The 57,671-nt window shown below is 34.3% G+C and carries 49 protein-coding genes (2 of these 49 running past the window's edge); 34 read left to right on the top strand and 15 right to left on the bottom strand.

Translation table 11 applies throughout. The features are described from left to right. The 7 genes from JHL15_RS06205 to JHL15_RS06175 all read left to right on the top strand — a co-directional run. Positions 1-566, top strand: the 3' portion of a protein-coding gene (locus JHL15_RS06205) for an HAD family hydrolase (protein WP_200244266.1). It extends 109 nt beyond the left edge of the window; 566 of the gene's 675 nt are visible here — the last part of the coding sequence; its start codon lies off the left edge, out of view; it ends in the stop codon at positions 564-566. Between the two features lie 2 nt (positions 567-568). Next, positions 569-1,393, top strand: a complete 825-nt coding sequence (locus JHL15_RS06200) for a phosphoribosyltransferase family protein (RefSeq protein ID WP_200244265.1) — start codon at positions 569-571, stop codon at positions 1,391-1,393. Then, positions 1,383-1,937 carry a TerD family protein gene (locus tag JHL15_RS06195; RefSeq protein WP_200244263.1) on the top strand — a complete coding sequence of 185 codons (555 nt, stop codon included), beginning with the start codon at positions 1,383-1,385 and terminating at the stop codon, positions 1,935-1,937. Before JHL15_RS06200 ends, JHL15_RS06195 begins: the two co-directional genes overlap by 11 nt. 6 nt (positions 1,938-1,943) lie before the next feature. Further along, on the top strand, positions 1,944-3,104 hold the full coding sequence (locus JHL15_RS06190; protein WP_200244262.1) for a toxic anion resistance protein: 1,161 nt from the start codon (positions 1,944-1,946) through the stop codon (positions 3,102-3,104). Between the two features lie 39 nt (positions 3,105-3,143). After that, positions 3,144-4,064: a hypothetical protein gene (locus JHL15_RS06185; protein WP_200244256.1), complete on the top strand. Its 921-nt coding sequence runs from the start codon at positions 3,144-3,146 to the stop codon at positions 4,062-4,064. A gap of 209 nt (positions 4,065-4,273) precedes the next feature. After that, positions 4,274-4,885, top strand: coding sequence for a TerD family protein (locus JHL15_RS06180; protein ID WP_200244254.1), 612 nt, complete (start codon positions 4,274-4,276; stop codon positions 4,883-4,885). Between the two features lie 198 nt (positions 4,886-5,083). After that, entirely contained in the window at positions 5,084-6,121 is a 1,038-nt protein-coding gene (locus JHL15_RS06175; RefSeq protein ID WP_200244250.1) for a TerC/Alx family metal homeostasis membrane protein, read from the top strand. A 170-nt stretch (positions 6,122-6,291) separates the two neighbouring features. On the opposite strand, the gene JHL15_RS06170 is transcribed toward JHL15_RS06175, so the two are convergent. Beyond that, positions 6,292-7,290 (bottom strand): catalase family protein, encoded by a 999-nt coding sequence (locus tag JHL15_RS06170; RefSeq protein WP_200244248.1) that lies wholly within the window; start codon positions 7,288-7,290, stop codon positions 6,292-6,294. Between the two features lie 132 nt (positions 7,291-7,422). Between JHL15_RS06170 and JHL15_RS06165 the strand changes: the two genes are divergently transcribed. The 5 genes from JHL15_RS06165 to JHL15_RS06145 all read left to right on the top strand — a co-directional run bounded on the left by JHL15_RS06165 (position 7,423) and on the right by JHL15_RS06145 (position 11,350). Beyond that, positions 7,423-7,857: an FKBP-type peptidyl-prolyl cis-trans isomerase gene (locus JHL15_RS06165; protein ID WP_200244246.1), complete on the top strand. Its 435-nt coding sequence runs from the start codon at positions 7,423-7,425 to the stop codon at positions 7,855-7,857. 161 nt (positions 7,858-8,018) lie between these two features. Next, positions 8,019-8,969: a hypothetical protein gene (locus JHL15_RS06160; RefSeq protein ID WP_200244244.1), complete on the top strand. Its 951-nt coding sequence runs from the start codon at positions 8,019-8,021 to the stop codon at positions 8,967-8,969. Positions 8,970-9,036: 67 nt separating this feature from the next. Beyond that, positions 9,037-9,447 (top strand): Rrf2 family transcriptional regulator, encoded by a 411-nt coding sequence (locus JHL15_RS06155; RefSeq protein WP_200244242.1) that lies wholly within the window; start codon positions 9,037-9,039, stop codon positions 9,445-9,447. A gap of 58 nt (positions 9,448-9,505) precedes the next feature. Further along, positions 9,506-10,159 (top strand): NAD(P)-dependent oxidoreductase, encoded by a 654-nt coding sequence (locus JHL15_RS06150; protein ID WP_200244241.1) that lies wholly within the window; start codon positions 9,506-9,508, stop codon positions 10,157-10,159. Positions 10,160-10,171: 12 nt separating this feature from the next. Continuing rightward, the gene (locus JHL15_RS06145; RefSeq protein ID WP_234047696.1) at positions 10,172-11,350 is read left to right on the top strand and encodes an MBL fold metallo-hydrolase; all 1,179 of its coding nucleotides are present in this window, start codon (positions 10,172-10,174) and stop codon (positions 11,348-11,350) included. A 251-nt stretch (positions 11,351-11,601) separates the two neighbouring features. On the opposite strand, the gene JHL15_RS06140 is transcribed toward JHL15_RS06145, so the two are convergent. Continuing rightward, the gene (locus JHL15_RS06140) at positions 11,602-12,630 is read right to left on the bottom strand and encodes a M23 family metallopeptidase (protein ID WP_200244239.1); all 1,029 of its coding nucleotides are present in this window, start codon (positions 12,628-12,630) and stop codon (positions 11,602-11,604) included. A gap of 225 nt (positions 12,631-12,855) precedes the next feature. Between JHL15_RS06140 and JHL15_RS06135 the strand changes: the two genes are divergently transcribed. The 6 genes from JHL15_RS06135 to JHL15_RS06110 all read left to right on the top strand — a co-directional run bounded on the left by JHL15_RS06135 (position 12,856) and on the right by JHL15_RS06110 (position 19,883). Continuing rightward, entirely contained in the window at positions 12,856-13,896 is a 1,041-nt protein-coding gene (locus JHL15_RS06135; protein WP_200244238.1) for an NAD(P)H-dependent glycerol-3-phosphate dehydrogenase, read from the top strand. Between the two features lie 137 nt (positions 13,897-14,033). Then, complete coding sequence (locus JHL15_RS06130) at positions 14,034-15,056, top strand: LLM class flavin-dependent oxidoreductase (protein ID WP_200244237.1); 1,023 nt, start codon at positions 14,034-14,036, stop codon at positions 15,054-15,056. A 9-nt stretch (positions 15,057-15,065) separates the two neighbouring features. After that, positions 15,066-16,154, top strand: a complete 1,089-nt coding sequence (locus JHL15_RS06125) for an NAD(P)-binding domain-containing protein (RefSeq protein ID WP_200244236.1) — start codon at positions 15,066-15,068, stop codon at positions 16,152-16,154. A 162-nt stretch (positions 16,155-16,316) separates the two neighbouring features. Then, on the top strand, positions 16,317-17,867 hold the full coding sequence (mqo, locus tag JHL15_RS06120) for a malate dehydrogenase (quinone) (RefSeq protein ID WP_262895619.1): 1,551 nt from the start codon (positions 16,317-16,319) through the stop codon (positions 17,865-17,867). Positions 17,868-18,618: 751 nt separating this feature from the next. Next, a complete protein-coding gene (locus JHL15_RS06115; RefSeq protein ID WP_200244234.1) occupies positions 18,619-19,014 on the top strand; it encodes a hypothetical protein in 396 nt (131 codons plus the stop codon). Positions 19,015-19,019: 5 nt separating this feature from the next. Further along, the gene (locus JHL15_RS06110; RefSeq protein ID WP_200244232.1) at positions 19,020-19,883 is read left to right on the top strand and encodes an AadS family aminoglycoside 6-adenylyltransferase; all 864 of its coding nucleotides are present in this window, start codon (positions 19,020-19,022) and stop codon (positions 19,881-19,883) included. Here the strand turns inward: JHL15_RS06110 and JHL15_RS06105 are convergent, their stop codons facing one another. Continuing rightward, a complete protein-coding gene (locus JHL15_RS06105; RefSeq protein ID WP_200244231.1) occupies positions 19,884-21,464 on the bottom strand; it encodes a GMC family oxidoreductase N-terminal domain-containing protein in 1,581 nt (526 codons plus the stop codon). Positions 21,465-21,572: 108 nt separating this feature from the next. On the opposite strand from JHL15_RS06105, the gene JHL15_RS06100 reads away from it, so the two are divergent. The 4 genes from JHL15_RS06100 (at position 21,573) to JHL15_RS06085 (ending at position 26,288) form a co-directional block, all read left to right on the top strand. After that, positions 21,573-22,190: a DUF1684 domain-containing protein gene (locus JHL15_RS06100; RefSeq protein WP_200244230.1), complete on the top strand. Its 618-nt coding sequence runs from the start codon at positions 21,573-21,575 to the stop codon at positions 22,188-22,190. Between the two features lie 3 nt (positions 22,191-22,193). Then, complete coding sequence (locus JHL15_RS06095; protein WP_200244229.1) at positions 22,194-22,667, top strand: GNAT family N-acetyltransferase; 474 nt, start codon at positions 22,194-22,196, stop codon at positions 22,665-22,667. Between the two features lie 73 nt (positions 22,668-22,740). Continuing rightward, positions 22,741-23,550 carry a glucose 1-dehydrogenase gene (locus tag JHL15_RS06090; protein WP_200244228.1) on the top strand — a complete coding sequence of 270 codons (810 nt, stop codon included), beginning with the start codon at positions 22,741-22,743 and terminating at the stop codon, positions 23,548-23,550. 80 nt (positions 23,551-23,630) lie between these two features. Then, positions 23,631-26,288 (top strand): MGH1-like glycoside hydrolase domain-containing protein, encoded by a 2,658-nt coding sequence (locus tag JHL15_RS06085; RefSeq protein ID WP_200244227.1) that lies wholly within the window; start codon positions 23,631-23,633, stop codon positions 26,286-26,288. A 298-nt stretch (positions 26,289-26,586) separates the two neighbouring features. Here JHL15_RS06085 and recO read toward each other — a convergent pair whose 3' ends face one another. Genes recO through JHL15_RS06065 form a run of 4 tightly spaced genes read right to left on the bottom strand, consistent with a single transcriptional unit; the run spans position 26,587 to position 31,244 of the window. Continuing rightward, positions 26,587-27,273 (bottom strand): DNA repair protein RecO, encoded by a 687-nt coding sequence (gene recO, locus JHL15_RS06080; RefSeq protein WP_200244226.1) that lies wholly within the window; start codon positions 27,271-27,273, stop codon positions 26,587-26,589. Further along, the gene (gene porZ, locus JHL15_RS06075; protein ID WP_200244225.1) at positions 27,273-29,537 is read right to left on the bottom strand and encodes a type IX secretion system anionic LPS delivery protein PorZ; all 2,265 of its coding nucleotides are present in this window, start codon (positions 29,535-29,537) and stop codon (positions 27,273-27,275) included. The genes recO and porZ overlap by 1 nt, the downstream gene beginning before the upstream one ends. Position 29,538: 1 nt before the next feature. Further along, entirely contained in the window at positions 29,539-30,489 is a 951-nt protein-coding gene (locus JHL15_RS06070) for a bifunctional metallophosphatase/5'-nucleotidase (RefSeq protein WP_200244223.1), read from the bottom strand. Next, positions 30,489-31,244, bottom strand: coding sequence for a 5'-nucleotidase C-terminal domain-containing protein (locus JHL15_RS06065; protein WP_200244222.1), 756 nt, complete (start codon positions 31,242-31,244; stop codon positions 30,489-30,491). The genes JHL15_RS06070 and JHL15_RS06065 overlap by 1 nt, the downstream gene beginning before the upstream one ends. Before the next feature lie 107 nt (positions 31,245-31,351). On the opposite strand from JHL15_RS06065, the gene dapA reads away from it, so the two are divergent. From dapA to JHL15_RS06045, 4 genes are all read left to right on the top strand, one after another. Then, the gene (gene dapA, locus JHL15_RS06060; protein ID WP_200244221.1) at positions 31,352-32,224 is read left to right on the top strand and encodes a 4-hydroxy-tetrahydrodipicolinate synthase; all 873 of its coding nucleotides are present in this window, start codon (positions 31,352-31,354) and stop codon (positions 32,222-32,224) included. A gap of 101 nt (positions 32,225-32,325) precedes the next feature. Continuing rightward, positions 32,326-32,829 carry a GNAT family N-acetyltransferase gene (locus JHL15_RS06055; protein ID WP_200244220.1) on the top strand — a complete coding sequence of 168 codons (504 nt, stop codon included), beginning with the start codon at positions 32,326-32,328 and terminating at the stop codon, positions 32,827-32,829. Positions 32,830-33,122: 293 nt separating this feature from the next. Next, positions 33,123-33,704 carry a helix-turn-helix domain-containing protein gene (locus tag JHL15_RS06050; RefSeq protein ID WP_200244219.1) on the top strand — a complete coding sequence of 194 codons (582 nt, stop codon included), beginning with the start codon at positions 33,123-33,125 and terminating at the stop codon, positions 33,702-33,704. After that, on the top strand, positions 33,697-34,143 hold the full coding sequence (locus JHL15_RS06045) for a response regulator (protein WP_200244218.1): 447 nt from the start codon (positions 33,697-33,699) through the stop codon (positions 34,141-34,143). The genes JHL15_RS06050 and JHL15_RS06045 overlap by 8 nt, the downstream gene beginning before the upstream one ends. 594 nt (positions 34,144-34,737) lie before the next feature. Here the strand turns inward: JHL15_RS06045 and recG are convergent. From recG to JHL15_RS06020, 5 genes are all read right to left on the bottom strand, one after another. Beyond that, positions 34,738-36,822 carry an ATP-dependent DNA helicase RecG gene (gene recG / locus JHL15_RS06040; protein ID WP_200244211.1) on the bottom strand — a complete coding sequence of 695 codons (2,085 nt, stop codon included), beginning with the start codon at positions 36,820-36,822 and terminating at the stop codon, positions 34,738-34,740. A 127-nt stretch (positions 36,823-36,949) separates the two neighbouring features. After that, entirely contained in the window at positions 36,950-37,483 is a 534-nt protein-coding gene (locus tag JHL15_RS06035) for a thioredoxin family protein (protein ID WP_200244209.1), read from the bottom strand. Positions 37,484-37,527: 44 nt separating this feature from the next. Beyond that, a complete protein-coding gene (locus JHL15_RS06030; protein ID WP_200244208.1) occupies positions 37,528-39,000 on the bottom strand; it encodes a peptide MFS transporter in 1,473 nt (490 codons plus the stop codon). A 103-nt stretch (positions 39,001-39,103) separates the two neighbouring features. Continuing rightward, complete coding sequence (locus tag JHL15_RS06025) at positions 39,104-40,858, bottom strand: peptide MFS transporter (protein ID WP_200244206.1); 1,755 nt, start codon at positions 40,856-40,858, stop codon at positions 39,104-39,106. A gap of 134 nt (positions 40,859-40,992) precedes the next feature. Further along, entirely contained in the window at positions 40,993-42,648 is a 1,656-nt protein-coding gene (locus JHL15_RS06020) for a peptide MFS transporter (protein ID WP_200244205.1), read from the bottom strand. A 291-nt stretch (positions 42,649-42,939) separates the two neighbouring features. Between JHL15_RS06020 and JHL15_RS06015 the strand changes: the two genes are divergently transcribed. Then, a complete protein-coding gene (locus JHL15_RS06015; protein ID WP_200244203.1) occupies positions 42,940-45,414 on the top strand; it encodes a TonB-dependent receptor plug domain-containing protein in 2,475 nt (824 codons plus the stop codon). 94 nt (positions 45,415-45,508) lie between these two features. Here JHL15_RS06015 and JHL15_RS06010 read toward each other — a convergent pair whose 3' ends face one another. Both JHL15_RS06010 and JHL15_RS06005 read right to left on the bottom strand, forming a co-directional pair. After that, a complete protein-coding gene (locus JHL15_RS06010; RefSeq protein WP_200244201.1) occupies positions 45,509-47,638 on the bottom strand; it encodes a S9 family peptidase in 2,130 nt (709 codons plus the stop codon). Between the two features lie 91 nt (positions 47,639-47,729). Then, positions 47,730-47,939: a bacteriocin-like protein gene (locus JHL15_RS06005; RefSeq protein ID WP_200244194.1), complete on the bottom strand. Its 210-nt coding sequence runs from the start codon at positions 47,937-47,939 to the stop codon at positions 47,730-47,732. A gap of 129 nt (positions 47,940-48,068) precedes the next feature. On the opposite strand from JHL15_RS06005, the gene JHL15_RS06000 reads away from it, so the two are divergent. Both JHL15_RS06000 and JHL15_RS05995 read left to right on the top strand, forming a co-directional pair. Then, the gene (locus JHL15_RS06000) at positions 48,069-48,542 is read left to right on the top strand and encodes a hypothetical protein (protein ID WP_200244192.1); all 474 of its coding nucleotides are present in this window, start codon (positions 48,069-48,071) and stop codon (positions 48,540-48,542) included. A 10-nt stretch (positions 48,543-48,552) separates the two neighbouring features. Continuing rightward, complete coding sequence (locus tag JHL15_RS05995; protein WP_200244190.1) at positions 48,553-48,738, top strand: DUF6496 domain-containing protein; 186 nt, start codon at positions 48,553-48,555, stop codon at positions 48,736-48,738. Between the two features lie 196 nt (positions 48,739-48,934). On the opposite strand, the gene glgP is transcribed toward JHL15_RS05995, so the two are convergent. Beyond that, a complete protein-coding gene (gene glgP, locus JHL15_RS05990) occupies positions 48,935-50,593 on the bottom strand; it encodes an alpha-glucan family phosphorylase (RefSeq protein ID WP_200244188.1) in 1,659 nt (552 codons plus the stop codon). Between the two features lie 199 nt (positions 50,594-50,792). Between glgP and JHL15_RS05985 the strand changes: the two genes are divergently transcribed. The 5 genes from JHL15_RS05985 to JHL15_RS05965 all read left to right on the top strand — a co-directional run. Beyond that, on the top strand, positions 50,793-51,590 hold the full coding sequence (locus JHL15_RS05985; protein ID WP_200244186.1) for a hypothetical protein: 798 nt from the start codon (positions 50,793-50,795) through the stop codon (positions 51,588-51,590). A 162-nt stretch (positions 51,591-51,752) separates the two neighbouring features. Beyond that, positions 51,753-53,855: a T9SS type B sorting domain-containing protein gene (locus tag JHL15_RS05980; RefSeq protein ID WP_200244184.1), complete on the top strand. Its 2,103-nt coding sequence runs from the start codon at positions 51,753-51,755 to the stop codon at positions 53,853-53,855. Between the two features lie 70 nt (positions 53,856-53,925). Then, positions 53,926-54,516, top strand: coding sequence for a DUF1572 family protein (locus tag JHL15_RS05975; protein ID WP_200244183.1), 591 nt, complete (start codon positions 53,926-53,928; stop codon positions 54,514-54,516). Between the two features lie 68 nt (positions 54,517-54,584). Continuing rightward, the gene (mtaB, locus tag JHL15_RS05970; protein WP_200244182.1) at positions 54,585-55,931 is read left to right on the top strand and encodes a tRNA (N(6)-L-threonylcarbamoyladenosine(37)-C(2))-methylthiotransferase MtaB; all 1,347 of its coding nucleotides are present in this window, start codon (positions 54,585-54,587) and stop codon (positions 55,929-55,931) included. 346 nt (positions 55,932-56,277) lie between these two features. Further along, a protein-coding gene (locus tag JHL15_RS05965) for an FMN-binding glutamate synthase family protein (protein ID WP_200244180.1) crosses the window boundary here: on the top strand, positions 56,278-57,671 show its 5' portion. The gene runs 124 nt beyond the window's last position; 1,394 of the gene's 1,518 nt are visible here — the first part of the coding sequence; it begins with the start codon at positions 56,278-56,280; its stop codon lies off the right edge, out of view.

The following is a 57,671-nucleotide window of genomic DNA, read 5'->3' as shown; positions in this document are numbered from 1 at the left end:
CCTCGTTTTTTGCCATTAATAAGCCCATAGAAGAAGTTGCAAAAACCGTAAAATACTATGATGATTTATGCAATACGATCAATGAGGTGATAGGAGGGAATGTGGATACTTTTGAAATTTACTTACTTATATTAAATGCTTTGAATGTGGATATAAAGCAAATAAACAGAGATAATCTGAATGCATTTTATATCAAAAGCGAAGAATTATTTCTTGAATATAAGCCGGTCATTATTTTTGAAAACGTTCATCAGGTTTTTAATGAAATCAAAGATCAGGGAAAAACGATCAATATATTAAGCAATACAGGTTTTATAAAAGGAAGAACTTTACGAAAGTTTCTGATCGAAGAAAATCTAGATAGATACATAGATTTTCATATTTATTCTGATGAAATTAATTGTTCAAAACCCAATCCTGCTGTTTTTCAGGAAGTGAAAAATAAAATTAAAAACCAGGATCTAGAACTGCATCAGATCTTACATATCGGTGATAACCTGGTCGCTGATTTTAATGGAGCAAAGAGTTTTGGTTTCAACGCACACTTACTTAAATACCCAATATAACCATGAACAAGAGGTACAGTTTACATCATATTCATTCTGCTGAGGAATTTACCTTTTCCCCTGCAGAATACAGTTATTTTAAATATGGAGACAGATCTTATGCTGAAAAGTTTGCAAAGGAGTTATTCGATGGGTTTATTTTGCATCACGAAGAACTTTTTAATACGGATAAGGAGATTGTGATTTTACCAAGTCCTTATATGGCGATTCCAACTGCTTCCAATTTCTTGTGCTTTTACTTTAAGAAATACCTGGATTTTTATCTGTTTCAAAGAGGAAAAAAGTCTAGCATCTTGTCTAAGATCAACCGTAATCATACCTATACTACAGATTATGGAAATCTAAGTTTTGAAGATCGCAAAAATCTGATCGCTAATGATACTTATTATATTGATAAAGACTTTTTACGGGGAAAACTTTGTATTTTTATAGATGATATAAAAATCACAGGAAGTCACGAACATACAGTCAATAAAATATTAAATGAATATGCTGTACATGCAGATTTTATGTTCCTGTATTATGCTGAGCTGATGAACTTTGATATTGATCCGACCATTGAGAACTACTTCAATTATTATGCAGTAAAAAATGTGGATCATATTGTTGAAGTAATGGGAAAGCCAAGTTTTCAGTTTAATACAAGGATTGTAAAATATATTTTAGGGTTGAATTCAAGTAATTTTGAATATCTTACGTCTAAAGTAAGAAAGGAACTCATGGATGACTTACTGGAATTAGCAATCAGCAACAATTATCATTTAATAGAAGAATACGAAAATAACATCAATACTTTAACACAAACCGAATTATATTATGGCTATTAACTTACAAAAAGGACAAAGAGAAAATATAAACGCCCCTAAATTCACAGTGGGTTTAGGATGGGATATTAATAATACATCTACAGGAGGTGCTTTCGATCTGGATGCTTCTCTATTTTTATTAGGAGAAAATAAAAAATTGGTTTCAGATAATCACTTTATTTTTTATAACAATCTGGAGTCTCCGGATAAAGCTGTGATCCATACTGGTGATAATTTAACCGGTGATGGAGATGGTGATGATGAGCAAATCAAAATTGATTTGACTAAAATTGATTCTGCGGTCAAAGAAATTACGGTAGTGGTTACAATCCACGAAGCAGAAGCAAGAAAGCAAAACTTCGGACAGGTAAGAAATTCTTTCATCAGAATTTTCAATACAGATACCAATGAGGAAATCTTAAAATACGAATTAGATGAAGATTTCTCTATCGAAACAGCAGTAGAGTTTGGTAGAATCTACAACAGAAACGGAGAATGGAAATTCGAAGCTGTAGGAAGCGGACAAAGAGAAGGCCTTGAAAAATTTGTATCAATTTATCAATAATTTATCATGGATAACCAACCTAATCAACCCATTGATCCACTTGGATCCATTGAACCTCTTAAAACATTTGAACCCGCTCAGCCAAGTCAACCCGCGCCAGGTACACCACCAGTTCTTGTTGATAGAGATGGAAATGTAAATTTGAGTCAGATACAAAGCCAGGATCTTCAGAAATATGAAACAGCAGCTAATGCTATTGATGAAACCAACCCCGGTTCTATCGTAAATTTTGGTTCGGAACTTCAAAAAACTTTGGCTAATCAGAGTGATAGCTTTTTGAATAACGTTAGAAGGTCTAATTCAGGAGAAGTAGGAGAGTTGATCAATAACTTATTGGTTGAACTTAATTACGTGGATGTAGACGAAATCAATGGTGGAAATAAGGCGAAAAGTTTTTTAAGCCGTTTGCCATTCATGAAAAAAGTAATCACCCAGGTAGAGAACTTATTTGCTAAATATGATAAAATCGTAAACAATATCGATCAGATTTCATATAAAGTAAATGCCGGAATTATTACTTCTACTAAAGATAATGCTGTACTTCAGACTATTTTCGATAGCAATGTAAATTCTATCAAGCAAATAGAAGATCTTGTAATTGCCGGGAATTTGAGAATGGAAAGAGCAGGAAGAGAACTTGCAGAAATGGAAACGAATGTTCAGAATTATGCTGATTATCAAATTGCTGATAAAAGAGATTTTATCAACCGATTAGATAGGAGGTTGGCGGATCTTAAAGTGGTTCGTTTGATCATGATGCAATCCCTTCCGCAGATCAGGCTGGTTCAAAACAATAATGTTTCTATTGCTGAGAAAGCGCAGACGATCCTTACAACAACTTTACCTGTATGGAAAAACCAACTTTCTTTAGCTGTAGCAATGCACAGACAACAGCAGAATATTGAAATTCAGCAGAAAGTATCTTCTACAACAGAAGAAATTCTAAGGAAAAATGCAGAACGTTTGGGGCAGAATTCAAGAAATGTTGCTAAAGCTAATGAACAGACCATTGTGTCAGCTGAGACATTGAAAGAAACAACAGCAATGTTGATCAATACATTGAATGAAGTGAAGCAGATCCAAAAACAAGGAACGGAAAACAGAAGAAAACTGGATCAGGATCTACAAACATTAGAGAGCGAATTAAAAGCAAATATTAGAGGTTAATAATACGATATACCGGTGGATGATGAAGCTGTAAGCATAATGTCTCAGAGTAAAAGAAGATTAACAAAGCTTAAACTTCTTGCTAACTTCTTTGAAAATGTTGATATAATATCCATTTACATTAAAACAGATATTATACACAACTTGTTTAATGAAAACAAGACATTAGACTACCAGAAACTGGAGCTTTTTCATCTGCAGTATACAGACAGCGTAATTGAATTGTTGACCAAGATCAAAAAGAAAAAGGAAAACGATTTGCTGGCTGTTATTAATGAAATCAATATTAATAACCAATACATTTCAACTTTTGAAGAAAGGAAAGTTGATAGTTTTGAAGTAGATAGAAAAATGTACAGTGGTATATTTTCTAAACATCTGAAAAATCTGTATAAAGATCTGACGGAAGATCAATTTACGCTTAACTGGAATGATGTTTTGTATTTTCATAAAAAATATGCAACAGAATTTTACAGAACGGAAGCTGACGAATCGAAACTTACATTTCATCCGGTACCTTCCTATCAATATCAGGACTATTCGATAGAGAGAAAATTATTAGGTAAACTGAATATACAGAATTTTAAAGTTCGCTTCATGTGCGGATATCGTATCGATAGGAACGAATATGAATTGTTTAAGATCTTTCAGTCTGATGAACACTTTATATTCAATGTTGAAGAAAAAAGATTGTATCTGATCGATGATGAACTAGCCTATTTGAACACATCTGAAAATGAATCCAATCAAATTGTGATTATCAATCAGTTGAAGAGAAAAAATGAAGAGCTGGAAGAATCAATAGGTGAGAGAAAGCGGACACTACCTTATGATGTAGAATCTGTTTTAAAAGACTATCTGCGAAACCTGGAAAACGTTGATATCATGAGTAAGATATTTGATGTCAATGAAGAAACGAATATTTTGCGTGCAATGCTTAATTTAAATTTGAAGAATTAAGAGAAGGCGAAAAGGCAAAATGGCAAAATCGCATATTTGTAAAACTGGGAAATCGTTTGTATAAGGTAGAATAGAAAGCAATTTTACAGTTCTTCAGTTTAACGATTTTACTTAAAAAAAACTACCATCAAAACAAGGTAGAATAAAAAGCAATTTTGCGATTCAGCGATTTCGCAACTTAACTATAAAAAATAACTAAACATAAAAAGATGGCTATTAACTTACAAAAAGGTCAAAGAATTAATCTGACCAAAGAAAACGGAGCAGTTCTTACGCAGGCTTGTGTTGGTATCAACTGGGGTGCAATTGAGAAAAAAAGTTTTTTTGGTGGAACTAAAAAAGAAGCTGTAGACTTGGATGCAAGCTGTATTTTATACGATGCAAACAAGAATGCAACTGAAGTTATATACTTCGGAAATTTAAAATCTAAAAATGGGTCAGTAAGACACAGTGGAGACGATCTTACAGGAGATGTAGACGGAGATGATGGATTGGACAATGAAGTAATCACTGTAGATTTCAACCAGTTGGATTCGAATGTGGACCATGTTGCTCTGGTCCTAAACAGCTACAGAGGACAGGATTTCGGGACAATTCCTTTTGCTTCTATTCGTATTTATGAGGGGACACCCACTAATGTAAAAGAGGTTTTTGCTAAATATGATATCGCTAATGATAAATCATTTAGCGGGCATGTTGCTATGGTAATGGGGGTTTTCTACAGAAGAAATGGAGAATGGAAGTTCAATGCAATTGGTGATCCGACTGCTGATAGAAAATTGGAGCAAACGATTCAGACAGTTCAGCAAAAGTATCTTTAAGATATAAGATTTTAAATAGGCTATTATTCCTAAATAGCAGTCCTGACATTTATTTAATAAAGAAATAATATGTGGAATGGGGTTTTGTCAGGTTGAGTTATATCGGAAATAGTTATATTTACGCAAATTAAAATAAATTAGCAATAATTGTACTTTGTACAGCTATTGCTTTTTATCATATAATAACACATAATAAAAGTGGAAAAACATCAAAGTATTTTAGAACTGCATCCGGGTCTGGTGTGGGGATTTGCGATAACGGTTGTTATCATGTTGCTTCTGGATTTAGGAGTTTTTAATAAAAAAAGTCATGAAGTTTCATCTAAAGAAGCTACTATCTGGTCAGTCGTATGGATTTCATTATCCATGATCTTTTCAGGAGTGGTGTATTGGGTGTTTAATCAATCCGACGGCCATGCCCTTGCTGTAGAAAAGTTCACACAATATCAGGCGGCGTATTGGATTGAAAAGGCACTTTCTGTGGATAACCTCTTTGTGTTTATCCTTGTCTTCGGATTCTTCAAGGTTCCAAAATATTTACATCATAAAGTTTTATTCTGGGGGATTATAGGAGCGTTGATATTTAGAGCGATCTTTATTTTTGCCGGAGTTGGACTTATCAACCTGACCTATTTACCTGAGATGAATATTTTTGGTGAAGCAGTGAAGATTAATATTGTTATGATGTTATTCGGTTTATTCCTTGTGTATGCAGGTATAAAATCATGGGGTGACGGAGATGATGATGACGATGAAGATTATAGCAATACTGCAGGAGCCAGATTAATAAAAAGTTTCTGGAAAGTTTCTGATAACTACGATGGAGATAAGTTTTTTACGATCCAGAATGGGATAAGAATGGCAACACCTCTTTTAGTGGTTGTTGGAGTAATTGAATTTACAGACGTTCTTTTTGCAGTAGATTCGATCCCAGCTATTTTTGCAATTTCTGATGATCCGTTTATCCTTTATACATCTAATATATTTGCTATTTTAGGACTTAGATCATTGTATTTCCTATTAGCGAATTTTATTCATATGTTCAGCAAATTACCATATGGTTTAGCGATTATTTTATCCTTTATTGGAGTTAAAATGCTCATCGCTCCATGGATTCATATTTCATCTCCTGTATCCCTTGGAATTGTAGGTGGAGTACTGGTGATTTCTGTTATTTTATCTATTATGTTCCCTGAAAAAAAGGAAGATGAAAAAGAGAAACTAGAAGAAAATTAATAATAATTAAGAAGAAAAGCCTTACTGAAAAGTAAGGCTTTTTTATTGTTTATGATTGATAGAAATGAATTCAAAATAATCTATCTCATTGACTAAAATGGGTTTCATTTCTACACTCAACCCATCTTAATCTTTCAATCTTTTAATTTTTCAATTTTTAAATCTTTTAGTTATTTACCATGCAACAATTTATTAATCTTACGTCTCGTCTGAATAGACACCTTATACGCTTCATCCCGGAGTTTCTGTATTTTACCTACAGGTTGAAAAATTGTTTTACTTTCAAATGGATTAAAGGATAATAATTCATTTTCGCATGTACGATCTAATATGGCATTTTTTCCAATTTTCACTTCTCCTACTTTAATGAAGGGTGAATTTTTCCATTCCCGGTTCAACTTATTAATAGGTTGATCATGTAGATCATAACATATTTGAATAAGTACATCTGCAGTATACTCATTAGATTGAAAGTAACTTTCAATTGCTTCGCGGGTATTCATTTTCTTGCCAAAATTCTTTTGAGGAGATTTTGGTCGGAGTTTTATTTTGATCATATATTCTCCCAATCGGTAAGCCCCAACAGAATAGTAGTCAAAGGAAAGGAAAAAATTATTTCGTTGTCCAATGAGCTTGATGGTGTTCTTTAAAAAAGAAACAGTAAATAACGAAGGAACCACTTTTGTAATCTGAATTATCAGAGGAATTAAAGTATTCCATTTTTTAGTGAAAAAATGATTGATTGAAGTAAACAGTTTCAAAAACGTACTTACTGAATTAAGCGGAAACAAAGGAAAATTAACCAATGGATAATTGGCCAATACATCTCCGGTATCATCTTTTATTTTTACTGAAAAGCCATAAGCAGGCATATCTTTTTTAGATTGTTTAATTTTCAAATGAGCATTGGAAAACCGGATGATCAGATCATATCTTTCTTTATCAAAGAAGGGTTGTAACTGTTCAGGAAGGTTTGGATTTATTTTAAATTCACCTTTTAAAACAGCATAAGTCTTTGCATGCGCATTTCGCGTGGCATAATCTACATCACTTATGATGGATGACTGTTCAACAAAATCCGAAATGCTTTTTTTATTGATTGTAAGAAGCTCTTTTTCCTCCTCCGTCAGTTCATTGAATTTCTTATTATATAGTATTGGGCTTGGCATTAATTTTTAAATTCAATTATAACACCAAGTTTCGAATTGCATGTTAAAATAATGTTATTTTAGTGTTTTATCTCATTAACATTGAATTTTCACTGTTTTTTAGAAAGTTTATCTTTGTAAAAAAATTAAATAATGGGAGTAGCAGATATGTTATTTAAACGTAAAAAAGAATTGGCTGAAAAAAACCTTAATGAAGGGAAAGCTTTCATGGAAGAAAATGCCAAAAAAGATGGTGTTGTAACGTTGCCAAGTGGTTTACAGTATGAGATTATTACAGAAGGTAATGGAGCTCAGCCAAAAGCAAAAGATACCGTAAAATGTCACTACCACGGAACGACTATAAAAGGAGATGTTTTCGATAGTTCTGTGAAAAGAGGAACTCCGGCGTCATTTCCATTGAACCGTGTGATTTCAGGATGGACAGAAGCTCTTCAATTAATGTCCGTGGGAAGTAAGTGGAGACTGTTTCTTCCCCCTAACTTAGCGTATGGTGAAGAACAGATCAGTAAGGAAATTGGTCCGAACAGTACTTTGATTTTTGAAGTTGAATTACTGGGAATTAAATAATTGATCTTATTAAATAAAGCTTAAAATTTACCTGAAATTCAGGTAAATTTTTTTATTTGCTTTAAATTCGTACTTTAGATTTTAGGTTAATCAATGGGAACGTAGATTATTTTTAATTGATCGGACCATTGAAATTGACTCACTACACAAAAAAAGATTGAATGAAAAAGCTACTTTACCTTTTTGCTATTTTTAGCTTAATGACTTCATGTGTTTCCAAAAAAAATCAAGCCATAAAGCAAAATATTCTTACCCTAAAAGACAGCTATTGTAAAGCTCCGTTCCAATATAATTACAGCAAAAAACTTCCTTCCTATAATTCAGATTCTATTTTGTCTGCAAATAAAGAACTCAAAGGAACATTTTCTGACCAGAGTATTTTGATCTTAAATGCATTGGATAACCTGGATGAAGTTCATGATATCATGAAGCTGAAAAAAGATTCATCTTTAAGCGCTCAGGTTAAAGTTTTGCAACTTAAAACAAGAATAAACAGTAAAATAACCATTGCCCTCACTGAACTGGATGCCGTAGCTGCAGAATTTGATTGTGAAGGAGAACGTGTTGCTCAGATTGGAAGCTATGTGGATAACTTAAACAGTTCGAGGAATAATAAATTAATTCTTTATTCTATTGTAGCTGGTGCCGCGGCATCTATTGCCGGAGGAATTGTAAAAGATGGAGGATGGAGTAGTGCTATAGATATTGGAGGAGGTGCTTTAGGAGCTGGGTTTGGTTTGGCAACGCTTAATCCTAAAGGAAAAAAAGTAGAGTTTGTCCATCAGAGAAATCTTTTGAGGGATATCTGGCATGAAAAGCTGGAATCTCCCAATTTTCCGCCTTTTATCTGGTATATGTATACAGAAAAGAAATTTTCTAATAAGGAATCACATTCGATTATTCAGAGTATGAAGCAAAGATGGCTTCACTATCAGTTTGATGATAATCAAAAGGATGCTAATAGTTCTGTTATTTTTAGCGATGGAGGTTATTATCGTGCTGATGACCTGCAAAACCGTGCTGCAATGCTTAATCAAATGCAATCAGCAACCCGTACGATCAATCAGAATATCAATTATCTGTTATTGGATTTAGACAAATTAGTACTTTAAGAAAAATTTAACTGTAATAAAATTTGTTACATTTGAAATTTTGTTTTACCTTTGTCGGGTAATTAAAATGAATAATACAAGATTTGCTACGGCAGTACATATTATGACCTTATTGGCTGAAAGTCCTCAGGAGTGGTTAACTTCTGAATGGATGGCGGGTAGTATTAATATCAATCCTGTAATTGTTCGTAAAGAAATAGGTGTTTTAAGAGCGGCTGGGTTGGTGACAAGCAGACAGGGAAAAGAAGGAGGAAGCCAGCTTGCGAGAAGTGCAGAATCAATTAGTATTTCCGAAATATATTCAGCAGTAAAAAATACCGAGGTTCTTGGGAAAAAAAATCAAAATCCTAATCCGGCATGTAATGTTGGTAGGGAAATTAACAATCATTTGAATACTTTATTCAGTGAAACAGAAAAACTGGTTATTCAATTTTTAGGAGATAAGTCATTACAGGCATTTTGTGATCAATTCAAATAAAAATTTTTTACCCTTAAATGTAACAAATTTTATTACAATTTAATTTAAAATAAATATTATGAAAAAAGTAGCAGTAATCGGTGCGACAGGATTTGTAGGTTCACATGTTGTGAAAGAACTAGAAAACAGAGGATACGAAGTAGAAGCCATTGTAAGAGATGCTTCTAAAATAGAACAAAGTGAAAAGGTAAAAGCAAAAAGTATTGACGTAAATAACGTGGATCAATTAGCTGATGGCCTACAGGGAACTGATGCCGTAATCAGCACCTATAACGCAGGATGGACTAATCCAAACCTTTATAATGATTTCCTTACAGGTTCTGAAAATATTGAAAAAGCTGTTGAGAAATCGGGTGTAAAAAGATTAATCGTTGTAGGAGGAGCTGGAAGTCTTTATACTCCTGATAATGTACAAATCGTAGATACTCCAGATTTCCCGGAAGCATATAAACCTGGAGCAACTGCAGCAAGAGATTATTTAAATAAGATTAAGGAAAATAACACCCTTGACTGGACTTTCTTTAGCCCTGCGATTGAAATGAATCAAGCGAATGTAGGAAGCAGAACAGGAAAATACAGAACTTCTTTGGAAACTCCTGTCTTTGATGAAAACGGAAGAAGTATTCTTTCAGTAGAAGATGTTGCGGTAGCTTTAGTAGATGAATTAGAGCAAAATAATCACATCCGTGAACGTTTCACAGCAGCTTATTAATTAAAATACCCAATGATGTTAAGAAAAAAATTATTATCAGTAATTGCTGTACTGGCCTTTGTGAGCACTGTATTGGCTGGAAACCTAAAGATCAAAGTATATAATCCAGGAAGTAAAGCTATTTTCCCCATTACGTCAACCCTGATTTATGGAGATAAAGATGCAATCCTTGTAGACGCTCAATTTCAAAAGCAATATGCAGAACAGTTAGTCAAAGAAATAAAAGCAACAGGAAAAAATCTGAAAACTGTTTTTATTTCGCATAGTGATCCGGATTTTTATTTTGGATTAGATGTTATTAAAAAAGCATTTCCTAATGTGAAGATCATCTCAACTGCCCAAACAGCATACCTCATATCTGCTTCAAAAGATTATAAATTAGCTGTTTGGAACCCACAGTTGAAAGCAGATGCTCCCTCAGAAGTTTTTGTACCGGAAGCGGTGAGTTTTATCCCTGATTTGGAAGGAAATAAAATTGAGATCAGACAGAACCTTGATGACCCTGCACATAGTTTTCTTTGGATTCCTTCATTAAAAACTATCGTTGGTGGAATTTCTGTTTCAGTGGATTCTCATCTCTGGATGGCAGATACCCAAAATAAAGAGGCTATCGACAGATGGATCGGACAGATTGATGCAATGAAGGCTTTACAGCCGCAACAGGTAGTTCCATCTCATTTTGCAAAACTGAACCTCGCTCCTCAATCTCTGGATTTTGTTAAAAAATATCTGGAGAATTACAAGAAAGCAGTTACCGAAAATAAAACGTCAGATGCGATTATACAATACATGGTCAATCAGTATCCTGATCTTCCTGGAAAAGATGAGCTGGGAATGGGAGTGAAAGTATTTTTGGGCGAGATGAACTGGGATTTAAGATCTCCTTATCCGGCAATTGGAAGAAAAGTTGAAGTTGATTTCGGAACCGGAAAATTTGTACTGGACTATAAAGATAATAAGACGATGTCTTTTATGGGAACAGAAGGTACGCTCAAAGGAATTTCAGATACTGTTCAATATACAGCAACAGAAGTGGCAAAAAATGTATTTATGGTGTATTGGCATGAACCCAAAACAGGTGAGAATGTTACACATGTTCAGGATTATAATAAAAATATCATCTACACGAATATTGCCGGGAAAGATGGTTCATTTAATCATTTCAAGGTTCCATTTAAAATTTTAAAATAATAAATACAAAAGTATCGGCTGCCATCTGGCAGCCGATACTTTTTAATCAAACGAATTAATGTAATCAGGAGCTTACTCAGATCAACTTGTTGATCTCTTCTTTGCTTACTTAAATTGAAATGATATAAGATAAATCTTTGCGCGTAAAAACTCTCGCAGATTTAGCAGATTACGCAGATCTCTTTCTAATCTAAACGGAGTATAAGTTTTTAATAAAACAATAAAAACGGCTGCCATCTGGCAGCCGTTTTTTATAAATTCATAAACAATTTCGGGTTGACCGGTGTATTGTTTTTGTGTACTTCATAATGAAGGTGAGGACCGGTAGAGCGTCCGGAATTTCCTGATCGCGCAATTACCTGACCTACTTTTACTTTGTCATTCACTTTTGCAAGCAATTCAGATAAGTGTCCATATAATGTTGCCAGACCATTTCCATGAGAAACGATCACACAATTTCCATACCCTCCTTTTTGTCCCGAAAAAATAATCGTTCCGGCAGCGGAAGCTCTTACATCGGAGCCATAAGCAACAGCAATATCAAGTCCTTTATGAAACTGCATCTGATCCGCTTCAGCGGGTGGGTTATTTCTTTCAACCGGAGCCGTTTTAGAAGAGACAGTGGTTGCTACAGATTTTGTAGAACTATTTGCAGGAGCGGGAGCAGAAGCTGTGTTGGTCGCTTTTGGAGTAACCATTACTTTTACCTCTCTTTTATTCCCATAGCTGTCGGTCAATTCAATTGTTTTTTCAACGGGCTCAGCTTTTACTTCTGGTTTTGGAGCAGAGGCAATAGCCGGCTTAGCTTCTCTGGTTGTTCTTACAGATGCATATACCGTTTTAAAAGGGATAGGATTTTTTCTGATTCCAAAATTGGATGAAATATAGCCATCTGTAGGCATTCCCAATGGAACTTGCATTAGTTTTTCCTGTAAATCCATCAAATATTGACTGTATCGGTTGGCTTGTTTAGCCAGATAGACAGAATTAGAAATACTGTCTTTGCTTAAGAACATCAGCTTTTCACTCGGAACATCTTTTGATTTTAGGAATGAGTTGAGCTGCGCAACGGTTTGATCTACTAAAGTAAGATCTGTTTTCATTTTTAAGTAATCTACACTGTCTTTCTCAGTGTTTATTTTTACAAGGTTTACTTCATAGGTTTTGTCATCTCTTTCAGAAGATAACTTAGCTATGAAAATACCTTGAGCAAAAACTACCAGCAAAAGTCCTCCAATGAGGATGTTTACCTTTTTTTTGCTGCTTAGAAATTTCTTCATATTTCTTTCTCTTAGAATTAAAAACGGTATTAAGCCTGCAAATTTAATTAAAAATTGGTTTTGTGAATTATTTTTAATTAAAATTTACTTATTTCTGTAATAAACGGCGATTTAGATATTTAATTGTATGAAAATGTTAATTTTTTCAAAAAATTGGGTTTTATCATGCTTTCAAAAGAGCACTTCATTTTTTGTTTTAATATATTTGCAGTTCACATTTCAATTATGGCGAAAAAGAAAACAATTTCAGAATCTTCAAATCCGAAAAAGAGTAAACATGAGGTTTCCGTAGGGGTTGTAGGAAGTGGAAGTTTTGCAACTGCGATCGTAAAAATGCTTGTTGAAAACTGCAAAGTAGTACATTGGTGTGTACGAAGTGAGTTTGTAAAAGGAGCTATTGAGCTTCGCGGACACAATCCTACCTATTTAACGGCAGTTAATTTTAATCTTAAAAATTTGAAGCTGACCACGGATATTAATGAACTGGTTTCAGCATGTGATATTGTCGTACTGGCGACTCCGTCTATTTATCTTTCAGATACATTAGATAAAATGACCTGCGATTATAAAGATAAAATCTTTGTTTCGGCCATTAAAGGGATTATTCCTAAAGTAAATGATGTAGTAGCTCATTATCTGAGAGATGAGTTCCAGATTGGATTTAGAAATCAGGCAGTTATTGCAGGACCTTGCCACGCTGAAGAAGTAGCAATGGAAAGACTTTCTTACCTTACTGTGGCAACTGTAGAGGATGAGGTGTCGCAGAAATTATTAGATGTTTTCAATTCAGATTTTATCAAAGTACACTCCAGCAAAGATATCCTTGGAAATGAGTATAGTGCTATTCTTAAAAATATTTTTGCCATCGGAGCCGGAATTGCAAGCGGGTTAGGTTATGGAGATAACTTTACAGCTGTGTTTGTATCTAATGCAATCCGTGAAATGGAAACTTTCCTTGAAGCTATTTACGAAGCTCCAAGGGATGTCAACGAAAGTGCCTATCTGGGGGATTTATTGGTAACTGCTTATTCTCTATTCTCGAGAAACAGAAGTTTAGGAAACCTTATTGGAAAAGGATATACTGTAAAATCTGCTATTCAGTCAATGAATATGGTGGCAGAAGGATATTATGCGGCTGATTCTATTTATAAAACAGCTAAACAGAAAAACCTTAAACTTCCGATTGTAGATACGATCTATGCCATTTTATATGAAGGAAAAAATGCTGAGAAACAATTCAAAAAATTGACAGCAAAGCTGAATTAGAACAACTTGAAAATAATACATTAAAATATAAACATCAGCAAATTTGCTGATGTTTTTTGTTGGATGTTGCTTTTAATTTCAGTTCGAAATTACCATATGATAATACTCCACGAGATTACATTTTGTAATTTAGATACATGAAAAAGATAGGATTTTTATCGTTCGGACATTGGGGAAATCATCCTTCATATGACAATAAAACAGCGGGTGATACTCTATTACAATCTATAGACTTAGCAGTAGCTGCAGAAGAAATAGGAGTGGATGGGGCGTACTTTCGGGTGCATCATTTCGCTAACCAGTTAGCTTCACCGTTTCCTTTGTTGGCAGCGATTGGTGCCAAAACCAAAAAAATTGAAATAGGAACAGGCGTAATTGATATGCGTTATGAAAATCCTCTATATATGGTAGAGGATGCTGGCGCTGCAGATTTGATTTCCGAAGGTCGGTTACAATTAGGAATTAGTAGAGGTTCACCTGAACAGGTGATTGATGGCTGGAGATACTTCGGATATGATTTGGAGGAAGGGCAAACAGATATAGATATGGGACGTCTTAAAGGCTTAGAGTTTTATGATTTGTTAAAAGGAGAAGGTTTTGCACGACCTAATCCCAATCCGATGTTTCCCAATCCACCCGGATTATTGAGGATAGAACCACATTCCGAAGGGCTACGTGACCGTATTTGGTGGGGATCTGCATCAGATGCTACTGCAGTCTGGGCAGGAGAAGTTGGTATGAATTTGCAGAGTTCCACTTTAAAATTTGATGAAAGTGGAAAACCTTTCCATGTTCAGCAAGCTGAACAAATCCGCCTTTATAAAGAAGCTTATAAAAAAGCAGGACATACACGAGCGCCAAGAGTTTCTGTTAGCCGATCTATTTTTGCCATAGTTAATGATCAGGACAGGTATTATTTCGGACAGGAAGTTGATAGAACCGATAAAATAGGTGTTTTAGAAGGTAATCAACGTGCTGTTTTCGGAAGAAGTTATGCTGCAGAACCAGAACAACTCATTAAAGAATTAGCCCAGGACGAAGCGATTCAGGAAGCAGATACTGTATTGTTGACAATTCCTAATACATTGGGGGTTGATTACAATGTACATGTACTTGAATCTATTTTGAAATATGTTGCTCCTGAACTGGGTTGGCGTTAAAAAAGTGAAATGGCTGGAAAAATTAGGTATAAAACAAAAATTGCAATTATCGGAGCAGGGCAGGCAGGACTTTCTACTGCATATCATCTCAAAAAAATGGGATTGGAAATTGGTCCCGATTTTATTATTCTGGATAGTGCACCTTCTGCAGGTGGTGCTTGGCAGTCAAGATGGGATTCATTGACATTAGGTACGGTCAACCGCATTCATGATTTACCAGGAATGTCCTTTGAAGAAACGGTCCAGGGAGATGAGACTGAGGTGCGGGCCAATGTTGCCGTTCCGCACTACTATGATTTATATGAGAAAGAGTTCGGATTGCAGGTCTATCGACCGGTGAAAGTTGAGAAAGTTAGCTTGCATGAAAACCGGTTTTACATTGATACATCATCTGTTGCGTTTTCTGCATTAGGTATTATCAATGCTACAGGAACCTGGGAAAATCCTTACATTCCGGAATATCCGGGTGCCCAGCTTTTTAAGGGTGAACAACTGCATACCCGGGATTTTAAAAACGTTGAATATTTCAAAGGAAAACATGTGATCATTGTTGGTGGTGGTATTTCAGCCATTCAATTGCTTGATCAGATTTCAAAAGTAACCACCACTACCTGGGTTACCCGAAGACCTCCGGAATTCCGGGAAGGGCCATTTGATGATATGGCGGGGAGTTTGGCGGTTGCCATGGTTGATAAACGGGTGAGAAGTGGATTATTGCCTACCTCTGTAGTTTCAGTAACGGGCTTACCTGTTACTGATGAAATTAAAGATATGGAAAAAAGAGGTGTTCTTAAACGATATCCAATGTTTAGCGAAATCACTGAAGAGGGCGTTAAATGGGAGGATGGAAGGCAAGAAAAAGCCGATGTAATTCTTTGGAATACGGGATTCAGATGGTCCCTTTCCCATTTAGATGCCGTTTTGCCTAAAGAAGAAGGCGGTGGGATTATCATGTCTGGAAGATTGGCAACCGAAGTTTCAAAAGAACCGAGAATTCATCTGGTAGGCTATGGGCCCTCAGCTTCTACCATAGGAGCGAACAGAGCAGGAAGTGCCGCCGCAAGGGAATTGGTTAAAACTCTAGGTATTATAAAATAGATTTTCATCAACACATTATAAAGTGTATGTAGCATTTCATAATGTGTTGATGAATACATCTACATTCAATATAAAATTTGAGATTACATGTTATCTTTTTTCTCACGCAGAGACAGATTAAATATTCTTAATAAGTTTATGTTAAAATACTAAAACACGTTTCTGCTTTTAAAACTTTTCACGAAATTAGTACTAAATTTAACGTATATGTCACATTCGCTTACAAGCAGAACTCCAAAACCAAAATATGACGTTGTTCTCATAGGAGGTGGTATCATGAGCGCCACTTTAGCTACATTACTTCATGAATTTGATCCTAATCTTGAGATCGCAATCTTCGAAAGGCTCGGCAGATTTGCCAAAGAAAGTACAGCAGCCTGGAATAATGCGGGAACAGGGCATTCAGCTTTTTGCGAATTAAATTATACACCGGAAAAAGAAGATGGAACGATCGATATTTCAAAAGCTGAAAGTATTGCAGAACAATTTGAAATTTCAAAACAGTTTTGGTCTTACCTGCTCCAGAAAGGCTATATAAAAGACCCAAAAGATTTTATCAATTCATGTCCTCATATGAGTCTGGTATTTGGTGATAAAGATGCCGAATATCTTAGAAAACGACATGATGCCATGAAAGAATCTGTCTTATTCTCCGGGATGGAATTTTCCACCGATCATGAAAAGTTGAAAGAATGGATTCCTTTGGTAATGAGTAAAAGAAATCAGTCTGAAGTAATGGCAGCCACCAAGATGGATCTCGGAACCGATGTGAATTTTGGAAGCCTGACAAGAAAAATGGGGAGACATCTTTTGGAAGACTCAAATGTTGAAGTATTCTTATATCATGAAGTGAAAGATATCGATCCAAGAGAAAACGGGCAATGGGAAATGAAAGTGAAAGACAGAATTCATAGTCATAAACAGGAAGTAGTTGCTGATTTTGTATTCATTGGTGCCGGTGGTTATGCTCTTCCATTATTAGATAGTTCAGATATTAAAGAAAGTGCCGGTTATGGGGGCTTTCCTGTTTCAGGAGAATGGCTAGTTACTCATAATCCTGAATTGGTCGAGAAACATCAGGCAAAAGTATATACACAAGCGACTGTAGATGCTCCGCCAATGTCTGTTCCACATTTGGATTTAAGAATCATAGATGGAAAGAAAGCGCTTCTTTTTGGTCCTTTTGCGGGGTTTTCAACCAAGTTTTTAAAAGAAGGAAGTTATCTCGATCTTCCGGAAAGTGTAAATACCAAAAATATCAGATCTCTATTTGGTGCGTGGTGGCATAATATTCCTCTAACGAAGTATCTGATCCAACAAGTGGCAATGACCAAAGCTCAGAGAATGCAACATTTGAGAGAATTTGTCAAAGATGCCAATGAAGCCGACTGGGAGTTGAAAATAGCGGGACAGAGGGTTCAGATTATTAAAAAAGATGAAAAAGAAGGGGGTAAGCTGGAATTCGGAACCGAAGTAGTTGTGAATAAAAGTGGAACGATAGCTTCTCTGCTAGGAGCTTCACCAGGAGCATCTACTGCAGCCTATGCAATGCTAAATGTTCTGGAGAAGTGTTTTGGAGAAAAACTTCATGGGGAGTGGAAAGACAAATTATTGGAAATGATCCCTTCCTATGGACAAAAACTGGCAGATCATCCGGAACTTACAGAAAAGTTGAGAAATTATACGAAGGAGAAACTGGAATTGGAGTATTAGTTTAGATAAGAGATAAGAGATAAGAGATTTTGGATGTAAATCTCTTCTTTGAAAGAATTCTTGCCACACAAAATTTGTAACTTTTAACTTATAAAGATAGGCCAACTTACATAAGTTGGCTTTTTCAATTAAATTAAAAATCCTTTACACAATTATGCTACATTCAAAATACCCATATCAACTTACATTTAAATAAATTTGTAGGAGGTTATTAACTAAAAAACAAACCACAAGAAGTAGCAAGTAAAAAAGAACCAAAAGGTAAACTATGTTAAATATATTATATGGTATAATAGCAATTTTAGTTGGAATATATTTTATATGGTCAACAGCAAGAAAGACAGAACCTATTAAATCTTATTATTCGAGTGCTAGATTTAAAATATACGCGGGAGGTATAATTTTCATAATGATAGGAATAGTAATAATTATAAAAAGATTACTACACTTATTTTAAATGCTTTCATACTGTAGCTGGTGCGAGTGTCTCACTTGTGTACAACTAAGTATAAACTAATCCAGAAATTTATTTTTGTGGATTTTTTGTTTTTAATATTTTGTGAGCTATTATATAATACAGAATTTTTAAAAATAAAAAAATAGATGGGAGAATAGTAAAACGAGCAATCATTACCTAAATATTTTATTACTTAACATAATCATAATCCATTTAAAATATCCATATCAACATAAATTTAAATAAATTTGTATTCTTTTATATATTACTAACTACTCATCATTCAAAAAAGTTGTGGAAGAAATAATTGTAAAACCTATTATTGCTAAAGAACTTCTGGCATCTCTTAAAACGAAAGTTGAAGAGGAGAAACAGGTTATTGTGCATTGCTGTTTTCCTGCATCTCCTTTTCTTGGAAATTTGATCAGGATCTGGAACACCACATACCTTTTTGATAATAGCTCAGAACACCAAAGTAAATTGATTCATGCTGAAAATATTACAATATTTCCGGATTGGACTCCTGTTCCGTTTATGAGGGATTTTTGGTTCACTCTTATATTTTCGGGTTTACCAAAAGGTTGCAAAAGTTTTGATCTCAAAGAAGTGATTCCTGAAGAGGGAGGTTTTTTTGTAGAATCTATTAAAAGAAATTCTATGGATGTTTACAGAGTGAAAATCTCAGAATAATAATTATGAAAGCAAGAGAAGAAAAATTACAACAGATTATAAGCTGGGCTGAAAGGAACCCTGATATCCGTGTGGTTTTGCTTACCAGTTCATTGGTGAACCCGTATGCTCCGGTAGATGATTTTAGTGATCTGGATGTTGAGCTTGTTTTTGAAAATTTAGAATCTTACGTCTCTGATAAAAAGTGGATTGATCTTTTTGGAAATCCTATTTCAATGGTGGAAGAAGATGAAACGTTTTTTGATGGCTTACATGCAATGAAAATGGTTTTATATGAAGATCATGTAAAAGTAGATTTTAAACTTTATCAAAAATCTGAATTTATAAAAGAAGTTGAAGAAGAGACTCTTCCGGAGGATTGGGATGTAGGTTATAAAGTTTTGATTGATAAAGATGGATTGACAAAAGACTTAAAAGATCCAACCTATCAATCTATTATGATTCAGCAACCAACACCAGAAAGATTTCAGCAGCTGATCAATGATTTTTGGTGGGATACGACTTATGTAGCGAAATGTCTTAAACGTGACGAAATTTTCTACACCAAATTTATGACCGAAGATGTTATCAGAACAGACTATCTGGTTCCTTTGCTGGAATGGTATATTGCAAGTGAGCATGGATGGAATAATATCACTACCAATAAACACGGAAGACTTTTCAAAAAATACTTGTCTCCTGAATTATGGAAGAAAGTTGAGGCTACATTTTCCGGAAGTGATATTGAAGAAAACTGGAAGGCATTATTCGTATGTGCTGATCTGGTTCATGAAATAGGTATTGATCTTGCCGGAAAATTGAGTATTGATTATCCTTTAGGACTTGAAAATAAAGTAAGAAAATACCTTCTTGAGATAAAAGGACAATAATTAAGCAAACTCATTCTGCCGGATTAAATTCTCGATACAATATTCAGTAATTGCCACGATAGTGACGAAAGGGTTTACTCCAATAGTTCCGGGAATTAGAGAGCCGTCTAATACGAAAAGGTTTTCGTGATTATTTAATTTTCCATATGGATTGGTCGCTTCACCCAATACGCATCCTCCTAAGGGATGATAACAAATATTAGGACCGAAACCATTTTTAAAAAGGAAATGACTTCTTGTACCCCCATTTGCTCTGTTCATTTTTTTGATAAAATAATCTGCATTGGCTCTCATTTTTTCTGTGTGATTTTCATTCCAATCAATGGTCAATTTTTGAGTTGCAGTATTATAAGATACTTTTCCCTTTTTATCGACTCTGTTGATTAATAAATACAGAGCAGTAGCAACATCCATCCCCATGGGAAGTGGTGCAATCTCTGCGAAAAAAGGATGTTCTTTATCGTCCCAATTATCCACCCCACCTACTGGAATGGTGGATTGTTGCACCCCCGTACCTCCAGATAAAGGTCTTACCCAGTTTCGACCAGTCATAAAGTTTCCATTATTTCCCCAATTTTCCCCAACATTTTTTTCAAGTGGAAATCCATTTTTTGCATTGGATTTCATTAAAAGGTATAAAGTGCCCATCGTTCCTGCTGATAATATTAATTTTTTACAGTGAAAAACTTTCTCTGCAATGGTTTCCCCGGAAGTATTGATCTGGTTAACCTGTAGTGTGTAACTTTTGTCTTCATTCATTTGGATGGAATCAACACAATGAAGATCTAAGATTTCAAGATTTCCGGTGTCTAATGCTTTTTTCAGATAGGTTTTATCCAGACTGTTTTTACCATGATTATTTCCATAAATAACCTCCGTATTAAGAGCAGACCTTGGGACTTCATTTTTAAATTCCTTTTCCATGTAATTAAAATCATAGACATTCGGAACCCGAATGGTTTTAAAACCTGCTTTATGAGCCTCTTCTTCGCCCACTCGTGTAAATTTATAATAAGGACAATCATGTAGGAACTGTTCATTAATGACATTGACTTTCAATTCTTTTCTTGCCAACGGAAAATAGAAATTATAAAATTTTTCAGCATCTAATTGAGGGAAAATTTCTTTAAAATAGCTCTCTTTGGGTGTGACTGCCATTCCCCCATTAACAATTGATCCGCCTCCAACTCCTCTTCCGACCCAGATATTAATATGCTCAAAATCCAACCGATCCAACGCTCCGGTGAAAGGTTGTAAAGAAAAAAGATTCATAAAAGGGGCTATCGTTTTCTTTTTTAACCAGGCGGCACTTTTCCCGGGTTTCAATAAATTGGAAAATGGAATTCCAGATTTTTCCCAATTAAGACCCATTTCAAGAATCAATACCTTCTTTCCGGCTTCACATAAACGAAGAGCTGATACAGCGCCACCATATCCTGAACCAACAATAATAATTGGAGCATCAACGATTTCCTGTACTTTATTGATTTTCGCTTGGGAGCCATACACAAGGTTATTGCTTAAAAAATAAAAACTTGATATTCCAAGGAGGGTGATCTTGATGAACTCTTTTCTATTCATGTCTGTTATTTTCCAAAAACTATGCTAGAAAAACACAAAAAATTATAATTTTTATTTAAAACCGATGGCGTTTTTTATTGTAATTTTAATCTTTAATAAAATGAATTTATGAAAAGATACTTTTTGTTGTTTTTGGTTCTTCCTTTATTTGCCTTTTCTCAAAAAGCAGTTACAAAGGAAACAGCAGAAATAAAAAAATTTCAGAAAGACCTTAATGCAGAATACTTAAATCCTAAAGAGACTCCGTTAAGAGGAGATAACTTTAAGAATTTCAAAAAGCATCCTTTCTTTCCAATTGATCTGAAATATAGAGTTACTGCGAAACTGATTAAAACAGAAAATGCAGAGCCTTTTGAAATACCTACTTCTTCTGGAAAAACGAAACAATACAGGGAATATGGAAAGGCTAATTTTGAATTAGATGGTAAGCCGTATTCTTTGACATTGTACCAAAGCCTGGATCTAATGAAGCAAGAAAAATATAAGGATTATCTTTTCCTTCCATTTCGTGATTTGACCAATGAAAAAGAAACCTATGGAGGCGGAAAATATATGGATTTGAAAATATCCAAAGGCGATACAATTGTTTTAGACTTTAATCAATCCTACCAACCTTACTGTGCATACAATGCCTACGATTACAATTGCCCAATCGTTCCTGAAGAAAATAAGCTCCCTGTAGAAATTCGTGCAGGAGTAATGTATAACGATATTTATCATCATTAAAATATGGTTAGTCTACAGTTTTTTAAGCCGGAAGATTTTTCTGATGTCAATTATAGCCTGGATGATATTCAATCGCAGTACACATCAACGGCTGAGTTTGCAATCAACAGAATTAAAGAGCGGAATGACGGTAAAGGGTTTTCAATAACGATTTTTGAAGACGATATGCCAGCAGGTTATTTTGCTTTGGATTTTGGAGATGATAAGTTTGAACTAACTGATAATCCACATTCTGTTTTATTAAGATCGCTGTCTATCAATCCACAATTTCAGGGAAAAGGAATAGGTAAAGCTGCCATGATTCAGGTAGATGATTTTATCAGAGAAAACTTTAAGGAATGTGATGAAATTGTTTTGGCAGTAAATGAGAACAATAATTCAGCGTATGAACTGTATATAAAAGTAGGATACATCTTTGATGGTAAAACCAGAATAGGGCGTAGTGGACCACAACGTCTCATGTATAAAAAACTTTAAGAAAAATTTAAAATAAAATCTCTTCATTAGCCTGATTCTTTCCACTAACTTTGAGTAACATCAAATAATAAATATGGAAATATCACTTCATAATCAGGTGGCTGTCGTTACGGGAGCATCAAGTGGAATAGGTACCGGAATTGCCAAATCTCTTGCTTCAGCAGGAGCTACAATAATTGTCAATCACTCTTCGGAAAGATCTACCGATGAAGCAAAAGCAGTTTTAAAAGAAATTACTGATGCGGGAGGTCAGGGAATTACCTATCAATGCGATGTCTCTAAAGAAGATCAGGTCGTAGCCATGTTTCAGGATGTGGTGTCACAATTCGGAACTGTAGATATTTTGATTAATAATGCAGGTATTCAAAAGGATTCTAAGTTCACAGAAATGACCATCGATCAATGGAATGCTGTGATTGGGGTGAATTTAACCGGACAATTTCTTTGCGCCAGAGAAGCAATAAAAGAATTCTTACGCCGAGGAATTGACCTTTCCCGTTCAAAAGCTTGTGGAAAGATCATTCATATCAGTTCTGTTCACGAAATTATTCCGTGGGCAGGTCATGCTAATTATGCATCCAGTAAAGGAGCGATTAGAATGTTGATGCAGACATTAGCCCAGGAGCATGGAGCAGATAAGATCCGGGTTAATTCTATTTGTCCGGGAGCAATTCAGACTCCTATTAATAAAGATGCATGGAGTACTCCCGAAGCTTTAAGCAGTTTGCTTAATCTTATCCCTTACAATAGAATAGGGCAACCGGAAGATATCGGAAATTTAGCAGCATTTTTAGCAAGTGATTTAGCTGATTATATAACAGGAACAAGTGTCTTCGTAGATGGTGGAATGACCACCTTTGAAAGCTTTTCTACTGGCGGATAAAACTGTTCAGATATTAGATATTTGCTTTTGATTAAGTACATAAATTCTCATTGATCACTTATTATTTATAATCTATCAGGATGACGGAAAAACAAAGACTTTCAGATGTAACATGGAAAAAATGGGGTCCCTATGTAAGCAACCGGGAATGGGGGCTTGTGCGTGAAGATTACAGCGCGAATGGAGATGCATGGAATTATACCACTCACGATACTGCTGAAGCGAAGACCTATCGTTGGGGTGAAGAGGGAATTTGTGGGATCTGTGATGATTGGCAGAAATTGGTATTCTCTGTAGGGTTTTGGAATAAAAAGGATAAGATGGTAAAGGAGCGTTTCTTCGGTCTGACTAATGGACAGGGAAATCATGGTGAAGATGTGAAAGAGTATTTTTATTATCTGGATTCTACACCGACTCATTCTTATATGAAAATGCTGTATAAATATCCTCAAAATGCATTTCCATACGAAGACTTGTTAAAAACTAACGCTGAAAGAAATAAAAACGAGGCTGAATACGAATTAATTGATACCGGTATTTTTGACCAAAATGAGTATTTTGATATTTTTATAGAATATGCCAAAGAGAGCCAGAATGATATTTTAGTAAAACTAACTATTACTAATAAATCTGAAAAAGAAACTTCGCTTATCATATTACCCACCCTTTGGTTTAGAAACACATGGAATTGGGGATATGACGATTATAAACCACAATTAAGTTCGGAAGAAGCTACTTCTATAAAAGTTCAGCATAAAGATCTTGATGTCAAAATTGTGTATTCAAAGCAATCGGTAAAAACTTTGTTTTGTGATAATGAAACGAATAATGAAAAATTATATTATTCTCCCAGTATTTCAAGATATTGTAAAGACGGAATCAATGATTTTGTCATCAATCACAATTCATCAGCAGTAAACCCTAATGATGTTGGGACAAAAGCTTCCTTCTATATAGATGAGGATTTTAAACCCTTAGAAACAAAAACTTTTGAATTTAGGATTTCTGACAAAGAGTTAGATGAGCCATTTAATGGTTTTGAAGAAATTTTTGGAAAAAAGAAAAAAGAGTCAGATGAATTTTATGATGAAATTCAGGAAGGTATCCAATCTGACGATGAAAAATTGATTCAAAGACAAGCATTTGCAGGGTTGCTTTGGAATAAAATGTACTATCATTACAATGTACAAAAATGGCTTAAGGGAGATCCAGGCGAAGTGAGACCTCCAAAGTCAAGACAAGAAATAAGGAATTACGATTGGAAGCACCTCAATAATGAGCATATCATTTCTATGCCTGATAAATGGGAGTATCCTTGGTATGCAACTTGGGATCTTGCTTTTCATGCGATCAGCTTTTCTCTAATTGATCCGGATTTTGCAAAATACCAGCTAAAACTTTTTCTTTTTGAATGGTATATGCATCCCAATGGACAACTTCCTGCATATGAATGGGACTTCAGTGATGTAAATCCTCCGGTACATGCATGGGCAACTTTTAAGGTCTTTAAAATTGATGAATATCTTAAAGGTAAACCTGATCTGCAGTTTTTGGAAAGTGCCTTTCAGAAATTATTAATGAATTTTACCTGGTGGGTCAATAAAAAGGATAAGAATGGGAATAACATTTTTGAAGGTGGATTTCTGGGACTTGATAATATAGGAGTCTTCGATAGAAACAGCACACTCCCTAATGGTGAGCAGTTGGAGCAGGCAGATGGAACAAGTTGGATGGCGATGTTTGCCTTGAATATGATGAGGATTGCCCTGGAATTAGCCTTGTATAATCCCGTGTATGAAGAAATGGCGATGAAGTTTTTTGAGCACTTCCTGTCGATTGCCCACTCATTGGATAATATGGGAGATGAAAATTTTGGATTGTGGGATGAGGAAGATGAATTCTTCTATGATGCTATTGCTTCCAGTGATGGAAATCATATGTACATGAAATTACGTACGATTGTTGGGTTGATTCCAATGTTTGCTGTTGAGGTAATAGATGATGAGGTGATTGAAAAGTTACCTAATTTTAAAAAGAGAATGTATTGGGTACTTGAAAATAAACCGGAATTGGCAGCCCTGGTTTCACATTGGGAAGTTAAGGGAAAGGATTCAAAACATTTACTGTCTCTCCTGAGAGGACATCGTTTAAAAAGGTTGCTTTACAGAATGCTTGACCCTAATGAGTTCTTGAGTGAATACGGAGTTCGTGCGTTGTCCAAGGTGTATGAACAAAACCCCTACACGATCAATCTTAATGGAATAGATTACACTGTAAAATATACCCCCGCCGAAAGTGATAGTGGACTTTTTGGAGGAAATAGCAATTGGAGAGGCCCTATTTGGTTTCCAATAAATTTTCTAATTATCGAAAGCTTGCAGAGTTTTTTCTTTTATTATAGTCCCGATTTTATGATAGAATATCCTACGGGAAGTGGAAATTATTCTAATCTGGAACAGATTGCTGATGCTCTCAGCAGGAGGCTTGCGAAAATATTTTTAAAGGATGAGAAAGGAAACCGACCGGTGAATGGACAATATCCGAGATTTCAAACAGATCCTGATTTTAAAGACTATGTCTTATTTTATGAATACTTCCACGGGGATAGTGGACGTGGAGTAGGAGCATCCCATCAAACAGGTTGGACAGGATTAATTTCAAAGATACTTCAACCCAAATTTCCGAAAAAAGAAATTGCTGAATCAGAAACGGAGAAACCTGAGGATGTGAAAGAGTAGGTGTTAAATGGTGAAATCGCAAAATCGATGAACCGTAAAATTGTTTAGCAGAATGGCGAAAAGGCAAAATCGCAAAACGGCAAATGCTCTTAGTGAAAACGAATAGAAGGCGATTTCACAGTTCATCGATTTCACAATTTCACATCAAACAAACGGTAAATGCTCCTAGTAACAGTGAGTAGAAGGCGATTTCACATTTCATCGATTTCACGATTTCACATCAAACAAAAGACAAATACTGCTAATGACAACAAGTATAAAGCAATTCCGCGATTTCGCAATTTCGCAATTTTGCCTTTTATTCAAATATCTGCTGAATAACCTCCAAAGAAGTTGGTATTTTAAAATCCGTAATATGATAGTGATAATAAACCAAAATGCTATCAAGAAAATCTTTTCTTAAAGAAGAATGAATTTTTATTTCATAAGGATTTTGGGAAGATAGAATAGATTTCCAGAAAGCTGATATTTCATTGTTAAATAACTGATGGATCTGTGCGGAAGAAAAGGTTCCGGTTTCAGGATCTAAATACAGATCACCATTAATCAAAGGAGCCACACCCTGTATTTTTAAAATTGTAATGAGAAAAACTAAATGAGATTGGTAGTTTTTTAGAGATAGCTCCTCAATAAACTGCTCAATGCTTAAAAATAAATTTGAATTATTACTTTCATTCCTTAAAACCTGATTTAGAAAATCTGAAATGAAAAATATGACCGTATTGACTCTGATGTCCGTATAGATATCATTGTTTTTTACCAGTTCAAATTTTGAAATGGATTGTATACCATTGCTTTTCCCTTCTGTAATGGAGAAATTCAATTGATTTAAAGGTAAAAGCAATGCCTTTTTCTTATTCCTTTTAGAATAAATTCCTTTTAAGAAATAGGTCTGGAAGCCATCTTCCTCAGTAAAACAATGCAAAACAGCATCATTTTCTCCATATTTTATAAATGAAAGTAAAAATCCTTTTTGTGAATTCATTAATTAACCACGGCTATTTTTGCAGTAGCTTTATCAGAGCCATCTTCATTGGTCATCAATACAAAATAAATTCCAGAAGCTACTCTTGCGCCTCGCTGGTTATTGAGGTCCCATTCATAATATCCACCTCTTGCCACTGCTGAATGAACAACATTCCCAGCTACATCAGCAATTCTAATATTTGTTTTCTCAGCCAGACCTTTAATAGTAACCTTACCTTTGAAATTAGAATAAACCACAGGATTCGGATATACTAATACATTTCCAAAATTGGATGTTACATCAGCGACATCGCCCTGATAAGTAACAATACCATTATAAGTGACAAAATATACTTTTCCTGTTTTTCTATCCACTTTAATATCTGTGATACTATTAGTAGGCAATGGCGAATTTTCTTTTGTGAAGTGTTTTATCGTTCGTTGTCCATCTGAGGACATATAATACACGCCACCTCCATCTATAGATATCCATTTGTAATCTCCTGCATCAACTTCTATCTGTAAGATTTGTGAATCACGGAAAAGTTCTTCTCCAAGATTATTTTGTTCAATAATGATTGGTTTTACAGATGGATTGGGTTCTTTGATAGCAGAAACAGCATTAGATAATATACGCAACCCCGAATCGGAACCTATCCATGCGTCGCCTGCTTTATCAATTGCTACAGAAACTGTCCCATTTGAGTTGGCTGCGAATCCACTTGATTGATTTAAAAGATATACAGTGTCGTCAGATACATTTGTAGGTGTTTTTTTATAATCATACACCAAAAAATTATTAGTTCTAGGCATTGGAACCCATAATAGATTTTCATAGTATAAAGCTTTTTGAATTCCATTACTTAAGATTCCAAGATCTTTTACAATGAAATTATCGGCTGCTTTATCATAAGGGGCTATTGCTATAGAGCCAGTATCCATAAAGGCAATCGTAGCAATAAGATTATTTTGATCGTCATAGGTTAAGCCAACCGGACGACGTACATAAGCATTGGGTGCTGCTAAATCATAATATTTTGTAAAGTCGAAATCTTTACTATTGGCATTATATTTCATTTTATAAATACCTTGTCCACCGAAAGTATAATTTGTAGCATATACTTCATCTGGACTACTTGGATTGGCAACAGCATCCAAGATATTAAAGGCTTGGGTTTTACCTATGAAATAAGAAGGATAAATCCATTGCATTCCATTGAAATAATAGAAGCTTGGATTTTTAGGGTTGGCTAAGGGGCCATTAAATCTGGCATCTCTACCCCCTGATGACACTAAAAGTTGGTTTTCGCCATATAAATTAATCTTATAAGCGTTATTAAAGTAAGGACCATCTGGTTTAAAAGTATTGTTGGCTTCATTCTTAATTCCAGATAAGATTGTTCCACCATACATTTTACCACCCACAGTCATTGCTGTATTGCATTCTTCACCAAGGCTTACAGCACCAGTAAAAGTTCCATTAGTATTAAATGAATAGATTCTAGCTTGATCAGTTACAATAATACTATTTGAATTCACAACAAGATCCTTTACCTTTCCAAATGTTTGGGAAAGGGGAGTAGCTACCCCATTGTTATAAACATAGGCAGTAGTAGCAGATGAAAAGCTAAGTACAGGTTCTGAAGCGATTTGCGTAAATGCACCTGGCATTTCGGTAGTCCATGTGGAGTATACTGGGAAAGTAGTATTCAATTCATGACTTTTTAATCCAGTATCAGTCACAGAATATACTTTGTTATTGACAATAGTTGCTTCGTTACTTGCCTGATAGACTCCGGAAAGAAAGAATGCAGAATCATTAAATTCTTTTTTCTTCAGATCAAAAATTGATACACCATAACCTACTGAAATGACAGCTTTGTCTCCTGTAATAGAAATATGATTGATTTTTTTACTCCCGTTATAGCCAGTAGCAATTGGAATATCAACTATGTACGTAACCCCATCAGGAGTTACGACATCTAAAGAGCCATTTTGATATCCTACTAATCCGATTTTATTTTGTGGATTATAATCGAAAGCAGTGATGCCTACTTCATGCAGACCATTTGCTTTAGACAACTTCGTAATTTCACCCGTTGAAATCGTATAATAAAAAAGTCCGTTTTCTGCTGCCGCAATTATTTTTCCCTGATCTTCTTTCATGACGATCACATTGTTGTAGGAAAATATATCCGACCATTTTTTAGAAGAAATAACCTGTGCATTTGCAAATTGAACGGATGCTAATATACCAAGGGAAATTATGGAGAGTTTTTTCATATTATGCTATTATACTGCTGTCTATAACCTGATTATTCCAAGAAATATGTTGTACATTTTTGTTGTTATCGAAATAAAAATCTATTCTTCCTAGAAGAAGTCCGGCCCATCCAACCTGATTAACCAAAACATTTTTACCTTGTCTGTTTTTAAAGCTTTGAGGTTCTGGTAAGAAAGTATGAGTATGACCTCCTAAAATAATGTCAATATTCTCTGTATTTGCAGCTAATATTTTATCACTTACTTTATCTGGTTCTCCTTTGTAGTCATAACCAATATGTGATAAGCAGATCACTAAATCACATTTTTGCTCATTTTTAAGAAAATTGGAATAGTGTTGTGCAACGTCAATAGGATTTGAATAAACAGTTTCCTGATATTGTTTTTTTCCTACTAGTCCTTCAAGTTGAATTCCAACGCCAAAGATTCCAACTTTAATCCCATTCTTATTAAAAATTTTATATTGAGAGGTTTTACCATCTAATACAGTATTCTTAAAATCATAATTTGAACAGATAAATGGGAATTGAGCATTAGGCAGAACATTTAAAAAACCTTGTAATCCATTATCGAAATCGTGATTTCCCATCGTAGAAGCATCATATTTCATCATGGACATTAATTTGAATTCAAGTTCACCACCAAAAAAATTAAAATAAGGAGTTCCTTGAAAGATATCTCCGGAATCCAGAAGCAATACATTATTTTCCTGGTTTCTGATCTGCTGAATTAAGCTTGCCCTTCTGGCAAATCCTCCCTGGTTTGGATTCTTGGTATAGCTTTCATCAAAAGGCTCTATTCTGCTATGCTGATCATTGGTATGAAGAATGGTAAGTTTGTTTGCAGAGGATAAACTATTTAATTTTAGTTCCTCTGCCATCATCATATTCGGAGCTAAAGCCATTGCCAAAGTTCCACCACTTATTGCTTTTAAAAAACTTTTTCTGTCCATTATTTCTTACCAATAAAATTTAAACGAATATCTGTATTAGGAACAATCTCGGAGTTTTTCTTGAAATATTCTATAAACATATCTCTCATTTTGATTCCAGTTGGAATTGATTCTCCTTTTGCGAAAAAATTCATGTTGTCACCACCTAATGCAAGATAATCAGAGGTTGCAATATAATAATCCTGGCCAGGATTTACTGCTTTACCGTTGATCATGGTTTTGGAAAGTTGCCCGTTATTGGTTTCTATATATAAATGAGAAACAGGATTATTTACCTGGTTTTTTGCGTAATATTCAAATAAACCCTGCAGATCTGATCCTTTCATTTTAACAATAACCACTTCATTTTCAAAAGGCATTACTTCAAAAACATTTTTAAGAAGGATATCACCTTTCCCTATTGAAGTACGAATTCCACCAATATTAATTAATGCAGCGTCTACATTTTTTTTGAGATGAGTTTTGGCCCAATCATCAGCACCATTAAATGTGTAATCGGCTAAAAGATTTCCAAGATTACTATTATCCCCCTGTTTAGTAAGATCTGTATTGGTATGAGAGACTTTTTGGTTCATCTCTTTATCCAATTTTTGTTTATAGGGTTCAATAACTTTTACAAAAGCTTCGTCATTCTTCAGATCTTTATTAATAGAAATGTTCTTCTGTGTTTGCACATTTGCTACTTGTAAAGAAGTTGTTTTACAAGACATAAGCGAAACCAAAGCAATTCCTAGTAATAAGAATTTATTTTTCATAATTTCTTTTAGTATATGCAAATATAATTATATGTATAATAAAACATTATTATTTATTATAAATTCTTGGTCTAAATTATTAAATTTGAAAAAAATAATTCTAACAGATGAGCATTTTAAAAGGAGTAGGTGTGGCTTTGGTGACACCCTTTAATGAAGATTTATCCGTTGATTTTGATAGTTTAACAAATCTTGTTGAATACAATATTGAGAACGGAACCAATTATTTAGTTGTTTTAGGAACTACAGCAGAAGCTGCAACGCTTTCTGCAGAGGAGAAGAAACAGGTTATAGATCATATCATTAAGGTAAATAATAAACGCCTTCCATTAGTTTTAGGAATTGGAGGAAATAATACGCTGGAGGTAAAAAATCAAATAGAAGAAACAGATCTGTCATCTTTCGAGGCTATCTTATCTGTTTCTCCATATTATAATAAACCAAATCAGGAGGGGCTTTATCAGCATTATAAAGTGCTTGCCTCTACCGGGAAAAAAATTATCATTTATAATGTACCTTCGAGAACGGGACAGAATATTGAGGCAGATACAACGATTCGATTAGCTAAAGAATTTTCTAATTTATTTTTGATTAAAGAAGCGGCGCCAAATATTCTTCAGTATTTTGATATATTAAGGAAAAAGCCGGAAGGATTTTCATTAGTATCTGGGGATGATGAATATGCATTGCCTGTTACATTAGCAGGAGGGGATGGTGTGATTTCCGTAATCGGACAGGCTTATCCAAAAGAATTTTCTACAATGGTTCAGCTTGCTTTGAATGGAAAAGTAAAAGAAGCGTATGAGATTCATAACAAACTGGTGGAAATTACCCGTTTAATTTTCGCTGAAGGGAATCCATGTGGAGTAAAAGTTATTTTAACTGAAAAAGGAATTATTAAAAATTATTTAAGACTTCCACTTGTTGCTGCATCTGAAGGGCTGTATGCAAAGATAAAAGCTGAAATGACAACTATTTAAAACAAGGTGTTAATTTGCAAAGTTGACAATTCCATTGTTTTTAAAATTAAATACTATAAAGTGAAAGGTTTCGGCCTTTCATTTTTTTTAATACCAAAATTATGAAGTTAATAAAAGCAACAGAAAAAGATATTCCTTTAATTCAGGAATTAGCTAGAAGATCATGGGAGAAAGCCTATGCGGAAATTTTATCAGATGAACAGATGGAATACATGCTAGGTACAATGTATTCTACAGAAGAAATTTTCAATCATATGAATACCCCTACTTACCATTATTATTTGATCGAAGATGAGGTTGCCAATTCGATTGAAGGGTTTATAGGGTATGAAAATGCTTATGAGGTGAATACAACAAAGCTTCATCGGATCTATTTGGTTCCTGAAAGTAAAGGGAAGGGCTTCGGAAAAGAGGCACTTGTATTCCTGGCTCAGAAAACACAAGAGAGTGGGGATAACAGAATCATCCTGAATGTAAATAAATTTAATGCTGCCAGACAGTTTTATGAATCTCAGGGGTACAAAATATATGATGAAGGTGTTTTTGATATTGGGAATAATTTTGTTATGGATGATTATCTTATGGAATTTATAATTCACAGATAATAGACTTATAATTGTGTAACATTATCTGATAATTCTATAACGGGTGAGCTGTTTAATAGTAGCATCTTTGCATCAGAACCAAATCACTTGTAAATAATACATTCATATACTTGGTTTTAGCTGTCTTAGCTTTTATCAGTATATTTTTTTCATCCTTAGTGTTTAAATTCCTGTATTGAATAATACAGGAGTTTTTTGCGGTTATGAATTTAATTTTAATTTTATTCATCTATTTCACATTTATATGAAATAAAATATTATATTTACCAAATAATTAACACACTTATACTAGGATGAAAATGTACGTGAAATTTGATTTCAATGCTCTTTGTAAAAAAGTGTTGGATGAAAAACTTAAAGAACAAGGTTTAAAATATAGATTGCTGAATTTTGGGGAAGTAGAATTCTATGAAGCATTTACCCAGGAGCAGCATAATATTTTCAAGAAAAATCTTGAAGATTATGGTATAGAAATTATCGAGAGCCAGAAGATTGCCTTAGTGCAGAAGATTAAAGATGCTATTGTAGAATTAGTATTCTCTAAAGATATTATTGCCGTTAAGGCTTCTATTTATATTTCAGAAAAATTAAATCACAGTTACGGTTATTTGTCTAATCTTTTCTCGGAAGTGGCATTTACTTCCATAGAAAATTTTATTATTCTGCAGAAGATCGAATACGCAAAAGAATTAATTATCAATAATAAGCTTAACCTTACTGAAATCGCCCATAAGCTGAATTATTCCAGTGTGGCTCATCTCAGTACACAGTTTAAGAATACTACGGGTATTACGCCTTCTCAATTTCAAAAGATAATCGTAAAAAGAAGGAAAGAACAAAATGTGATCGTTACAAATAAAATGCTTTATGAATAAAGAATATCTTAATGTCATATTGGTCGATGAGGACGAAGGAAATCTTATTTTGTTTAAAAATGTATTCAAAGATCTAAAAATAACAGTTAAAGTTCAATCATTTCACAACGGGGAAGATGCAATGAAGTATCTTAATAATGCTGAGGCGCTGATTCCTGAGATGTTATTGATGAATTATAATATTCCTCAAAAAAGTATTCTGGAATGTCTTGAGGAGATCAAGATGGATTTTAGATTGAGCAGAATGATTACCGGGATATATTCGGATGCTTTGTCTGAAGAAGAAGTAGAGAATGTTTTTGTAAAAGGATCTAATATCTACATGAGAAAACCAGATAATTATAAAGATCTGAAAAGAGTACTTTCTGAGGTTGTTACATTGAATTGGCAATATCATACATCCGGACTAAATAAAGACAATTTTATCCTGAAAGTATGATGAACACTAAGGTCATCTAGGGTTTTGATTTAAAGCCCAATATTATCTGTTGTATAATATTCACTAAAAGGTGAAAATTCTATAACTATTGAATATAATAATATAAATGATTATAAGTGATAAAAGATGAAATTTGTAAAAGAAACGTGCTAACACAAATTAATCATATAAAGCAATTAATGTGAGTAATTATTTTTTCAAATCTTGAAAGTAAATTATGTTAATCACGATGTTAGTAAAACAAAGTGGATTATTAATTTCCAATGTAGAGCGTAGAAGATCTTTAAACAAAACGGTACAATCATGAAAACTCAAAAGTTGGAGGATATTTATATTCGTTTCTTTTAAAATCCTTTCAACAAAACACAGTTAGTTTTTATAATAAGTAAGTTGGAAACATAATTCATTTTGTTTTTTTATCAATTTATTTAGTAGTGGCTTAATGAAAAATGCAAATGCTATAAATATTTTCACTCCACACCAATTACAAGATAGTAAGCATTCTACTAAATAAATTTTTACTAAAAATAATTTCTTCTAAATAACAGTTTTATAAGGGGGCCGCGGAAAGATATTTTTCTTTTTGCGGTTTTTTTATGATATTTTACTCCATTTATTTTTCCCTTTGTAGTACTTCAGGTAATAGCTTTTGATGATCTGATGATTTGCCTGAGCTAAAAGAGGATCTTTTTCCAGAATTTTTTCAACGGTCTTTTTTGTAGCTTTTATAATAGCAGAATCTTTTACAAGATCTAGTCTTTTGAAATCCACCACACCACTTTGCTGAGTTCCTAAAATGTCACCAGGTCCACGTAATTGCATATCCACTTCAGAAATTTTAAAGCCATCATTAGTCTCCGTCATAGTTTTAATACGGGTTCTGCTTTCAGTAGATAACTTGTCGGAGGTCATTAGTATACAATAGCTCTGTTCCGCACCTCGTCCTACACGTCCCCGTAATTGATGGAGTTGTGATAATCCAAATCTTTCCGCACTTTCTATCACCATTACAGAAGCATTCGGTACGTTGACTCCAACTTCAATAACAGTAGTGGCAACCATGATTTCTGCCTTCCCGGATGCAAAATAGTTCATGGCAGTGTCTTTTTCATCAGGTTTCATTCTTCCATGGAGCATACTCACATTATAATCTGAAAAAAAGTTCATTACATGCTCCAGACCTTCCATTAAATTTTTATAATCTAATGTTTCAGATTCCTCTATTAATGGATATACAAAATAAATCTGTCTGCCTTTTTTTATCTCGTCCCTGCAAAAATTATAAACATATGCTCTGTCTTTCTCTCGTCTATGTGCAGTAACAATAGGCTTTCTCCCCACAGGCATTTCATCGATCACAGATACATCCAGATCGGAATAGAAACTCATTGCCAAAGTTCTTGGAATGGGAGTGGCGGTCATGACTAAAATATGAGGCGGAATTTTATTTTTTGCCCAAAGTTTTGCTCTTTGTGCAACACCAAACCTGTGCTGTTCGTCGATAATAGCCAGGCCTAGGTTTTTGAATTTTACTTTATCCTCTAAAACGGCATGAGTCCCCACCAGTATAGACAGTTCTCCATTTTCGAGTTCCTGATGGATGATTTTTCTTTCAGAAGCTTTTGTAGAACCTGTTAAAAGGCGGATATTAATATTTGTTTTCTCAAGTAATTCTTTAATTCCATTATAATGCTGCTGGGCAAGAATTTCAGTAGGAGCCATTAAACAACTCTGAAACCCATTGTCCATAGCAATAAGCATTGTAAGTAGAGCTACCATGGTTTTTCCGGAGCCCACATCTCCCTGCAATAATCGGTTCATCTGAATCGGTTTTTTCATATCTAACCGAATTTCTTTTAAAACTCTTTTTTGGGCATTTGTTAGCTCAAAAGGAAGATGGTTTTCATAAAAGGAGGTAAAATAATCCCCGACAATAGGGAAAGGGTTTCCAAATGCCTGACTTTTATGATGAAGTTTTTTTAAAGCATAACCAAGTTGAAAGAAAAAAGATTCTTCAAATTTTAATCTGTAATTAGCCTTTTCAAAATAGTCTAAATTTTGCGGAAAATGAATATTTAAATAGGTGTGTTGCCTGGAAAGAAACTTAAAAGATTGCATTAGGTATTCCGGTAAATTCTCCTGAATGAGATTAGGAATTTCTTTGCAAATATTTCTAAGTATCGTCTGGAAAAATCTTTGATTTAAACCACGTTTTGTTAATTTTTCTGAACTTGGATAGATCGGCCTAAGGCGATTGTCATTTTCTTTTTTCTCCTCAATTTCAATTTCAGGATGTGGCATTGAGAATTGATTATTAAAAAGATTGATCTTTCCAAAAATGAAAATTTCTTTATTAATAGGTAATTGCTCCTTTAGCCATTTTGAATACTGAAACCAAACAAGATCCATCATTCCGCTGTCATCATTGAATTTAGCGGTTAATCTTTTGGTTTTTCCGGTTTGTATCTCTTGGACATGTGTAATTTTCCCTTTCAGTTGGATCTCAAGATTATTTTCCTGGAGCTGGGCAATCTTATATACCTTATTCTTATCAAGATAGCGAATAGGGTAGAAGTTCAGCAAATCTTCTACGGTTGAAATTCCCAACACATTTTTAATGAGCTTGGCTTTTTCAGGACCGATTCCCTTGACATATTCTATGGAGGTTTCTAGATTCAATTTTAGCTTGGATGCGAATTATAAATGGAAAATAAAAGTCCGAATTTCGGTAAAATAAAAAAGACTTCCAAAAAAATTGAAAGTCTTAATTCTGTATTTTTAAAAATAGAAATTCAAAAATTTCTAATTAATTCTTTATTTTGGACTTGAATTTCTTCTGATAGTCTTCCCATTGTTCTCTGCTTCGGATTTTTTTATATAAATCCTTTGAGATAAATTCAAGATAGGGTTCCAGTTCTATTGCGGATAATTCTCCCTGCAGAATCGTTATCGGACCTCCATTTTCATCAAGAAAAACAGTACTTGGAACTGCCGCAACATTCATGTATTGAGTAAATTCGTGTAATGAGTTTTTCCCATTTTTATGCTCAGAACCATGATTAGAGAATTTTCTTCCAAAAATTTCTATCTCTTTTTTCTCTTCTGCATTAAATTTTACAGGATAATAATTTTCATTTAAAATCTGTGCAATTACTGGATGTCCGTACGTTTTTTTATCCATTATTTTACAGGGCGCACACCAATCTGCATAAAAATCAACAAGAATTTTTTTTGGATTTTGCTTTTGAGCCTTTAGTGCCTCTTCAATGGTCATCCATTTTACCTGTGCAAAACTAAAAGTTATCAAAAACAAACTTACTATGCTTAGAATTTTTTTCATAAAATTTTAATTATTAATAAAAATAAGCATAATAAGCTTATATTTTATTTTACTTCTTGCATTAATTTTCTCACGAACGTTGATATCAAAATTAATACCACTCCAGCAACCAAAGCGTAGATTCCCAGAGTTTTGTATCCATCTGTATAAGCAATAAGCTTGCTCATATTGGTATTGCCTGTATTAGCTTCAGATAGGCTCGCTCCGATTTTTCCCGCAGCAAACTGTCCAAAAGCACTTGCCAAAAACCATAGCCCCATCATCATACCGAACATTTTTTTTGGAGATAATTTTGTAATAATAGACATCCCAATAGGACCTAAACAAAGCTCACCAAAAGTAATGACCAACCAGGTAAAAGTAAATAGATTTAAAGAAGATTTACCATCTGCACCTGCAAAATATCTTAAGCTGTAAAATAGAAAGAATCCTGCAGCTAAAAATAGGAATCCAATCCCAAATTTATTGATGGTATTGGGTTCAAGTTTTCTTTTATTAAGCCCAATCCATGCCAGTCCAATTAACGGGCTAAAAATGATAATGAATAAGGAATTCGCACTATTATTAATAACATTAGGATCCATACCAAAACCTAAGAGGTTATGCACCAGATTATCTTTTGCAAACAAAGACAAAGATCCTCCGCTTTGCTCATAAATAGAGTTGAACAAAAAGTACATGAAAATAAATATGAATGCAGCAACCAGTTTCTTCTGGTAAGGTGTAGTTTGCTTCAATGTTTCTATTATAAAGTAGCCTACAGCAACAATACCAATTAAATACATAAAATAATCAGTATAATTTGTGTTCTTTACCATAATAAAAATAAGAGGCATACTTAGTAGAGCTCCTATATACACAAGCACTTCCCGTAAAGTTCTCTTAGATTGTGGAAGCATTTTTAATGGAGAATCACCAATAGGACCTAATGATTTTTTTGTCACAAAGAAAGTAATTAATCCAAGTATCATTACAATTGCTGCTGCAAGGAAACACCATGACCAGGAATAATACTTTCCAAGGTACACACATAGTCCTCCTCCTAAAAGCCCACCAATATTGATTCCCGCATAAAAAAGGCCGTATCCTGCATCCCTTCTCGGGTCATCTTCGGTATAAAGTTCGCCCACCATCGAAGAAATATTTGGCTTAAAAAATCCTGTACCAATAATTGAACATGTAATACCAAAATAAAAGAAGTCATGGGGAGAAAAGGCAATGATTAAGTTACCAATTGACATGATAAGTCCACCAAAAACGAGAGATCTTTTGAATCCCAGAATTTTATCAGCGAAAATCCCGCCTATAAAAGTAAATGCGTAAATGAAAGCTTGTATTGCTCCATATTGTAGATTCGCCTTATCCTCCAATAAGCCTAATTGGTCTACCATAAAAATGGTAAGAACTCCACGCATCCCATAAAAACAAAAACGCTCCCACATCTCTACTGTGAATAGCGTCCAAAGTTGTTTAGGATACTTTCCTTTAAAATTTTGTATTTCTTCTAATGTATACATAGTTAATAAAAATAAACGATAAGATGCTTCATTTTGAAACAGCGTGCTAATTTATAAAAAAACCTCTGACTAGCAGAGGTTTTATGTTATTTTATTCGTGTAATTACTTTACACCGTGCATCATTTTCTTTAGAATAGGTGATAAGAATGCTAAAATTACAGAAGCAATACCACAAAGTACAACGAATACCATGAAGAATTGAAATAAGTTATGAATTTCAAATCCTGCAAATGTTGGGTTGTGTAATGGAAGTTGAGCTTTTTCAAATGCTGCTATTTGATCAGCATTTAAAGTCACTTTTTTATCTAAAACATCTTGTAAGTTTACGCCCAATTTCTGAGCTTTTTCAAATTTATCTCCAGTAGCTGGAATAAGAGCTCCTAATGAACCTGCTAAAGCATAACCTGCTGCATTGGAAATGAAGAAAACTCCATATAATAAAGATGCGAATCTTTTTGGGGCTAATTTACCTACTAACGATAAACCAATCGGAGAAAGACAAAGTTCTCCACAAGTTTGAATGAAATAAAGAAGCATTAACCACTTTATTGCTAATAATCCTGAGTTTCCAAGATCTTTTACGTTGTGTGCAATAATAAAGTAAGAAAGAGCAATCAATGCCAGACCCATTGCTTGTTTGAATGGAGAAATTGGTTCTTTTCCTTTTGCTCTTAATTTGTCCCATGTTAAACTAAAAGGCACAGCTAATAGAACTACGAAAATTCCATTAAATATCTGGACCATTGAAGGTGGCATATTCCACCCGAAAATATTTCTGTCTGTTTGGTTATCTGCGATAAATGTCAATGACGAGCCTGCCTGTTCGAAAGCTGCCCAGAAGAAAATGATAAAGAATGAAACGATATAAATTACCCAGATTCTTTGTCTTTCAACTTTGTTTTCTGCAGAAGTCATGATGAGGAAGGCCAATGAAATACCCGCACCGTAAATGAAAGGATAAATAATTCCTTTGATTAATTGCCCCATTTCAACGGAATTAAATCCAAATTCTCCTACAAGTAAATATCTAAATGCAAAAAACAAAACAATAAAGATTACTCCTGTAATAGCCAAAGACTGACCTGAGAATTTTGCTGTTTGAGTTTCTCCTTCTTCAAAGTCTGCACTTGTATTATGCTTAGGTAATCCTCCGATAGGTCTTCCTTCAGGTGTTACCACATATTTATTTTTAAGGAAAAAGAATGTTACAGTTCCTATTATCATGGCTATTGAAGCAGCCAGGAATCCCCATTTAAAAGCAAATATATCTCTTACTCCTGTTGTAGCATCTTTTACGTCACCAAGATATGGGCAAATAAACTGTCCCAGGAATGCTCCGATATTGATCCCCATATAGAAAATGGTGAATGCGGAGTCAAGCTTGGATTTTTCTTGTTTTGGATAAAGACTTCCAACCATAGAAGATATGTTTGGTTTGAAAAAGCCGTTTCCAAAAATAATAACAAATAATGCCAGCCACATAACAAGCTTAGAGCTTTCTATACCTGCAGAAAATGTAGAGGCACTGATAAATAGTAAAAACTGACCAATTGCCATCAATGATCCTCCGATTAAAATGGCATTTCTGTTTCCGATATATTTATCAGCAATAAATCCTCCTAAAAGAGGTGTTAAATAACATAAAGCTAAAAATCCACCGTAGATGATCGCTGCATCAGCTTCTTTTATGAGTAAGGAATTTACCATAAAGAGCGTCAAAAGTGCTCTCATTCCATAAAAGTTGAAACGCTCCCACATTTCTGTTCCGAACAGAACCCATAATCCTTTTGGGTGTCTGGAACTTTTATTCTCTACAAACTCATCCGGTTTCGGACTCAATGCTTCAATATTATCCATATTTATAGTTAATTTTTTGTTAAGACTAGCAAATATAGTTTTTTTTGAGTTTTTGGCAAGATTTTAATTTTATATTTAAATAAAAAAGCTGTAGAACTCTGCTACAGCTTTAATTATATGTTAAAAAGGAATAATTAATGTCCTTTTTCTTTCATGATTTTGTTCAATCTTTTTAACATAGAAAGTCCTAATAATGTCGCAAAAATTAATAAAGCGAAATTAACAAGGAAATAATTCATCTTATTATCATAGCTATACCATGTACTTGCTAAGATTCCTGAAAGTTTATTTCCTACGGAATTGGCAAGGAAAAATCCACCCATCATTAGGGCTGTAATTCTTGGAGGTGATAGCTTAGAAACAAAAGATAAACCCATTGGAGACAGACAGAGTTCTCCAACGGTAACAACGCCGTAACCTGCAATCAACCACCAGGGGGAAACCTTGACTGCACCATTGTCTCCAGCTACTACTGCTAAAACCATCACCAAACAGGACAATGCTGTAATAAATAGTCCTAAAACAATTTTTGTAGGTGTAAGAGGTTCTTTTCCTCTTTTCCTAAGTAGTGCCCAAAAGCCGACAATGACCGGTGTTAGTGCGATAACCCAAAATGGATTAATAGATTGGAACAATTCAGTATTATATAAATAGACCTTAGCCTTAGGATTTTTTTCTAATTCTGCCCGTTGTTCAGGTTTAATATTTTTAAAATAGATATCTTTTCCTTGTATTTTAATTGTGTTTCCTTTCTCATCTTTTTGTGACTGGAATTGATTGTCGTAAACTGGAACTTCTTTATCCTCATAACTTTTTCCATCTACCATATAGATATCTTCTAGTGGTTTTTCAATAGAAGCAGGAACACTTCTATCTGTGTAGTAGTTGGCCCATCTTGTTAACGCCGTTCCGTTTTGTTTAAAAACGGCCCAGAAAAACATGCTGATTAAAAATACAGATAGCAAAGCTCCGATAGATGTTTTTTCTTCCGGTTTTGCTTTAAAATAAAGAGAAGCGTAAAAGTAGATCACAGGAACACATGCAAAAATAAATGCATCTGTACTGTCACTTCCAAAAATGTTATTAGGTATAAACCAGCCAATTGCACCTGCAACGAGTGCTGGTAAAAAAACTTTAATCAGAATTTCAGAAAGCTTGGTATCTCCTTCTTGTCCAGGTTTCATTTGCGCTGCATGAATGTAGTGTTTTCTTCCAATGGTAAAAATCACCATACCAATGAGCATACCTACTCCAGCAGTAATGAAAGCTTCACCCCAACCGAATTTATTACGCATAAAAGCAGCAATGATATTACATATAAAGGCTCCGATATTAATTCCCATATAGAAAATATTGTATCCCGAATCTTTATTTGCTTTGTAGGGTTCTTCAGAATACAGGTTTCCCAAAAGTGTAGAGATGGTGGGCTTAAAGAAGCCATTTCCAATAATAATTAAGGCTAAAGATCCGTAGAATAAAGGTAATTCTTTAAAAACTCCCATTCCGATATACCCTGCAGCCATTAAAATACCACCTAAATAGATAGATTTGATATAGCCTAAAACACGGTCGGCTAAAAAACCTCCAATAAAAGGAGTCAGGTACGTTAGTGCGATATAAGTTCCAAAAATGTCATCAGCTTTTTTATCCGGAAGGCCAAGACCTCCTTTTAAACCTGTAGGTTCAATGACATAAAGAACAAAAATTCCGAGGATCAAATAATACCCGAAACGCTCCCACATTTCTGTGAAAAATAGAAAAGGCAGGCCTTTAGGATGTTTAGTCTTCATCTATTCAAATTTCAAATTTCCCAAAAATAAGTTTTTAATTTTAATTGATAAAATAAATAACACTTTCAAAAATGATTAATGAAATTAATATAATGTGTTTTTTTAAATTATGAAATGGTGGTTTATTGAAATAAAATGCGAAAAAACAATTATATTATTCTTTGCGTATGTTATGGTTGTTTTAGTTAATTCTTTTTGTTTTTTGTATTTTATTTGTATTTTTATTGAAAATTTACATTGTTGAAAGATTATTTCATTGAATATATAATAAATTTAAAATATCAAATACATATGAAAAAAACTTCAGTTGCTATTGCATTTTTTCTTGGAAATGTAAGTCTTCTCTACGCACAAAATAAAGACAGCCTTAGTAAGGAAAAATCTATTGATGAAGTCATCATGGTAGGTACCAGAGCTGCTCCGCGATCCAGTATTGCTACTCCTCTCCCCATTGATGCTATAGATGCCTCCATTCTTCAATCTTCTGGTTACAATACAGTAGATCAGGCATTACAATACAGAATACCTTCCTTTAATTCTACCAGTGCGGCCGTACAAGATGCTACCTCTTTGCTCGATCCATATGAAATCAGAAACTTAGGTTCTTCCAGAACACTTATTTTAATAAATGGTAAAAGAAAGAATCAATCTTCACTTATTTTTACTCAAAATACAATTGGAAAAGGAGAAACAGGAGCCGATCTGTCATCCATCCCTAATATAGCAATCAAAAAAATTGAAATTTTAAGAGATGGGGCTTCTGCACAATATGGATCTGATGCTATTGCAGGAGTCGTTAATGTAATTCTGAAAGATAATATCAGTTTCTCTGAAATCAATTTAAATACAGGATTGTTCTCCAAAGGCGATGGCTTTTCACAAAGCTTTAATGGTATCACGGGTACAACATTTAAGAAAGGTGGTTTTATAACAATTGCAGCAAGTTTACAAAATAATAATTATGCATATCGGAATGGTACCGTAAATCCGTATTGGGAAGCACAGACTTTTGGAGCATCTCAGGCTGTAGTAGAGGATTATCTTTCAAGATTTCCGGACGCTCAGAATAAGAATGCATTACCTCAAAAAACAAGTACGAGCTTCTCTGCCAACGCGATGATTCCTATATCTGAACGCAGTAAATTCTATGGAAATGCAGCTTACGTGGCCAAAAAAGTGAATAGTTTTGCCAATTATCGTCCACCATACTGGGTTGGTCCTCAAAACAACCCTCTCGCACCTATTCCGAATTCACCAGATGGTTATATTGGTTTTGGACCCACTTTCGAAGGAAATGTATCTGATTATGGAGGTACTTTGGGATTTAAAACAAAGACTCTTAATGGTTGGGGCATTGATATAAGTGCTACAACAGGAGGGAATGAAATTTTATATACAGTAAGAAATACTTTTAATCCTGCATTGGGTCTGAATAGTCCTACTTATTTTAAACCTGGCGGTTTTAGCTTCAATAATTTGCTAGGAAACATTGATGTTACTAAACGATTTTCTGATGTATTTGCGATTGCTTTCGGTACAGAAGCCCGAAGAGAATGGTATGAAATTTATTCTGGGGACCAGATCTCCTATAATCCGGTTCCCGGAGCGATTTCTTTCCCTGGAATGAATGCTTCCTCGGCAGGAAAATTCTCTCGTTCTAATATTGGAGTTTATGCTGACGCAGCCTTTGATTTTTCAGAAAGTACTTCCCTGAATGCTACCGCCCGTTATGAAAATTACAGTGATTTCGGAAGCGCATTTGTATGGAAGGGGAGTCTAAGACAAGATATTATTGGTAAGAAACTTATTTTCAGAGCTTCAGCTTCCACTGGTTTTAGAGCTCCTTCATTACAGCAAATATATCTTTCTACCAACCAGGCTTCATTTACTAATGGTTCAGTATTCGTAGAAGGTCTATTTAGTAATGTGAGTCCAGAGGCGCAAAAAGTAGGAATACCGAAGCTTACTGCAGAAAGATCACTCAATTTTACTTCAGGATTTGGTATTCAACCTAACAAGAATTTTTCTATGACTATTGATGGGTATTGGATTACCATTAAAGATAGAATTCTTTTGAGTTCAAGAATGAGAGATTTAGGAATAGCAAATGTGGCTTCCGCAAGTTTCTTCATCAATGGGATTAATACCCAGACGGTCGGAGCTGATATTGTAGCTAATTACAGAAATATTGATTTAGGAAAAGGGAAAATGGCATTTAATTTTGCAGCTAATGTTAATTATTCAAAAATCCTCAGACAATCCAGAATGCTCGATGCTTTGAATGAGCAAAGAATAGGTAGGGATCCGTTTTTTAACAGAATGGAGGAAGCTCTTACAACTACTTCACGTCCTTCTATGAAAGGTGTTGTGGGTGTGGATTATAATATTAAAAAATGGAATTTTTCGGTCAACAATACCATATTTGGTCCGGCTAAATTTGTAAATGATGGTACTTCTTCAGATGCGTATGCAGGATGGAATGCTCCTAATGAAGCAGCTATGGCATACCTGGAATTTAGAACCAGGATGACCACAGATCTGATGATCAACTACCACATCAATGATAGAAATACCATTAATATTGGTGTTCTTAATGCTTTTAACATTATTCCCAAATGGAGACTTATTAATGTGTCTTCTGAAGATTATGATAAAGCCTACAATGCAGTTACCTTCAATGGGAGATATCCTCAGTCAGCATATGACTCTCAACATTTCAATATTTTTGGAACCCGATTTACTGTGGGTTATAATATAAAATTCTAGTATAATATACTCTTAATTCTACTCACAATCAATTAATAAAAAACGAGGCTGATTAAAATAATCAGCCTCGTTTACATCGTATAATGAACAAATATTATAAATTCTTTACAATAAAATCTGTCATTTTTTGATACAGTTGAGGTCTTGTCTGTCCTCCATTGATTCCGTGATTTTTATCTGGGTAAGCCATGAAGTCAAACTGTTTTTTATTTTGGATTAACGCTTCTGAAAATTCCATAGAATTCTGGAAATGTACGTTATCATCTGCTGTACCGTGGATCAGAAGTAGTTTCCCTTTTAAAAGATTTGCATATTCTGTAGGAGAATTCTTATCATATCCATCAGCATTTTCCTGTGGTGTTCTCATAAACCTTTCCGTATACACTGAATCGTAATATCTCCAGTTAGTTACTGGTGCTACAGCAATTCCAACTTTGAAAACATCAGCTCCTTTTGTCATTGCTAAACTCGTCATATATCCACCAAAACTCCATCCGAACATTCCGATTCTTGTTTTATCAATATAGGATTGATTCCCAAACCATTTTGCTGCTGTGATCTGATCCTCTATTTCATATTTTCCAAGATTCATATAGGTTACTTTTTTGAATTTGGCCCCTTTATAACCTGTTCCACGTCCATCCACACATGCTACGATATATCCTTTTTGAACCAAATGGTTGAACCATAAAGCATTTCCTGAATCCCATGAATTGGCCACCTGCTGAGAGCCGGGACCAGAATATTGATACATAAACAATGGATATTTTTTGTTTGGATCAAAATTCTTAGGCTTCATTATCCACGCGTTCATTTGATCACCTGCCGCATTCGGAATAGTGATGAATTCCTTTTCAACAAAATTATCAGATTTTAATTTTTGAAGTTGGTCATTGTTATTTTGAAGCTCTTTTATTGTTTTACCATTTCCATCTTTTAGTACAAAAGTGTTTGGCTTGGAAACACTGGAAGATGTTTCGATAAAGTAATTGTAGTTTTTGCTGAAATTTGCTGAATTGTTTCCTTCAGCATTCGAGATCAGCTGAGATTTTCCGTTTTCGATATTAATTTTGGAAACAACTTTATTGATGCTCCCTTTTTCAGTTGTCTGAACATAAATATCTTTAGATTTTGGATTGTATCCGTAATAATCAGTTACTTCCCAATTTCCTTTTGTGACTTGTTTTTTTAATTTACCATCCTTATCATACCAATATAGATGTTTGTTACCGTCTCTTTCTGAACCCCAAAGGAACGAATCATCTTCAAGGAATTCAAGTGTTGGACTATCTGTTTCGATCCATTTTTCGTCCGTTTCTGTAAATAATTTTTGAACAGCTCCAGTTTTTGTATTGACTTTTAAAACATCTGAAGCATTTTGGATTCTTTCCGAAGTAATTAAAACAATTTCATCTGCTTTGGCAGTTTGAACAACATTGGGAATGTAGTAATTTTTAAAAGAACTGAGGTTAAGTGGAATAGTTTTTCCTGAATCAAGACGATACAATTGTGCAGAAACTACCGAGTTTTTTTCACCTGCTTTAGGATACTTATAACGCATTTCTGTGGGATACAGTGTCTTTCCGTAGATGGGAATATATATTTCCGGAACCTGGCTTTCATCCGATTTTACAAATACGATAGCATCTGAATTTTTAGTCCACTCAAATTGTCTTGCATGTCCGAATTCCTCTTCATACACCCAATCTGCCAATCCATTAATAATGGAATTTTTCTTCCCATCTGAAGTAATCTGAGTAATCTTTCCAGACGTTAAATCCTGAAAGAATAAATTGTTTTCAGCAATGAATGCTACTTTAGTGGCGTCCGGCGAGAATCTTGGTTCCTGAACTGTCTTACCATCATTTAAGCTGATCACCTTTCCTGATTTTAAATCTTTAACATCAAAGTTCCCTAAAAATGAATGCCTGTAAATAGGTTGGCTTCCTTTTAACAAAAGAATTTTTGATTCATCATCTGAAAATTCATAGCTTAAGTAATTACCATCTACGATATTTCCTTCTTTTTGAGAAGTTTTGTAAGAATATTTTGCAATTCCACCTTGTTCGATAACAAGGTAGTTTTCTCCGTTTTTCATGGAAGTAATTCCGGCAATGCCTTTTCCACGGTAATATCCTGAATATATTTTATCTAATGTGATTTCCTGTGCGGATAGATTATGGAATACTACCACAGCACTAAGAGTTAATAGGATTTTTTTCATTTTAAATTTTAAAGATTTCAAATTTAATAATTCTTAGGCATATAACCGTATAAAACAAAAACCAGAACTTTAAGTTCTGGTTTTTGTTTTATTATGCTTGGGTTGGTTCGTCTATTGGAGGTTCATATCCTTCTGGAGCACATGTGGGAAAAGTTGAAGTACATGGACTGTCGACTCCGCCTCCGATCCAAAATATTTTGAGTGTACAAGTAACCTCATCTATACATTTTCTCATTCCCGGACGAACTCCTCCTTGTACCTGCTTGAGGTGTTCTCTTGTTATTTTCTTTAAATTCTTCATAGTAATTATAAATTTTGATTGTAAGATCCAAAATAGCAAAAAAAATCATTTAATTGTGATTTTTTTAAAAAAAATCGATTTGGCAAAAAAATTGAATATATAATTATAAATCAAGCTAAAATAATAATTATGGAAACGAATGCATTCAATCAGAAATTAAACCGATACGTTTTAAATGATCAAATTGTTTATACAGGGTTTTCAAGTTTTAAAGATGCTGAAGGATGTGCTCAAAAAAAAGGAGGAACTTTGGTAGAAGTAAGTTTTAAGGATGGAAATGATAATCCTCAGATTACAGATGAAGCAGGTTTAATAGAAAAAAAACTTCATTATTATGTGGATGCAGGAGATGAATATAAATTTATCCATTCTTCAGATCCGGGATTTAAAAAATATGCTAACGAATTACAGAAAATAAAGGCTTCCAATGATAAAGCAAGCCCGGAAGAAAGGTATTTCGCTAATTTTGAAATCGAAAATACAGAAGATCCGATTATTGTGATCAAAAATGATCGTTTAGAGTCGGTTACTTCCAGAGAGCGTTCAAAGTATTTAAAACATGCTAAAGTTTACGAATTAGGGGTTTCCCTACCAAAATCTTAAAAAAAATATCATGAGCAAAACAAAATATTCAGACAAAGCTCAGGACAAAGTTGGAAAGGTAATGCACGAATTCAAAGAGGGTAAATTGAAATCCTCTTCTGGAAAGAAAGTGACAAGTCAAAAACAGGCTGTTGCTATAGGAATTTCTGAAGCCCGAGAAAAAGGCTTAAAAGTTCCTAAAAAGAAAAAAGATTAGTTTACATAAAATTCCGGTGAAATTTCACCGGAATTTTATGTAAAGCAAAATCGCGAAACGGTAAAATCGCTTCTTGATTTTGTTATTACTAATTATTTTTGTCTTTTTACAATTTGAAATCTTGTAAGCCTTTCTGCTATTTAGCCCATTTGCAATTTTACAATTTTACAATTTCACAGTTTCACAATTCTCCCCCTCAATAGTTATAAAGAACTTTATAATATTCATCAGCCATTCTATCACTGTTGAATTGGTCTTTGACATCATCCATAGCATTGTACTGGATTTTTCTCCAGGCATTTGCATTGTCGTAATAGGTTGGAAGGATTTCATTTTCAAGGACTTCATATAATTTATTTAAATCATAATTATCCTGCTCATAAACACTCATATTCATGTAGTCTATCTTTGGAACTACAAAAGAATTCTCTCCATGTTTTGCAAATTCAGGGATCCATCCATCATCGGTGGAAAGATTTACTGAGCCATTCATAGCTGCTGTCATTCCTGAGGTTCCGGAAGCTTCTCTCGGTACTCTTGGATTATTCAACCAGAGATCAGATCCTTGTTTTAGTGATTTACTTAACGAAAGCTCATAACCCGTTAAAACTGCCATGTTCTTATGATTTTTACTTTCTTCTACTAATGTGTTGAAAGTGGATATTGCAGAATAATCCATTGGATATGGTTTTCCTGCCCAGATAATTTGAACAGGATATTTGGGGTTGTTTAATAATCTGTAAAACCTTTCCTTATCATGTAAAAGTAAATCGGCACGTTTGTAACCTGCAAATCTTCTTGCCCAGACAATTGTAAATACATTCGGATTAAATAAATTTCCCGTTTGATCAGCAACAATCCTGAAAAGCCTTTTCTTTAAATATTTTTTACGATAGTCAAACACCGTTTCATCATTGTCATCTTTAGAGTTATAAAGTCTCTTATCTGCCCAATATTTAAATTCCTGAGCATTAGTAATTGATTTGATTTCACAAATTCCAGGATACTTACTCCACATTGCTCGTGACACTACACCATGAAGTTGAGAAACTCCATTAGCCACTTTAGCCATTTTTAAAGCACAGAGTGAGTGGTTAAAACGGTCATCATCTGAACCCTCAATACTTTTTGCTTCCTGCATGCTGAAACCTGAAAAATAGGACATATCATAACATAATTTCAAGTTGTGTTTTTCATTACCAGCTTCTTCAGGCGTGTGTGTGGTGAAGAATAACTTTTCCTTTACTTTATTTAGATCTCCATTGTATTTTCTTAATAAATGGAATGCGGCAGGCAATGCGTGTGCTTCGTTCAGGTGATAAACATCCCTTTCAATATTCATTTCATCCAGCAGTTGGGCTCCTCCTTTTCCTAATAAAATATATTGTGCAAGCTTTGTAGATTCGTTAGCGTCATATAATTTGTGGCAGATCGTTTTTGAAACATGATCATTTTCCGGAACGTCTGTGGATAGAAAAAACATAGGAGCGGTATTGAATATTTCAGGATCCAGATACCATACTTTGACCCAAACCGGTGCACTATGAATCTCAATTTGAAATTTTATTCCTGTATCCTCAAGAAAGCTATACATCTTTTTTGTCCAGACCGGTTGAAGGGTTTGGTCATGATTTCTGGCCTGATCATAATATCCGAATTTCCATAGGATACCTATTCCTATAAAATCCTGTTTTAGGTTATAAGCGCTTCTCATGTGGGAGCCTGCTAAAAATCCCAGGCCTCCGGAGTATATTTTCAAAACTTGCTCTATGGCAAATTCCATTGAGAAATAGGCAACTTTTTTAGAATATTGTGGGTTGATGTTAAAAGGTATTTTAAAGTTTTTAAAATCCATGTATGACAGTTTTGTATTAAAAAGTCAAAGGTATTGATTATGAAAATAAACTATACGTTAATTATTTGACAATTTATTTTTAAAAGTATATGTTGAATAGTTTTTTTACTTACCTTTAAGTGTAATTTTTTGATAATCAAAAACTTCTCAGATGAAACTTTAGGTTCCATATTTTATTAACCGTAATAAAAAGGCAGAAATGAAAAAGGTATTTTCAGATGAAGATTTAATCAAAAATCTAAGCTTATATTACCTGAATCGACATTTGAAAAAAAAGCCGATAGAGAAATATCATCGTAAAATAGATGAATCCCAGCTTCATGACAGAGAGAAGTACAAGAAGAAATCTGAGATTTTACTGCTAAATTCGTTTATGCATCACTTCCCCGATGTTAAATTTGAAAACCTTACCTGTGAGAGTCCTGACTTTATCGCTAATTTAAACGACAAAAAGATTGGAATCGAGCTTACTGAGGTAATCAATCATTTAGAAATGAAAAAGATTGAAAGTAATTTAAACAAGATTTTCCGTCAGGCTGAAATATTATTAGAACAAGAAGACACTACGAAACATCGTGGTGTTTATTTTTTAGAATTTCACTCAGATTTCAAATTTGATACCTTAGAAGAACAGCAAGATAGTATTATTTCGATATATAAAAGCATCAAAAAAGGTAAACCTGTCGGTTGTGTGAAAAGACTAAGGAAATCATTTCACCGCAGAAATGTTTTCATTACACATGAATATAGCATGAACTTGTTTGATGAGCTTTGCTCAGATAAAATATTGGAATTGATTGAAAAGAAAAATGAAAAATTCCCATACTATGATACCTCTGTGGATGAGTGCTGGCTAGTCATTGTTTCAGATATGAATTCTATCGCATCAAGATACACCTTTATCCAGGATAAAGAACATCTGAATGAAGTGAAAAGTCCCTTTCATAAAATTTTCCATCTCGAAAATCTTTGCGGGAATATGACTAGTATAAAATAATAAGCGCTATAACTGGTTTTAGTTAATATAATTCTATTTTTAATTCAATGTAATTTGTAATTTTTACATTTTTATTATTTTTAACTAAATAATAAGTATATTTGATATATGTGTTGTGTATTGATTTAATTATTGATTAATTTCTAACAAAAACATGTATTTATGAAGAAAAATCTACTTATTGTTTTTTTATTTGTAGCCCAGATTTTCTTTTCCCAGGCAGATTGTTCATCTGCGTTATCAGTTTGTGGAAATTCTAGTATTACTTATTCTCCTACTGGAATTGGAGCTGTTAACGAAAATTTAGGCGGGTGTTTAATAACTGGTGAGCACAATTCGATATGGTATAAAATTACTATTGCTACTGGAGGTACGCTTACTTTTGATCTTATTCCAAATGACCCTGATGCAGATTATGATTGGGCTATTTATGGTCCTAATGTTGCTTGCGGTAGTTTGGGAGCACCAATACGCTGTAATGCAGCAACCGTTATTGGGCCTGGCCCATCTACGGGATTGAATATGACAAGCACAATTTTAGATGCTCCCGGAGGTTCACTTACTCCGTATTGTAAGTATTTAGATGTTTTACCAGGGCAGACGTATTATATATACATCGACAATTGGGTTGGACCGGCAAGTACCACCATGGCTCCTTTTTCTTTGACATGGGGAGGAACAGCAACTTTAGCTTCTCCGTTTACAGATCCGACGATACAGCCTCACCCATTTATTCCTCCCGGAATTCCTGCAGCTAACCCAGCTGACCCACGGGAAGTGATTATATGTGTTGATCCGGCTGTTTTCGACTTCAGTACTTTAACAGCAGGTATTCTTAATGCAAATCCAAATTTTGTGATAAGTTATCATACAACACAAAATGATGCTCTTTCCGGAGCCAGCCCTATTGTAACGCCAATTACAGTTAGTACGACTGCGACATACTATTACAGTATTCACTATCAGGATCCTGCAAACCCTACTAATCCTATAAACTCGTGTCGGCAGGTTGGTAAATTCAAATTTAAGCTTGGAAATATATCAGGGAATAATGTTTCCCTATTTGGCTGCAATAATAATAACGCGGGAACTGCAACATTTGATCTGACAACAGCTGCTGTATTCAGTGATCCTACTGCAATTAAGAAATATTATCCATCAATGAATGACCTTAATGCGGGAACAAATGAAATTTTGAATCCTACAGCCTATGTATCTGCAGAAGGCACAGTATATGTGAAAATAACTTCTCAACTGGGTTGTATCGGGACAGGGACAATTTATCTTAAATTTCATCCTGTTGTGGTTGTAAATGATGCCATCTTGAGATCCTGTTTTATTGAGATAAATCCATCAACGGCTTCATTTGATCTTACTGCAGCCAATGTAACAGGCACTGCGACGGGGCTGGTAAAAAAATATTATCCTTCTCTTACAGATGCTGTCAATGGGACTAATGGAATTACAACTCCTACCACATACATTGCTCCAAATGGTGTTGTGTATGTTAGAGTAACCAATTCAAATGGCTGTTATGGTATAGCAAAAATTACTTTAATTGTATTAGCACCGGTAAAATCAGCGGTTTTGGTTGATAAGATCATTTGTATGGAGGATAGAACAACACTGGATGCAGGGCCTGGATTTGTTTCTTATCTATGGAGTACAGGAGCAACCACTCAGGCAATTTCAAATGTATCTGTTGGTACCTATTGGGTGAAATTGAAAACAGGAGAATGTGTTACAACACAAACTGTAAAAGTGTATCCTACTGAGCAACCTGTAATATCCAACATTGATATTGCAACCAATACTATTACAGTGACGGTTAACGGAGGAACTCCTCCGTATAAATATTCACTGGACAATATCAATTGGCAGGATTCTAATGTCTTTAATAATGTTCCTAGGGGAGATAGTCAAATTTATGTAAAGGACGCTTATGATTGTGACCCTATTGATGTTACAGTAGTCGTTCCAAATCTGGTCAATGTGATAACACCAAATAATGATGGTATCAATGATGTGATTGACTATTCAGCATTAGCCCATAAGCAGAATCTTATATTGAGTATTTTTGATCGATATGGAAATAAAGTCCACCAGGCAGATAAAACCAATGGTTACAAATGGGATGGTACAACAAACGGAAGTAAAAAAGTACCAACAGGAACCTATTGGTATTCTGTAACCTGGAATGAAAATGATAAAAAGAATACAGCTATTAAATTCTCAAGTTGGATCTTGGTAAAAAATAGAGAGTAATATTGATAAATAGTAAAAACCATCTTTTTAAAAGATGGTTTTTGTTTTTTAATTTTTATAAATTTAAAGTATGAAAGAACTATTTATCAAACGATTCGAATATTATAAATCTCTTGGAGATCAATCATTTGAACAGCTTTCAGATGAACAGATGTTTTGGCAATATAACCAGGAGAGTAATTCAATTGCTGTGATCGTAAAGCACATAGCAGGAAATATGATTTCAAGATGGACAACCTTTTTAACAGAGGATGGTGAAAAATCTGGAAGAAATAGAGATGAAGAATTTATTAATGCTTTTCAAAGCAAACAGGAAGTCATTGATTTCTGGGAAAAAGGATGGGCATGTTTTTTCGATGCCTTGAATCAGATTAATGATGAAAATTTATATTCTATAATTTATATAAGAGGAGAGGGGCATACGGTTCTGGATGCTATTTTTCGTCAGTTGGCTCATTATCCCTATCATATAGGACAGATTGTTTACATAGCCAAGATGATAAAGAATGATAATTGGAACAGTCTTTCTATCCCAAGAAATAAATCAGAGCAATTTAATATCGAAATGAAAAATAAACAGATTGTTACTGATATAAACCCTAATTCGTCACCAGTTTGTTTTCAAAATGATCCCGAAGTTAGGGATGATTATAAACAATAGACCGAATCAATTTAGAGTCTTTATTTAAATTACTATCTTTGCACTCATTAAATTCAGGACTGATTAAAATGTCAAATTTTCATAAAACCGCCGCATTTCATACCCTAGGCTGCAAATTAAATTTTGCAGAAACATCTACTATTGCCCGTCAATTAACAGATGCTGGTTATGATAAGGTAAGTTTTGATGATAGAGCAGATGTATATGTGATTAATACATGTTCGGTAACTGAAAATGCAGACCGTGAATGTAAACTTCACGTGAAGAGAGCAATGAAAGCAAATCCTGAAGGACTTGTTGTTATTGTGGGATGTTATGCCCAGTTGAAACCTGAAGAGATTTCACAAATAAATGGTGTTGATTTAGTTTTAGGAGCAAAAGAAAAGTTTAACATCCTAAGTTACCTGGATGATATTGAAAAATCGGAAAGTGAGGGTGTTGTTCATTCTTGTGAGATTGAAGAGACAGATTTCTTTATTGGAAGTTATTCCATTGGAGATAGAACCAGAGCTTTTTTAAAGGTTCAGGATGGGTGTGATTATAAATGTACGTATTGTACCATCCCATTAGCCAGAGGGATCTCCAGATCAGATACTATTGAAAATGTTTTGAGTAATGCTAAAGAGATTGCAGCACAGGACATTAAAGAAATTGTTCTTACCGGTGTAAATATTGGTGACTATGGTAAAGGTGAATTTGGAAATAAAAGACATGAACACACTTTTCTTGATTTAATTTCTGAACTTGACCAGGTTGAAGGTATTGAAAGAATACGTATTTCTTCAATTGAACCGAATCTTCTGAAGGATGAGAGTATTGAACTGGTTTCTAAAAGTAGAAGTTTTGTTCCTCATTTTCATATTCCCCTGCAGTCAGGATGCGATGATGTATTGAAAAAAATGAAACGTCGTTATCTGACCAAATTGTACAAAGAAAGAGTGAGTAAAATTCGTGAAGTTATGCCTCACGCTGCTATTGGAGTAGATGTAATTGTAGGGTTTCCAGGTGAAACAGAAGAGCGATTTATGGAAACTTATAACTTCCTGAATGAACTTCCCATCAGTTATTTGCATGTTTTTACTTATTCTGAAAGAGAAAATACAGAAGCAGCAGAAATGGAAGGAGTAGTTCCTATTCCTGAGCGAAAAAAGCGAAATAAAATGCTTCGTATTCTTTCCGAAAAGAAAAAAATGTCATTTTATCAAACCCAATTAGGGAAAACACTCCCAGTACTTTGGGAACACGAAAATAAAGATGGAAAGATGTATGGTTTTACAGAAAATTATGTGAGAGTTCAAAAAGATTTTGAGCAGAATTCTGTTAATCAAATAGAATTTTTAAGACTTGAAAAAATTGAAGCAGACGGTACGGTCTCAGTACTTAATTCTTTCGAAAGCTTTTTAGAAAAGGTTTGATCCAGTATAAAGAACTTCTTTCTTTTTTCTCAATAAAATTTAACAATTTTGCTTCATTTCTGATATGAGGATTATTTTCTATGGGTTTTCGATATTATGCCTATTTCTTCACTAATAAATATATTTAATAATATTTTTGATATTTCATTGTTCGATGGAAGCTACTATTTCCTGTATTTTTCTGTAGTGGCATGATTTTGTTAATATAGTTTTGAAGATTCAGAATTTTCTTTCTTTGGTTACGTACTAAGAAAACCAAAATGGCTATAAATTCAAATGTTTTTAATGCATTAGATGCAGGAAAGTATTCTGTAATTTTTTAACTTTGATAAAATTCAAAAACGATATGAGAGATAAATTTTTGCTTTGGGGAGCAATTGTTTTAGTTGTTTCCTGGGCTGTAGCTTTTTTAATAAAAGCAGATTGGTGGATTCCTGTTTTATGTACTATTATTTATGCGGTTGGAGTTTATAATGTTACACAATCAAAGCATGCAATTTTAAGAAACTTTCCGGTTTTGGGCTATTTTAGGTACTTCTTTGAGGATATTTCTCCTGAAATGCAGCAGTATTTTATTGAGCGTGAAACGGATGGGAAACCTTTTCCAAGGAATCAGCGTTCTGCTGTTTACAGACGTTCAAAAAACCTTAGTGATACTGTTCCATTTGGAACGCAGTTAGAAGTTAATCATAGAAAATATGAAGGGATCAAGCATTCTATTTATGCTAAATCGCCTTCAGAAGAACTACCAAGAGTATGGGTAGGAGGAGAACAATGTACACAGCCTTATCATGCTTCTTTGTTCAATATATCAGCAATGAGTTTTGGTGCATTAAGCGACAGGGCGCAGATCTCGTTAAACAGAGGGGCTAAAAAGGGTAATTTTTATCATAATACAGGTGAAGGTGGTATATCTCCCCATCATTTAGAAGGTGGAGATCTATGCTGGCAAATTGGAACAGGGTATTTTGGATGTAGAGATGAAGAGGGAAAATTTAATCCTGATTTATTTGTAAAGTATTCAACACTCCCTAACGTGAAAATGATTGAGATTAAATTATCACAGGGAGCTAAACCAGGACATGGAGGGGTTTTACCGGGTGTAAAGAATACACCTGAAATCGCCAAGATTCGTCACGTAACACCAGGGATGACGATTATTTCACCACCATCTCATTCTGCTTTCTCTAATGCAGCAGGACTATTGAAATTTGTAGAACAATTAAGAGAACTTTCAGGAGGTAAACCCGTTGGATTTAAATTGTGTATTGGTGATACAAAAGAGTTTGAAGATATTTGTGTCCAAATGAATGTATTAAAGATTTACCCGGATTTCATTACTATAGATGGAGCTGAGGGAGGAACAGGTGCCGCTCCGCCAGAATTTTCTGATGGGGTAGGAATGCCATTGGAACCGGCATTAATCTTTGTAAATAAAACGCTTAATAACTATAATGTAAGAAAGAAATTAAGAGTTATTGCCAGTGGTAAAGTATTAACAAGTCTTGATATTTTAAGAGCAGTTGCAATGGGGGCGGATATGTGTAATAATGCCAGAGGATTTATGTTTTCTTTAGGCTGTATTCAGGCTCTCAGATGCAATACTAATAATTGTCCAACCGGTGTAGCTACACAAGATAAAATGCTAATAAAAGGGCTGGACGTTACTGATAAAAGTGAAAGAGTATATCATTTCCATAAAAATACCCTTCATACATGTAATGAACTAATAGCTGCTGC

This window comes from Chryseobacterium paridis, from assembly GCF_016595215.1.
Classification (GTDB): Bacteria; Bacteroidota; Bacteroidia; order Flavobacteriales; family Weeksellaceae; genus Chryseobacterium; species Chryseobacterium paridis.
The sequence above is the reverse complement of the archived record's forward strand: the minus strand, read 5'-3'. Positions and strand labels throughout refer to the sequence as shown.

Coding starts and splice junctions, on each gene's coding strand:
- JHL15_RS06200 (WP_200244265.1), top strand. CDS start 569: ATGAACAAGAGGTACAGTTTACATCATATTCATTCTGCTGAGGAATTT.
- JHL15_RS06195 (WP_200244263.1), top strand. CDS start 1,383: ATGGCTATTAACTTACAAAAAGGACAAAGAGAAAATATAAACGCCCCT.
- JHL15_RS06190 (WP_200244262.1), top strand. CDS start 1,944: ATGGATAACCAACCTAATCAACCCATTGATCCACTTGGATCCATTGAA.
- JHL15_RS06185 (WP_200244256.1), top strand. CDS start 3,144: ATGTCTCAGAGTAAAAGAAGATTAACAAAGCTTAAACTTCTTGCTAAC.
- JHL15_RS06180 (WP_200244254.1), top strand. CDS start 4,274: ATGGCTATTAACTTACAAAAAGGTCAAAGAATTAATCTGACCAAAGAA.
- JHL15_RS06170 (WP_200244248.1), bottom strand. CDS start 7,290: ATGCCAAGCCCAATACTATATAATAAGAAATTCAATGAACTGACGGAG.
- JHL15_RS06165 (WP_200244246.1), top strand. CDS start 7,423: ATGGGAGTAGCAGATATGTTATTTAAACGTAAAAAAGAATTGGCTGAA.
- JHL15_RS06160 (WP_200244244.1), top strand. CDS start 8,019: ATGAAAAAGCTACTTTACCTTTTTGCTATTTTTAGCTTAATGACTTCA.
- JHL15_RS06155 (WP_200244242.1), top strand. CDS start 9,037: ATGAATAATACAAGATTTGCTACGGCAGTACATATTATGACCTTATTG.
- JHL15_RS06150 (WP_200244241.1), top strand. CDS start 9,506: ATGAAAAAAGTAGCAGTAATCGGTGCGACAGGATTTGTAGGTTCACAT.
- JHL15_RS06145 (WP_234047696.1), top strand. CDS start 10,172: ATGATGTTAAGAAAAAAATTATTATCAGTAATTGCTGTACTGGCCTTT.
- JHL15_RS06140 (WP_200244239.1), bottom strand. CDS start 12,630: ATGAAGAAATTTCTAAGCAGCAAAAAAAAGGTAAACATCCTCATTGGA.
- JHL15_RS06135 (WP_200244238.1), top strand. CDS start 12,856: ATGGCGAAAAAGAAAACAATTTCAGAATCTTCAAATCCGAAAAAGAGT.
- JHL15_RS06130 (WP_200244237.1), top strand. CDS start 14,034: ATGAAAAAGATAGGATTTTTATCGTTCGGACATTGGGGAAATCATCCT.
- JHL15_RS06125 (WP_200244236.1), top strand. CDS start 15,066: ATGGCTGGAAAAATTAGGTATAAAACAAAAATTGCAATTATCGGAGCA.
- JHL15_RS06110 (WP_200244232.1), top strand. CDS start 19,020: ATGAAAGCAAGAGAAGAAAAATTACAACAGATTATAAGCTGGGCTGAA.
- JHL15_RS06105 (WP_200244231.1), bottom strand. CDS start 21,464: ATGAATAGAAAAGAGTTCATCAAGATCACCCTCCTTGGAATATCAAGT.
- JHL15_RS06100 (WP_200244230.1), top strand. CDS start 21,573: ATGAAAAGATACTTTTTGTTGTTTTTGGTTCTTCCTTTATTTGCCTTT.
- JHL15_RS06095 (WP_200244229.1), top strand. CDS start 22,194: ATGGTTAGTCTACAGTTTTTTAAGCCGGAAGATTTTTCTGATGTCAAT.
- JHL15_RS06090 (WP_200244228.1), top strand. CDS start 22,741: ATGGAAATATCACTTCATAATCAGGTGGCTGTCGTTACGGGAGCATCA.
- JHL15_RS06085 (WP_200244227.1), top strand. CDS start 23,631: ATGACGGAAAAACAAAGACTTTCAGATGTAACATGGAAAAAATGGGGT.
- recO (WP_200244226.1), bottom strand. CDS start 27,273: ATGAATTCACAAAAAGGATTTTTACTTTCATTTATAAAATATGGAGAA.
- porZ (WP_200244225.1), bottom strand. CDS start 29,537: ATGAAAAAACTCTCCATAATTTCCCTTGGTATATTAGCATCCGTTCAA.
- JHL15_RS06070 (WP_200244223.1), bottom strand. CDS start 30,489: ATGGACAGAAAAAGTTTTTTAAAAGCAATAAGTGGTGGAACTTTGGCA.
- JHL15_RS06065 (WP_200244222.1), bottom strand. CDS start 31,244: ATGAAAAATAAATTCTTATTACTAGGAATTGCTTTGGTTTCGCTTATG.
- dapA (WP_200244221.1), top strand. CDS start 31,352: ATGAGCATTTTAAAAGGAGTAGGTGTGGCTTTGGTGACACCCTTTAAT.
- JHL15_RS06055 (WP_200244220.1), top strand. CDS start 32,326: ATGAAGTTAATAAAAGCAACAGAAAAAGATATTCCTTTAATTCAGGAA.
- JHL15_RS06050 (WP_200244219.1), top strand. CDS start 33,123: ATGAAAATGTACGTGAAATTTGATTTCAATGCTCTTTGTAAAAAAGTG.
- JHL15_RS06045 (WP_200244218.1), top strand. CDS start 33,697: ATGAATAAAGAATATCTTAATGTCATATTGGTCGATGAGGACGAAGGA.
- JHL15_RS06035 (WP_200244209.1), bottom strand. CDS start 37,483: ATGAAAAAAATTCTAAGCATAGTAAGTTTGTTTTTGATAACTTTTAGT.
- JHL15_RS06030 (WP_200244208.1), bottom strand. CDS start 39,000: ATGTATACATTAGAAGAAATACAAAATTTTAAAGGAAAGTATCCTAAA.
- JHL15_RS06025 (WP_200244206.1), bottom strand. CDS start 40,858: ATGGATAATATTGAAGCATTGAGTCCGAAACCGGATGAGTTTGTAGAG.
- JHL15_RS06020 (WP_200244205.1), bottom strand. CDS start 42,648: ATGAAGACTAAACATCCTAAAGGCCTGCCTTTTCTATTTTTCACAGAA.
- JHL15_RS06015 (WP_200244203.1), top strand. CDS start 42,940: ATGAAAAAAACTTCAGTTGCTATTGCATTTTTTCTTGGAAATGTAAGT.
- JHL15_RS06010 (WP_200244201.1), bottom strand. CDS start 47,638: ATGAAAAAAATCCTATTAACTCTTAGTGCTGTGGTAGTATTCCATAAT.
- JHL15_RS06005 (WP_200244194.1), bottom strand. CDS start 47,939: ATGAAGAATTTAAAGAAAATAACAAGAGAACACCTCAAGCAGGTACAA.
- JHL15_RS06000 (WP_200244192.1), top strand. CDS start 48,069: ATGGAAACGAATGCATTCAATCAGAAATTAAACCGATACGTTTTAAAT.
- JHL15_RS05995 (WP_200244190.1), top strand. CDS start 48,553: ATGAGCAAAACAAAATATTCAGACAAAGCTCAGGACAAAGTTGGAAAG.
- glgP (WP_200244188.1), bottom strand. CDS start 50,593: ATGGATTTTAAAAACTTTAAAATACCTTTTAACATCAACCCACAATAT.
- JHL15_RS05985 (WP_200244186.1), top strand. CDS start 50,793: ATGAAAAAGGTATTTTCAGATGAAGATTTAATCAAAAATCTAAGCTTA.
- JHL15_RS05980 (WP_200244184.1), top strand. CDS start 51,753: ATGAAGAAAAATCTACTTATTGTTTTTTTATTTGTAGCCCAGATTTTC.
- JHL15_RS05975 (WP_200244183.1), top strand. CDS start 53,926: ATGAAAGAACTATTTATCAAACGATTCGAATATTATAAATCTCTTGGA.
- mtaB (WP_200244182.1), top strand. CDS start 54,585: ATGTCAAATTTTCATAAAACCGCCGCATTTCATACCCTAGGCTGCAAA.